A 55,773-nucleotide genomic window follows, 5' to 3' on the forward strand; every position below is an offset into this window, starting at 1 on the left:
TTCTGGATCTGGAAGTGCGCAGCCGGCGCCCCCGCGACGATGCCGTTATAGTCGTCCGGGTAGCGTTGCGCGGCCATGAGCGCTTCGCGGCCGCCGTCCGAACAGCCGATGAAGTACGCGTACTTCTGCGTCTGCCCGTAATAGGCCTTGATGAGCTTCTCCGCCGTGAGCGTCGTGATGTGCTGCCCGCGATAGGCGAAATCGGCCTGTTTTTGCGGGTCCGTGGTCCACGTCGTGTCGTTGCCCGAGTGGCCCATGTCGGTCGCCGCGGTCACGAAGCCGCCTTCCTGCACGAGAGGGCACGTGTAGCTAAAGCTGAACGACGACTGCTGGGTCGGGTCGCTCAGGTTGCCGCACAGCCCCCCGCAGCCCAGCGCCGCAAAGCGCTGCGTCCACGTGTTCACCGGCAGCGCCACTTCAAACGTATTCGAAGGCGCGAGCGTGCCCTTCACCGTACAGAAGTTGACCGAAGCGCCGTTGATGGTCGCCGTAGTGACGCTAGCCGAAGTGATCGCACTGCCCGCGCCGCCAATATCGGTGATGTCGACCGACGCCAGCTTCGAGCAATCCACCACGGGCGCGACGACCGCGAGCGGAGCTTTCGACGCATCGGCGCTACTGCTGCCGCTGCCGCCACTGCCGCACGCGGCCACGAGCGTGGCCGCCGCGAAGAGGGCGCACAGCGAGAGCAGCGAGGCGGCACGAGCGCGCACGCTCGTGAAAAGCCGCCGGGTATGCAGGGTTCTCATGCTTGCCTCCTGGGGTTGTCCGTTCTGGTGTTCTTCTGATTCACTTTTCACGCCTCCGATTCTGTTTTTCTGATTAGTAAGCCTAATTAATTTGGATACGTGGACCGTGCGACATGAGATGTCCAATCCAATCGTCTTATTGCTCCTTCTATTGCTCTTATTGCCGTCCTGCTGGCGCCCTGCTACAGCCCGTACGCCGCGCTGCCTGCCGGCTCCATGCCGAACGCCCGCTTGGTCACCTCGGCGCGCGCCGAACCGAGGAACGCGAGGAAGTCCGCCGCCGCCTGCCGCTGCTGCGACACCGCACAGATCGCCGCGGAAAAGACCGTGACGAGTTGCGCCCCGGCCGGCAGCGGCCCGATCACGTCAACGCCCGGCACATCCTTTAGCTCGCTCAATTGCTGAAACCCGATCTCGACCTCGCCCTGCGCGATCAGGCTGGCCACCGGCACGCCCGGCTGCGCCATCACGAGGCGCGGGCCGAGCGTTTCGGCCACGCCCCAGCGCTCGAGCAGCCGCAGCAGATGGTCGCCGCTAGGCCCCGTCGAGTAGCCGATGCGCGCCGCGCGCAGCATCGTCTCGCGCAGTGCGTCTTCAGTGCCGATATCCGGCTGCGCCGCACCCGCGGCGACGGCCGCCGCCATGCCGGAGCGCACGACGTCCGTGCGCGCGCCAATGAGGTGCCCGCCCGCCGCCAGGCGGTCGATCGCCGCCGACGCCAGTACGGCGAAATCGAATGGCGCGCCGGCCTGCACACGCCGCGCGGCCTCCACGCCGCCTATCGCGGCAACAGTCAGCCGCTGCCCCGTTGCGCGCTCGTATTGCTCGGCGAGACCCGCGAGCAGGAGGCGCGTCGCCATCGACCCGATCCCCGCCAGCGCGGCGTTGCTTTTCACATCGTCCTTTGTCATTGACTTCCGTTTCAGTCGAGGGTGAGCGAGGCCGCCTTGTCTTACGCTTCGCTGGTATTGCACGGATTGCGAGGCGCAACGTGCGCGCTCACAGCCCCTTTGCCTTGAGCCGCGCGTCGAGGCGCGGATACACGCGGCGCGCGTTGCCTTCGTAGATCTTGTAGCGATCCGCGGCATCGACATGCGCAGCTTCGATATAGCGCTTCGTGTCGTCGTAGTTGTGCCCCGTCTCGGGGTCGATGCCGCGCACCGCACCGATCATCTCGCTCGCGAACAGAATGTTGTCCACGGGAATTACGCGCGTGAGCAGGTCGATGCCGGGCTGGTGATACACGCAGGTGTCGAAGAACACGTTGTTCAGCAGATGCTCGCTGAGCGGCGGTTTCTTCAGCTCCTGCGCGAGGCCCCGGAAGCGCCCCCAATGGTAAGGCACGGCGCCGCCGCCGTGCGGAATCACGAAGCGCAGCGCGGGGAAATCGCGGAACAGGTCCGACGTCAGGCACTGCATGAATGCGGTCGTATCGGCGTTCAGGTAGTGCGCGCCCGTGGTGTGGAAGCACGCGTTGCAACTCGTGCTCACGTGGATCATCGCCGGAATGTCGTATTCGACGAGCTTCTCGTAGATCGGGTACCAGTGGCGATCGGAAAGCGGCGGGCTCGTCCAGTGGCCGCCCGAGGGATCGGGATTCAGGTTGACCGCCACATTGCCGTACTGCTCCACGCATTTGATGAGTTCCGGAATGCACGTGGCGGGATCGACGCCCGGGCTTTGCGGCAGCATCGCGGCCGGCACGAAATGGTCGGGAAAAAGCTCGCTCACGCGGTGGCACAGCTCATTGCAGATGGCGGCCCAGGTGCTCGACACCTCGAAGTCGCCAATGTGATGGGCCATGAAACTCGCGCGCGGGCTGAAAATCGTCAGGTCGAGACCGCGCTCGCGCATCAGCTTGAGCTGATTGAGTTCGATGGATGCGCGCAATTCGTCGTCGCTGATCTTCAGCTCCGATACCTTCGGCATCTCCGACGGATGGGCGATGCCCGCTATCTGGCGTTTGCGCCACGCTTCCAGCGCTGCGGGCGCCGTCGTGTAGTGGCCATGAATGTCGATGATCATTGGGACCTCTGCTGCTGATTCGAATCGTTGCGCTACGGTACGAATTGGCCCCACCGCGCTAGTAGCCAGGGCTATTACCTAGATGGCGCGAAAAATACCGCTCATGCCAATAAGCGGGCGCGGCAGCCGACGGCTGAAAATAGCGGAACCCACGGACGCCGTGGGGTTTACGCCGCGCCGCGCTGGCCCGATGAGGCGTGGCGCGGCCCCGCCGCGCTGCCCAAACGCCGATAAATGAAATGGATGCCTCGATAAACATCTGGTAAGCGATGGATGGAATTCGAAGGGTCGCTGGGGGCGGCCGATGCGCGGCGGCGAATTCGCTCATAATGGTCAGCTCCCTGGCCTGCCAGCGTGCGGATGAACCACCATGCATATCGACCGATTTGAAATTCGCGTACCCGACGAGGCACTCGACGACCTGCGCCGGCGTTTGCGCGCCACGCGCTGGGCCAACGCTACGCCGTCACCGGCGTGGCAACAAGGGGCGGATAATGCGTGGCTGCGCGAGCTCGTCGCGTATTGGGCAGATGAATATGACTGGCGCGCCGCGGAACGCGCGCTGAACCAGTTGCCGCAGTTCATGGCCGAAGTGGGGGGGGCGGGTGCCGCAGGCGACCAGCGCGTGCACTTCGTGCATCGGCGCGGCGCGGGCCCGAAGCCCTACCCGCTCGTCATCACGCATGGCTGGCCGGGCTCGTTCGTCGAATTCCATGCGCTGCTCGACCGGCTTTGCGACCCCGCCGCATTCGGCGCGGACCCGGCCGAAGCATTCGACGTCGTCGTCCCGTCGCTGCCGGGCTTTGCCTTTTCACCCGCGCCGGCGGCACCCGGCACCTCCGCGTTCCAGATCGCAGACCTGTGGGCCGCGCTGATGCGCGGTCTCGGCTACGAGCGCTTCGGCGCGCAGGGCGGCGACCTCGGCGCGGGCGTGTCCATCGCGCTCGCCGCGCGGCACAGCCAGGCCGTGGAGGGCATCCACCTGAACTTCCTGCCCAGCTCGTACGAGCCCGCAATCGATGCCGCGCAGGCCCCGCTCACTGAGGCGGAACAGGACTATCTGCGCGAAAAGGCCGACTGGGCAGCGCTGGAGGGCGGCTACGCGCATATGCACAGCACGAAGCCGCAAACGGCGGCAGCATCGCTCAACGACTCGCCCGCGGGACTGGCCGCGTGGATCGGCGAGAAGTTTCGCGCATGGAGCGACTGCGACGGCGACATCGAGCGCCGGTTCTCGAAGGACACCCTGCTCACGGACCTTTCGCTGTACTGGTTCACAGGCAGCATCGGCACGTCCATGCAGATGTACTGGGAAAACCGTCTCCAGCCGTTTCGCTTCGCGGCCGGGCAACGCGTGGCGCCGCCCGTCGCCTTCGCGCGCTTTCCCAGCGAGATCAATCACCCGCCGCGGTCGTGGCTCGAGCGCGTGTTCAATGTCGCGCAATGGACCGACATGCCGCGCGGCGGCCATTTCGCCGCCATGGAAGAGCCCGATCTGCTCGCGGCCGACATTCGCCTCTTTTTCAAACGGTTCCGCGAGTGAACGTCACTGCGCGGTGTTGTCGCCGAACGGGTGCGCGGGGGCATCCGTCGCGCGCCACGCGTAACGCCTGAGCAGCGCGGCGTAGCCTTCGATCACGAAACCGCCGCATTTGCGGCGATAGTCGTCGCGCCGCATGCGGTAGGCACGCGCCAGTTGAAACCACGGCAAGCGCGGCAGATCGTGGTGCACGAGGTGATAGTTGTTGTTCAGATACAGAAAGCGCATGACGAGGCCGGCCTCGTTGATGGCGATGCGCGCCTTGGGATGCGACGCCGCGCGATGCTCGTACAGCGAGCGGACCATCGCGAGCCCGAGCGCGGGCCAGCTGACGGCGGCGAGATACCACCACCAGGGCACGCCCGCGTAACGCTGCACCCACGAGAGCAGCAGCACGACAGCTGCGCAGTGTGCGAGCCACATCGGCACGTCTCGCCAGTCGCCGCTTCGCAGCGCTTTCGCCGCGCCGGCGAGCATGGCAGCCACGCTCATCGGCGGCCCGATCACCACCCGCCCCACGAAGCTCTTGCGTGCGTGCCATAGCACGCGATGCCAGCGCGGCAGGCGGGCCCACTGCGCGTGCTGCACGTAGTTCGTTTCGGGGTCGATGCCGGGCACGGTCAACGCTTCGTCGCGATGATGCGCCATATGGCTCTCGCGGTACACCGCATAGGGAAACCATATAGCGAGCGGCGGCCAGCCCAGCGCCATGTTCAGCCAGGCGAACCGGGTGGGATGACCGTGCAGCAATTCGTGCTGGAGCGACATATGCCAGGCGCACAGCACGATGAGGCATGGCGTGGCGGCCACGAGCGTGAGCAGACCCGAGCGCACGAACGCCAGCACCGCAAACCAGCCGCCGTAGATCACGGCGATCAGCAGCCACGTGGGCCATTCCGTGCGTGCGGTGAACCCGGTGGCGAGCGCGGCGACTTCCCGCGCGTGGTCTGCGTCGAAGTATTCGGCCATGTTCGCCAGCTCCCGCGATGAAGGATGGTGCCACTCCATACGGAGAGCAAAGCAACGCAGGTCCTCACCCTACCGAACGCGCGGCGCTTCACCAACCAATGAATTGCCATTTGCTTATCTCACCGCGCTGCGCGACGCGCCACGTGCGTGCGGCGTAGAATGCGCCGATGACCCGCTGGATCACCTCCCTGCCGATGTACAACGTGACGCCGCAACATGCGGCGGCGTGGCGCTCGCTATTGAGCGACAGTCTGGCCATCGTTGCGCGCTCGTTCGACATGGGCGACATCACGATCGAGAACGCGCCGGAGGGCGAACTCATGCCTCACTGGCGCCGCGAGGACTTGCTGCTCTCGCAGACTTGCGGGTTTCCGTACCGCATGCTCGGCCTGGCCAACGAAGTCCGCCTGATTGCGACCCCGATATTCGACGCACCCGGTTGCGACGGCCCGCGCTATCGAAGCGTGCTCGCCGTTTCATCTCAGGCGTGGGAACGCGGCGCGAAAACGCTGGAAGCGTGCCGCGGCCTGCGCGCCGCATGCAACAGCGCGGATTCGCATAGCGGCATGAACGCGTTGCGCCACGCGGTCGCGCCGCTTGCACGCGAGGGCCGCTTCTTCGCCTCGGTACTCTGGACAGGCTCGCACGCGGCCACGTTAGATGCGCTGGCAAGCGGCGCCGCCGACGTGGGCGCCATCGACTGCGTCATGTTCGCATTGCTGCACGATTCGCATCCCGAACGGTTCGACGGCGTGCAAACCATCGGCATGACAGCCTCAGCCCCAGGCCTTCCGCTGATCGCCTCACGTGCGCTCGGCGAAGATCAGACGCACAGGCTGCGAGATGCGCTAGATGCCGCTCATGCAGCCGACGCCGAGCGCGCACGCAGGTTGCGCCTGCGCGGATTCGCGCGACTCAGGGGAGAAACGTACGCCGAGATCGAAGCAATCGCGAATGCCGCCGCGCAGCAAGGCTATCCCGAGCTTCGTTGAATGCCTCACGCGATGCGCGCAACAAATGCCGCGCAGCGGTCCTCCGGTTGAGTCAAACGGTCGTGCCGCAGACATAACCGGCTCTCCCCAACACTCGCCCCATAAGCCGAGCCGAACGAAGCCAACCCGGGGATGCGTGCCTCCAACAACGCGCGGTCTTCGGCCCAGTGCGCACACTGCCCGCACAGTGGGCGCTTCCCGGATTGCGCCGCGCCATTCAAGTTCATTTTCCGAGCGCAAGCCAGTACGGCGCGAACAGGTGCGCCGAAAGCAGATACCCGAGCACCACATTCACGGCCACACCGACCGTGAACGCGACGAGAGGCCTGACGCCCGTTGACGAAAGCGCGGCGAAGCGTGTCGTGAGGCCGATGCTGAGAAAGCAGAACGTGAACGCCCACGTGCGCAACGCGACGATCGGCGCGACGAAGCCTGGCGTTACGGCGCCGCGGTATTCGGCCAGCGTGTAGTGCGAAGCGACCCACGTGACAAACGCCGAAGCAATCACGAACCCGACCACGAACTTGGGAAACCGCGTCCAGATTTCGCGGGCGCGCGTCGTGGTCTGCACTTCGTCACCGGCCTCGCGGTCCCAGCGCGTGGTCGCCACGATCGCCAGCACGAAGGCCCAGATGCCGATCCAGATGTCGCGGCCCACCACCTTCATCAACACGAATGCTTGCAGCGATGCATCGGGCGCACCCGCCACTGCGCCGCTCGCGTGTCGCGCAAAGTCGCCGTAGGCCTGGGCGGCAGCAATGCCCGCCGCGTCCGCGAACTCCGAAGTGCCGATCCAGGCCCCAGCCACACCAGTCGGCAGGCCGAACGCACGCGAAAGCGCCGGCAGCGCGAACACCATCACGATCGCCCACACCACGACCAGCGTGATCGCAACCGAAGCCTGCTCGCGCCGCGCGCGCACCGCGCCCGCAATCGCGATCGCGGCCGAAACGCCGCACACCGCACCGCCCACGCCGAGCACTGCGGCGAAGCGTTGGTCGATCTTCAGCGCCCGCGCCGTGCCATAGATCACGAAAAACGTGACGAGCGAAACGATGGTAGCCTGCCCCACGGCAACCGGTCCCGCCCACACAATCAACGTGAGCGGCAGCGTCGCGCCGAGCAGCACGATCCCGACCTTGATGTAGAACTCCACGCGCAGCGCCGGCGCAAGCCAGGCGGGCACAGTGAAAATATTCGACACGATGAGCCCGAGCGCCAGTGCGATGAGCGGCGGCTCAAGGTTGTAGCGCGCGGCCTGCGCCCAGGCGCCGACGATGAAGATGGCCGCCGACACCACGAAGAGGACGAAGAATCCCCGAATGAATTGCGCGACCGGCAAGCCGAGCGCCGCAATGGCCACCGAGAACACGGCCGCAAACCCCACGAAAAGCGCGACATAGGCTCCCGCATGCGCGGCGAGGTTGCGAGCGAGCTCGTCGAAGTCGTTCCAGCGCCCGGGCGCCACGGCAAGGCTCTTGATACTGCCGCCCGAAGCAAACAGCCCATATGCGATCGCAATCACGAACAGCCCGATTGCAACCGCCCACCAGTCTTCCGTCCCGAACGGCCTGCGTTGCGCGGTGACGGTCTCACCCGCGCGCTTGCCACCCTCATCCGCAAGAGTCGTATGGCTCATAGTTAGTTTTCCCCTGTTCAAACCTCGATTGCGGCAATCGCCATGTCGCCGTTAAACAGGCGCTACACATCCCGAAGCGCGCGCCTCGCACTCAGTATGGAATGCGTATGTTCGAAACGAAAATGACTTATTCCTCTTTGCTTATGCTCCAATTGCAGCTTCTTCGGGTTCATCCGCATAATCCTCACTATCGATGTCGTAGCCCGAGGGCTCCCACCGGATCGCGAGCAGCACGAGCAGCGAAGCGAGCGGCGCGATGGCGATCACCCAGAAGACCTTCGTGCCGAGCGCCGCGGCGAGCACGGGAAACAGGAATAGCGACACCGTGGAAGCGGAGCGCACGAGCGTCTGATTGAAACCCACGCCAATGCCGCGCAGCGAGGTCGGATAACTGAGCGATGCATAGGTCATGCAATGCGAACCGGGGCCGAAGCCCTGCCCGAACAGATAGCCGCCCAGCAGCAGAATGGCGACCACAACGAAAAAGGCGCTGCCCGGATGGCCGATCAGCGCGAGACCAATGAGCGAGACGAACTGCAGCGTGTGGCCGAGCACGGTCATTTTCCACGCGCCGACAGTGGGCGCGGTACGCACGCCGATCAACCCGCCAACGAATGCGAACAAGAGGTTGAGCGTGAGCGAAGCGACAATGGTGGTGAGCGGACCCTGCTGGAGAAAGCTCGCGATGATCACGGGCAGGCCGAAGATGATCGCGTTGTAACCGAAAGAAGACGCCGCGCCGATCGTTGCGGCAAGAATCGTGCGGCGACGATACGTGGCGTTGAAAAGCACGCCGTAGTTGCGCCATGAAGCGGCACGCGGCGCTCGCGTGGGCGCTTCGCCGCGCTCGACCACGGCATCCACGCCATACGAGCGCTTGAGAATGTGCGCCGCGCCTTCCAGATCGCCCTGATTCGCGGCCCACACGGGCGACTCGCTGATATAGCGGCTACGCACGGCAATGATGACGAGCGCCGGCACCGCGCCGAACGCGAGCGTGATGCGCCAGAGCCAGCCGAGCTGATGCTCGGGCAGGATCGCATAGAGGCCGAGAATGAGCAGATAGCAGGTGCTCGTGGCCGCGTACCATGCGGGGCACCACGCCGCCACGCTGGCCGCCTTGTTGCCCTTGCCCGCCACGCGCGAGAACTCGGCAAGAAACGCCATGGCGACTGGCAGATCGAGCCCCACCCCGAAGCCCATGAGAAAGCGTGCGCCGCCCAGCACCCAGGCGTTGGGTGCGAGGCCGGCCGCGATCGCGGCCACGACGAAGAACAGCATGTCGGCCATGAATACGCGGTAGCGCCCGATGCGGTCCGTGAGATAGCCGCCGAACAGGGCGCCGAGAATCGCGCCGAACGTAATGGCCGCCGAAACGAAGCCGACTTGCACGGGCGACAGCGAGAATTCGCGCGCGATGTCCTTGATGCCATAGGCGAGCGAGGTGAGATCGTAGGCGTCGAGAAACACGCCGCCCAGCGCGATGGCGATCACGATGCGCGCGTTGCTGCCCTGCGCGGCCCCGGCGTTGACGATGCGTGAGACGTCCTGAGCGGAGCGGATCACGGCATGTTGTGGGGCTTGCGCCTGCCCGGCGGCTTCGACGAGTTCAGAAGCGGCAACGGCGAGAGTGGACATGGAACGAGACTCGCGTGATGGATGGAATCGCTGCATCCTAGCCACGCCGCTGCGCGCCGCAAAACGACGAATATAGCTAAGCAATCCTCCGAAAATTGGTTGTCCGCTTGCCGCGCGCTCTCTAGCATCGCCTTATCCACAACTCTTCGAATAACGGATCCTATGAAGAAAAGAACCTTGCTGGGCGCGATGCTGGCTTCGCTCGCGCTGGGCGTAAGTTTCGGGGGCGCGACGCTCGCACACGCGGCAGACCAGACGTTGCGCGTGGGCATCATGTCGGGTGAGGACGAGGACGTGTGGCGCGTGGTCGCCGCCAACGCCGCGAAGCGCGGCCTCACGATCAAGGTGACCACGTTCTCCGAGTACACGCAGCCCAACGAAGCGCTTTCCAGCCACGACCTCGACGCCAATTCCTTCCAGCACAAGCCGTATCTCGACGCGCAGATCAAGGCACGCGGCTACAAGATCGTGCCGGTCGGCTTTACCTACGTGCAGCCGATCGGGCTGTACTCACGCAAGGTGAAGTCGGTCGCGGATTTGCCGCAGGGCGCGACCATTGGCGTGCCGAACGATCCGAGCAACGAAGGCCGCTCGCTGCTGTTGCTCCAGGCCCAGGGGCTCATTACGTTGCGCGACGACGTCGGCCTGCTGCCGACCGCACGCGACATCGCGAAGAATCCGAAGAATATCCATATCAAGGAACTCGATTCGGGGATCGTCGGGCGCGCGATCGGCGATCTGGACGCGGCCGTCGTCAATACGGACTGGGCCGTGAAGTCGGGGATCAAGATCCCGCAGGAGCGGATTGCTCAGGAGAAGGTGACGGGCAATCCTTATCGCAACTTCATTGCCGTGAATGAGAAGGATGCCAACGCGGGTTGGGTGCGTGCGCTTGTGGAGAGCTATCAGCAGCCTAATGTGGCTTCGGAGATTATTGCTGTGTATCACGGGGCTACGTTGCCTGCCTGGCAGGGGGCGCCGCAGCAGTAAGGGAGTGGGTGGGGTTTGCCGCGGGGCGCCGTGATGCTTTTTTATTCGCGGCTCCCCGGCGCTTTGGCCTCTCCCATTAAATCCCATTCAAACAACTTCAGTCCCCCACCGATACCCCGCCCCAGCATGCCGCTGCGGCAAGGTAGCCTCCCCCCCAAACAACTTCTCCCGCAACGTCCCCGGCGCATACGCCGTCTTATACCGCCCACGCGCCTGCAATTCCGGCACGACGAGATCCACGAAATCCTCGTAGCTCTCGGGCACGACAGTGCGGCTCAGGTTGAACCCATCCACATCCGCCTCGTCAATCCACGCCTGCAGTTCATCCGCCACCTGCGAAGCGCTGCCGACAATCGCCGGATAGCGCCCACCCAGCTCGAACATCTCCAGCAGCTTGCGCCGCGTCCAGCCGTGTTGCTTCGCCGTCCGCGTGGCGGATTCGATCGCATTGCCCGGCGCATAATCCACGGGCGCGTCCAGATCGTATTGCGAATAATCGACACCCGTGCTCGACGCGAAATGCGCCAGCCCCGCTTCACGGCTCGCATATTGCCGGTAGTCGGCATACTTCTCGCGCGCTTCGCGCTCAGTGGAGCCCGGCACCACCGCCACGCCGACGAAGACCTTCACATCGTCGGGCCGGCGCCCCGCTTGCACGAGCTGTTCGCGCAGCGCACGCACCGTCTCGCGCGCAGCAGCGCGCCCGGGCGGCGAAATGAACACGCATTCCGCGTGACGCGCCGCAAAGCGCTGCCCGCGCCCCGAACTGCCGGCCTGGAACAGCACCGGCGTGCGCTGCGGCGACGGTTCCGCAAGGTGATAGCCGTCCACACGGTAGTAACGTCCCGCATGCGCCACGCGATGCAGCTTCGCAGGATCGGCGAAAACACGCGCGGCCTTGTCGCGCTTCACGGCGTCCGCTTCCCAGCTACCCTCCCAGAGTTTGTAGAGGACTTCCAGGTACTCGTCCGCACGGTCGTAGCGCTCGTCGTGCGGCAGTTGCTGCTCGAGTCCCATGGCGCGTGCCGCACTGTCCAGATAGCCTGTCACGATGTTCCAGCCGATGCGGCCTTGCGTGAGGTGATCGAGCGTAGAAAAGCGCCGCGCCAGCAGATAAGGCTGCTCGTACGTGAGGTTCACCGTCACGCCAAAGCCGAGATGCCCGGTCACGGCGGCCATGGCCGGCACGACGAGTGTGGGGTCGTTCACCGGCAACTGGATCGACTCGCGCAGCGTCACGTCCACGTTGCGCTGATAGACGTCGTAGACACCCACGATATCGGCAAGAAACAGCCCGTCGAAGAGCCCGCGCTCCAGCGTGCGCGCGAGATTCGTCCAGTACGCGAGCGTGCGGTAGTCGGTCGAGCGGTCGCGCGGGTGCGTCCACAGCCCGTGATTGATGTGTCCCACGCAATTCATGTTGAACGCGTTGAGCAGAATAGGTTTGTTCGTTTTTGCCATCGTAAGGCTCGCTCCTGCGGCATCGACCAGGTCGAAATGCCCATTGGAACAGCCTGCGTCTGGATCCCCTACCAGTTAATTCGCAATTGCATATCAGCTTTGCGGATGTGGGCGCGACCTACGCTTTGATGGCGTCCTGCGCTTCAATCTGCGCTTCGACCTGGGGTTCACGTTTGAGCGCGAAAAGCGAAGCCGCAACGATCAACATGCCGCCGATCCACGCGGGCAAAGAAAGCCGCTCGCCCAGCCACACGCAGGCAAAGAGCGCACCGAACACCGGCTCGCTGCCCATCAGCAACGCCACGCGCGTGGGGCTGCTGCGGCTCACGGCGTAGTTCTGCACGAAGAACGCGAACAGCGTGCAGCCCGCCACGAGATAGATCACGCTGCCCCAGAACACGCCGTGCCCCTGCCAGTGCGGCAGCGGTTGCCACTGTTCGGGCGCGACAGTGATCGCGAGCGCGGCGCAGCCGATCGACACGACGGCGGACTGGACCGCCGTCACCGTGAGCGCCGGCAAGGCGCCCGACTTCATCACGCGCTTGACCGCGCAGGTCGCCAGTGCGCGCAGCAGCGCGGCCAGCACGACCAGCAGATCGCCGGGGCTCGCCGCCACATGGCCGCCCGTCAGGAGCAGCGCGCCGAGCAGCGACACGCCGGCCGCCGCCCATTCCACCGGCCGCGGCGCGCGCTTGAGCCACGCCCACTCCACGAGTGGCGTGAGGACCACGCACAGGCTAATGAGAAACGCGGCACTCGAGGCGCTCGTGAGTGAAACGCCAAACGTCTCGGCCAGAAAGATGCCGAGCAGCAGGAGTCCCGCGACGAGCACCCCGATCTGCTCGCGCCATGTCACATGACGCAGACCGCGCAACGCGGGCGACAGCAGTACGAACGTGATGCCAAAGCGCAGCGCGAGCAGACCGAGCACCGGGTAGACGAGCAGCGCGCCCTTCACCACGCCGTAGCTCGTGCCCCAGATGAGCGCGACGGCCACGAGCAGTAGATCGACGGTGCGGTAAGAACGGGTCAGAGCATTCATCGGGAACGAGCCTGCGGATAAGCCGGAAACCGTCACATTGTCCAACGATGCTTTCGCGGCGATAATCCGCTACAACTGAATATCATTTATGCTTCGAATGCACAGATGACTTCGCCCTGCCTGCCATGAATCCCGCCGACCTCCTGCCGCTGCTGCCGGATCTGGCCACCTTCGCCCGCGTGGTCGACGCCGGTAATTTCTCGGTCGCGGCGCGCCATCTCGGTAGCACGCCTTCCACCGTGAGCCGCCAGATGCAGCGGCTCGAACGTGCGCTCGGCACGCGCCTGCTGGAGCGTTCCACGCGCAGCCTGCGGCTCACGGAATCCGGCACCGAGGTCTACCGGCACTGCACGGACATGGTCGAAGCCGCCGCGAGCGCGGCGCAAGCCGCCAGCCGCCTGACCGGCCGCCCGCATGGCCGCGTCAGCATCAGCGCGCCCATTTCGTTTGCGCAAAGCGTCATTCATCCGTTGATTTCCGGCTTCCTGCGCGCGTATGAGGAGGTCGCGGTGCAACTCATCTTCACCGACCGCGACGTCGATCCGGTGCGCGACAGCGTCGATATCGTGATTCGCCCGACGCCCACGCCGCCGCCGGGGCTCGCGGCGCGGCGGCTCGGCACGCTGCAGTGGATGCCGTGCGCGTCCCCCGGCTACCTGCACGCGCACGGCACGCCGAAGCACCCCAAGGACCTCGCCAGCCACGACTGCCTCTATCTCGGCGAAACGCCCGACGACAACCGCTGGACCTTCCGGCGCGGCGCGCAAACGCATGCCGTCGAGGTGAAAGGCCGCTATATCGCCAACGACGTGGGCGCGCGGCGCGATGCGGCGCTTGCGGATTGGGCCATTGCGAGCCTGCCCGAATTCGCCGCGGCGGATGCACTGCGCGACAGCCTGCTCGTGCGCGTGCTGCCCGAGTGGTCGCTGGAGCCGCGCGCGTATAGCGGCCCGGTGTGGATGCTCTATCCGCCCAACCGCTTTTTGCCGCCGAAAGTGCGCGCGCTGATCGACTGGCTCGCGCAGCACATGCCCGGGTGACCGGCGACCCGCGCCGCCCGTGAGACGATCGGGCATGAACTTGAGCAGCGCCGACATTCACCCGCGCGGGTGGACCTCCTAGACTGGGTCATGGAAACGCATGCATGAACCCCTCGAGGAAACACGATGCAAACCCTGCGAACGGATGTCGCCATCATCGGCGCCGGCACGGCCGGACTCTCCGCCTACCGCGCCGCGAAGGCGGAAGGTGCAAGCGCAATCATCATTGAAGGCGGCGCTTACGGCACGACGTGTGCGCGCGTGGGCTGTATGCCTTCGAAGCTGCTGATCGCGGCAGCCGAGGCGGCGCACGCGGTGACCATGGCGCCGCGTTTCGGTGTGAATCCGCTCGGCATGGAAATCGACGGCCGGGCCGTGATGGAGCGCGTGCGCAGCGAGCGGGACCGGTTCGTCGGTTTCGTCGTGGACAGCACGCTCGCGCTGCCCGAAGCGGACCGCCTCGTTGGGCACGCCCGCTTCATCGACGACGGCCTGCTTCAGGTTGGCGAGCACACGCAGGTGCGCGCGAAAAGCGTCGTGATCGCCACGGGCTCGACGCCCACGGTGCCCGACTCGCTCGCCGGACTTGGCGACCGGCTCATTGTCAACGACGACGTGTTTGCCTGGGAGGACTTGCCGAGCAGCGTGGCGGTGGTCGGCGCGGGCGTGATCGGTCTCGAACTCGGCCAGGCGCTTGCGCGGCTCGGCGTGCGGGTTACGTTGTACGGCGGCTCGCACGGCAGCGTAGGGCCGCTCACGGACCCGCGTCTGATCAGCGAAGCACACCGCGTGTTCGGCGCGGAAATGCAGTTCGAGACGCAGGGACGCGTCGTATCGGCTGCGCGCAGCGATGCAGGCGTGACGCTGCGGTACGCCCGCTCGAATGGCACGCACTCCGAAGCAACGTTTGATTACGTGTTGGCAGCAACGGGCCGGGAACCCGACGTGGAGAACCTGGGCCTTGCAAACACCTCGCTCGAACTCGACGCGCACGGCGTGCCGCGTTTCGACCCGGCTACGCTGCAAGTCGGCACCGCGCCGGTATTTTTGGCGGGCGACGCGAACGACGTGCTGCCGCTGCTGCACGAAGCCGCCGACGAGGGCCGCGCCGCGGGCCGCAATGCGGCTCGCTTTCCCGAAGTCGAACCCGTTGCGCGCCGTGCGCCGCTTGCGATCGTGTTCTCGGATCCGCAGATCGCCATGGTTGGCAAGTCACATCGGGAACTGGTGGAAGGCAGCTTCGTGACGGGTGCCGTGAGCTTCGAGGACCAGGGCCGCAGCCGCGTGATGCTCAAGAACCACGGCATCGGCCACGTGTACGTGGATCGCGCGACGCGGCGCTTCGTGGGTGCGGAATGGTTTGGACCGGCGGGCGAACATATCGGGCACCTGCTCGCGTGGAGCGTGCAGATGGGACTGAGCGTGGACGACATGGTGGCGATGCCGTTCTATCACCCGGTGGTGGAGGAAGGCTTGCGCACGGCGCTGCGCGATGCCGCCTCGCAGCTCAATCACAAGGGCTAGGCGAATTTCGCCTGGTTATCCTTTACAACCCGCAACGGCACACACACTGACAATGAAAGCACTCGTCCTCAGCCAGTACGATGGTCCGCTCGAACTGGCCACGCTCGATCGCCCGCAGCCGCAAACGGGCCAGGTGCTCGTGCGCGTCCATGCTGCGGGCCTCAATCCGCTCGACGTCAAGATTCGTGCAGGCAAGGCCGAGCATGCGAAGCATCCGCTGCCGCTCGTGCTCGGCATCGACATGGCGGGCGTGGTCGAAGCGGTCGGCGCGGGCGTCACGCGTTTCGCGCCCGGCGACGAGGTGTACGGCATGACGGGCGGCGTGGGCGGCATTCAAGGTTCGCTGGCCGAGTACGCCGCCGTCGACGCGGACCTTCTCGCGCGCAAGCCCGCGAATCTCTCGATGCGCGAAGCCGCCGCGCTGCCGCTGGCGTTCATAACGGCGTGGTCGGGCATCGTCGATCGCGCGCACCTGGCGGCGGGACAGAGCGTGCTGGTTCAGGGCGGCGCGGGTGGCGTCGGGCATGTGGCCGTGCAGATTGCGCGGGCACTCGGGGCGAACGTCTTCGCGACAGGTAGCGCGCGCAACGCCGAGGTGATTTCTCAACTGGGTGCGACGCCGATCGATTACGGCGCACTAAGCGTCGAGCAGTATGTTCAGGCGCATACGGCGGGTGCCGGGTTCGATCTCGTGGTGGACACGGTGGGCGGCAAGACGCTCGATGCTTCGTTTGCCGCGGTCAAGCATTATGGGCACGTGGTGAGCGCGCTCGGGTGGGGTACGCATGCGCTCGCGCCGCTGTCGTTTCGTGAGGCGACTTATTCGGGTGTGTTTACGCTTTATCCGCTTTTGCGCGGTAAGAACCGCGTGCATCATGGTGAGATGCTTGGCGAAGCGACGCGGCTTGCCGAGGGGGGGCAGCTCAAGCCGCGGGTGGATTTGCGGCGCTTCGCGCTGGGTGAAACCGAGCGGGCTCATGAGGCCGTGGCCGACGGCAGCGCGGCTAGCAAGATTGTGGTTGAGATCGGTTGAGCGGTGTATGGACCGGAGACATGGGTAACGGGTGTGCGGAGACATGGTTGACACATTCGGGCAACGCTGGCGCAGTGAAATGAACTTACTGCCCTTTCTCCGAATGCTGGCAGATCCTGTGCCAACTGCCAGACTGACGAATTTCTGTCTGAGATTCATGGTGTAAACCTATACCCTCGGACCTGGAGGTAAGTCGCCGGTAATCGGCGCAGAAGACGCAACCTTGAGAAAGCGATTGAATCCCTCGACTCCTTCGAGTCGTAGAACTAAGCGGTTGCTGAGTGGCCTTATGTAACGGCTTTTGCTTAAAGCGCTTGGGCAGCAATTCGACTGAACGAAATCTTCTGCGCGCGAACACCTCACCTCGAGCACATACACGCCACTTGCCAGCGACGACCTCAGACGCACATATTCGAAGCTGCGGGATCTTGGCGACGCCATGGAAATCGTTCAGAATGTCGGCGGCCGAGTGAGAGATTACATCTATGTGGACCGCACGGAATACACCCCCGCCGGCAATTGGCGCCTCTTCGCAGACAAGACGGCGGAGTGCTATCGCAGCGCCGGCCTGCACTCGCACACCATCTCCGCGTGCCTGAAAACGGACAATGAACACGACTTGCCGAGAGACCACGCGAACGCATGGTCGCAATACAGCCCTCCGATCGAGCAGATCGCAGAACTGCCGGACGGTACCAAAAGTCTGACTTTTTTGATGGTTTTTCCCGTCAACTTCATGGGATTGGACGACGTACTGGTGTTCGCTGGTGCTGCCCGCCCCGTATCTCAAACGGAAACACATATCGTGTTCGACGCGCTCCGTAATCCTTCCGTAACCCTCTTGCCAGCGACGTCAAGCGTCGGGCGATAATGTACGACGACACCTTCGCAGAAGACCTCCTCGCGACGGAGGCGGTGCAACGCGTACTGGCCGCAAAGCCAATTTTCAATGGCAGCTTGTTCGCAACGGCGAAGCAGAGGTTATCTTCCATGCAAATCGCTACCGCAAGGAAATGACTTCGTAACTCGGTAGCGCGTGCCCCGGATAAAGCTTCCAGTCCTTACGTATCTCACGAACGTGGGACTGGACTGGTGGTGTACGGTCGGCCCACATGCTGCATCCCCTCCGCCGGATACTGTCTGGGAAAATAGAAAATGCTCGCTCCTCTGCTTGCTGCATTCTACGAAACGGTTCGACAGGGCAGCGTCACGGCTGCCGCGCGACGGTTGGGGATAAGTCAGCCTACCGTCACAGCGCGCATCCAGCAGCTCGAGAAACGGTACGGCGTGCAACTCTTTCACCGGCGCGGCAGCCGCCTTGACGTGACAAAGACCGGCGCGGCGCTCATGCCGTTCATTGACCGGATGACGCAGGCGGAGAGCGACATCGACTTCGTACTGCGCAACGAGTGCGAGTTGTTCGCGGGCAGCTTCCGGCTCGGGACCACTGGCCCCTACTACGTCCTGCCGACCATCGCCGCATTTCGTCGTCGCTATCCTCACGTCCAGATCGGCATCGAGATCGGCAATTCGCAAGCCGTGCTCGACGCGCTCACGGAGCATCGCGTCGATATCGCGGTCTCGTCCCATCACGTGGACGACGAGAGCCTCGAGTTGCATCGCATCGCTAGTGATCGGCTCGTACTCGTCGTCGAACCTCGCCATCCGCTTGCGGGGCAGCGCAGCGTCGACTTGAACGTGCTCGCGGCCGAAACGCTGCTGCTGCGCGAACAGGGCTCGTGCACGCGCGACGCAACGGAGGCCGCGCTTGGGCAGCGCCGCGTGGAGCCTCGGGCGCTCATCGAGATCGGCAGCCGCGAAGCGATCTGCGAAGCGATCCGTCTCGGCCTCGGCTGCGCCCTGATGCCCGCGGGCGAGGTGCCCCTCGGCTCGGCGCTCGTTTCCGTGTCCATCGAGCCGGAATGCCCTGCCGTATACGAATATCTTTACCACCTGCGCAGCCGTTCGGGCGCGCGTCTCATCACCACATTCATGGCGACGTTGGCCGAGACCATCGACCTCCCCATAAAAAAAACCGATACGTGAATCGGGGATCTTGCGCAGAACGCAATATAGGCGTCTTGCCTGCTGCCTAATATCGCCCTCAATCGCTGGATACACCGGCGAATCTTTGCAGGGGGATAACCATGACAAGACAGGCATTCGTATACGCCGCATGGGGTCTCGCGCTCGTCACCGCGCTCAGCGGTTGCGGCGGCGGGGGCACGCCATCGGCGGCAAACCGGACCATTTCAGGCAACGCGGCGATCGGATCATCGGGGTCAGCCAGCAGCACTCTCAACAAGATGCTCGTAATCGAGCTCGACGGCGTGACCTATAGCGCCCTCACTGCAGGCATCTCGGGCGGCACTCTGCCGAACCTCGCGAAGCTGAACATTGCGCCTGCCTATAGTGGCGGCGTGAACAGCACGCTCAGCCAGCAACCGAATCTCGATATGCCCGGCTGGGCCACGATCGTGACCGGTTCCTGGGCCGACCGTCATCAGATCGAATCCGACGCGCCAAACCAGGCGCTGCATGCGTCCACCGTATTCTCAATATTGAAGTCCGCGGGTGCGGGCAAGTTGGGCGCAGCCGTCGATTCGCCTGGTTTCGCCTCGATCCTGACGCCCGACCAGAACGCCGGCTACATCGACACCGTGGTCAACTGCGCCTCAGTCGACAGCTGCGTGACGACTCAAGGCAAGAGCATGATCGACAACGGCTACTCGCTCGTCGTCGCCCAGTATCACTCCGCCGAAGACGCCGCTCTCAACTGGGGCCTCAACTCGTCGAATTATTCAGCCACGCTCGCACAACTCGACAGTGCCGTCGGCACGCTCGTCGGCGACGTGTCGCAACGCAGTGGGGAGAATTGGCTCGTGCTCGTGACAACCAGCCACGGCCTCAATGCCGCGGGTGGCACCGACGCCCTGCCACTCGCGCCGGAGTCGACGAGCTTCATCGGCATCAACCAGCAACCCAACGGGCGCCTCACCAATCCGGCCGCCCCCACCTCGCTCGCGGACCTATATACCCGCGCCAGCATTGCAGATATCACGCCCACGCTGCTCGCCTATTGGGGTGCGCTGCCGAGCGCGGTGACGTATGCGCTCGACGGCGGCGAACTGGTCGGCCAGCAGCCGGTGTCGCAGCTCATCGGTGTCACCGGCAGCGACAATGCGAGTACGGTGCTCAGTTGGACCCCGCCTTCGAGCGGCGCGATCTCGGTGCTACGCAACGGCCAGCAGATCGCCACGCTCCCTGCAGGCACGACGACGTACACGGACAGCCAGCTCGGCGTCAGCACAACCGGCGCCTATACGTTCAACTACGTGGTGGCCGCGGGCAATGCGCCGCTCGCGTCGCTGATCCAGATCGAGTATGTGGCGCCCCCTCCGCCCCCGCCCCCGCCCCCTCCTCTCGCGACGACGCTGACCAACGGCCTCTCGACATACTATCCATTCGGCGTGCTGCCAGCCGCCGACAAGATGGCGGCCAGCACGCTCGGCCCCTGGGCGGCGGATGCGAACGGCGGCTCGCTTACGCCGGATCCGTTTGGCGGCCAGGGTCTCAAGGTGGATACGAACATTGTCGACACGAATGGGTACGACGGCTACAAGCTCGTGCAGAACAACGACGTGACGAAACAGCCGCAGTTCACGATGGGCTTCTGGGTCATGACGTCTTGCCAGAATCTCACAGGCAACGGCACGCCAATCTTCTCGAACAAAAACTACTACTCGGGGGGCAACCCCGGTATCGCGATCGCGCTGTTCCCGGGTTCTGGCACGAGTTGTAACGTGCGCTTCAATATCGGCGACGGGACTACGCGCAACGACATGAACTCTGCGACCATCACCGCGAACAAGTGGGCCTACGTAGCATTCACAATCGACACTATCGGCAAGTCCATGACGGGCTACGTGTTTGATCCAGTGCTCGGCGAAGAGAAGTACACGGCCTCGGTCACGGTGACCGCGTCGAAGCTGCCGGGCCTCGGCGCTTTCGGCCTCAACGAGGACGGCACAGGCCAGTACTACATGAACGCGTGCAAGGACACCCCGCCCTACACGCCTGGCAAGTGCGCGGCTACGCCCCCGGATGTGCAGTCGTTCAGCGACCTCGCGCTCTGGAACCGCACCGTCACTGAGGCTGAACTGAAGACAGTCTTCGCTTCGGGCAAGCCGCTCTCCACCCTTCTCCCATAAGTGGCTCCTCGATGAATGCGAACAGCTTTCTCGCAATGCACGGCACACAGCACGTGCGCCGCAGCGCAGGTGCGCTGCTCACCGGGCTGATGTGCACGCTGCTCACGGCCTGCGGCCCCGGTTCGAACGGCGGGTCTTCCGCGCGAGCGGCTACGGGTGCGGGTGGCGCAAGCGCGCCGGTCGCGATCGTGGCGGCGCCCGCCTCGGGCAGCTACGCGGCCCTTGGCGTGGCCGCCTCGCAGCCGCTGCTCAACACGCAGCTGAACTGCGCGCCGTGAACGTCACGCGAACCGCGCGCAAGGCGTCCCCAGCGCAGGCCCGACGCACGGCTCGCGCTCCACGCAAAGCGCCTGTTCGTGCCCCTCGGTTCGGCGCTCGTATCGCGCGGCAACGCGCGAAGACAACGTAGAAGAAAACCCACCACATCATGACTTCATTGGATCGCCGTCAATTCCTGCGCGCCGCGGCGGCCGGCGCGACGTTCAGCGTGTTCCCACCCGCCATCCGGCGCGCGCTCGCAATTCCCGCGAATAACACGACCGGCACGATCAACGACGTGCAGCACGTCGTGATCTTCATGCAGGAGAACCGCTCTTTCGATCAGTATTTCGGCACGCTACCTGGCGTGCGCGGCTTCGCCGACCGCTTCACGATCCCACAGCCGGGCGGCTCCACTGTCTGGCAGCAGAGCGACGGCAGCCGCACCGTGCTACCGTTCTATCTGGACAGCACCAAGGGCAATGCGCTGCTTGCGGGTGGCGCGCACTCGTGGACCGACACGCACAGCGCCTGGGATAACGGCCGCATGACGCAATGGCCGAAATCGAAGGGCGACGTATCGATGGGCTATCTACAGTCCGCCGACCTCCCCTTTCACTTCGCCCTCGCGAACGCGTTCACGATCTGCGACGCGTACCACTGCTCGCTGCACGGCGGCACCAACTCGAACCGCATCTTCATGTGGACCGGCACGAACGGCCCCACCGGCTCTAACTATGCGGTCGTCAACAACAATGGATGGGACGGCCTCGGCCCGTCGGCGACGGGCTTGACCTGGACCACCTACGCGGAGCGTCTGCAAGCCGCGGGAGTGAGCTGGAAGGTCTACGAGAACCAGCCCGATAACTATAATGACAACCCGCACGCTGGCTTCGCAGTGTTTCGCAAGGTCAACGAAACCATTTCCGGTTCGCCGAACGCTCCCTATACACCGGCAATGGAGGCGCTTTCGCCGCTCTATAAAGGCATCGGCAACACGATGCCCGATGGCGGATTCCTGCAGGCCCTCGCCAACGACATCGCTGCGGGACAAATGCCGCAGGTGAGTTGGATCGTTTCGCCGGGGGCGTATAGCGAGCACCCTGGATCGTCTACCCCAGGCCAGGGCGCTTACTACCTGCAGTTACTGCTCGACACGCTCACGGCTAACCCCGATGTCTGGAGCAAGACCGTGCTCTTCGTGAACTACGACGAGAACGACTGCTTCTTCGACCATATGCCTCCGCCCAATCCGCCCTCCCCGAATGGCAACGGCACTTATGCCGGCAAGTCGACGGTCACGACGCAATACGAATACTTCACCCTTCCCAATCCGCCGGGCGACTCTTCACCGCTCGCACCGGACGGCAAGCCATACGGACCCGGTCCGCGGGTGCCGATGTTCGTCGTGTCGCCGTGGAGCACGGGCGGCTTCGTCAACTCTCAGGTCTTCGACCACACCTCGGTGCTGCGCTTCCTCGAACAGCGTTTCGGCGTGCGCGAAACGAACATCAGCCCCTGGCGTCGCACAGTATTCGGCGACCTCACCTCCTGCTTCAACTTCAGTAGTCCAAATGATACGGCCGTCGCGCCTCTCCCCGCACCGACCAAATCCGCCGCCGATGCCCAGAGTGCGCAGCAAAGCACGCTTGGCGCGGTGCCGGTGCCTTCGGTCGCGAGCCAGACGATGCCAAAGCAGTCGCTAATGGCGCGTCCGTCGCGTGCGCTGCCGTATCAGTTGCACACCAGCGCCAATGTCGACACGAAGAACGGCAACGTGTGGCTCATCTTCAGCAACACCGGCAGCGCGGGCGCTGTCTTTCACGTCTACGACAAGCTGCATCTCGACAAACCACCCCACCGCTACACGGTGGAAGCCGGCAAGGAGCTTTCGGATGTGTGGACACCAGCCGCAGCGGATGCGGGCGCCTACGATCTTTGGGTGCTCGGCCCGAACGGCTTGCACCGCCAGTTCACTGGCAACATTACCAAAGCGACAAGCGGGCCCAATCCTGAGATTCGCGTATGCTATGACACGGGCAACAACGCCGTTTATCTGACCATCATGAACACAGGCAGTGTCGCCACCAATCCGACTGTCACATCGAACGCGTACCGGACCGATGGCCCCTGGACCTACGCGGTTCCGCCCGGCATGCAGGTCGAGCCGTACTGGTCGGTGACGTCATCGAATGGCTGGTATGACTTTACGCTCGCCGCCGAGAACGGCGTAACCCGCCGATTTGCAGGGCGGGTCGAAACGGGGGCGGACAGTGTCAGCGATCCCGCAATGGGGAGCTAAATGTGCGGCGCGGTTCGTGCAGAGGCGGGCCGCTGCTCATAGCGCGGCCATTCGAGCGAGCCCGGCACCCACTACCCTCTCCCAGCCCGCCGAGGGTCCGCACACGTGGAAATTCAGTATCGACATTAACGAGAGTACACGCTCTGGAATTTTTCGTGCACGCCGATGGATGAAGACGACTTCCAGCATTCGATCCTGACTGGCGCGGACCTGTTTGCAAGGTCGTGAAGCACGCGCCCGCACGGCGCCATATACTCGCGCGTTTCGCGAACGCATTATCGATGGAAAGAGATATACTATGGATTCCTTTTTATTCTGTGCTGTATCTGGCGCATCAGAACGGCGTGTCGCCTTCGATGGTGGTGCGATAAAGCCTACGGCGCAAATGATCGGGCGTGCCCGCCGCGAGATGCATGAGCGAACGGTTGTCCCAGAACACGAGATCGTGCTCGCGCCATTCGTGGCGGTAGCAATGCTCCGCGCGCACGCTGTGCGCGAACAACGCATCGAGCAGCGCGCGGCTTTCGTCCTCGGGTAGATCGACTATGCGCGTCGTGAAGTGCTCGCTCACGAACAGCGCCTTGCGGCCCGTTTCCGGATGCGTGCGCACGACGGGATGCACAACGGGCTTTACCTGCGCGATCTGCTCCGCCGTGAGATTCGGCCGCCACGGGCTGCGCGCCTGGAGTTCCGCATAGCGCGCGAGATAGGTGTGCTCGGCGCGCCGCCCCTCCACGGCGCTGCGCAAATGCGCAGGCAGCGTCTCCCACGCGAGATGCATGTTGGCGAACAGCGTGTCGCCGCCCTCCGCGGGCAACTCCTGCGCATGCAGCAGCGAGCCCAGGCTCGGCTTCTCCTTGTATGAAAGATCGGAATGCCAGAAGTGTCCCGCGTCGCCAAGACCGATGGGCTTGCCGTTCTCCACGATGTTCGAAACGATCAGCACCTCCGGGTGGCCCGCCAGCGCGAACTGATGCAGCACGTGGATCTGCAACGGCCCGAAGCGGCGGCTGAATTCGACCTGCTGCTCCGGCGTGATGCGCTGGTCGCGAAACACCAGCACATGGTGATCGAGGTGCGCACGATGAATGCGCGCGAAGTCTTCGCCCGACAGCGGCTGCGTGAGATCGAGGCCGACCACTTCCGCGCCGAGCGGCGCATCCAGGGGAAGAATGTCGAAGCGTTGGGACGCCTGCGCGCTCGATGCGGCGGAAGCGGTGAAGGTGGCAGGGGTAATCACGCAGCAAGCCTTTCAGGTAAGCGATGGCTTCAATCTACGTGATCCGGCCGCCGGCTGACAACGAAGCAAATCCGATACGTTTATCCGTTCGAGTCATAAAGGCGCTGTTAAGGCATACGGCAGCATAAATCGCAGACCGGCGCTAAATGCAAGAATACTCATGTCCGAATCTGGCCAGAATCCTCACTGAATCTGTTTTAAAGTCTCGACATGCGCCTCGATCCCGACACTTGCTACCAGACCATGCTCTCGAGGGACCGCCGTTTCGACGGCTGGTTTTTCGTCGGCGTTTCGTCTACGGGGATTTACTGCCGCCCGGTCTGCCCGGTGCGCACGCCCCAGCGCCAGAACTGCCACTTTTTCTCCAACGCCGCTGCGGCTGAACGCGCGGGCTTCCGCCCCTGTCTGCGGTGCCGCCCTGAACTGGCCCCGGGCAACGGCCTGCTGGACGTATCGAGCAGGCTCGCGCGCGCCGCCGCGACGCTGATCGAAGAGGGTTTCCTCAATACCGGCAGGCTGGCTGACCTGGCCGCACGCGTGGGCGTGACCGACCGGCATCTGCGCAGGATCTTCGATGCGCAATTCGGCGTGTCGCTGATGGAGTTCGCTCAAACCCAACGATTGCTGATGGCCAAGCGGCTGCTGACCGATACCCGCTTGCCGGTGAACGCCGTTGCACTCACGGCGGGATTCGGCAGCGTACGGCGGTTCAACGACCTGTTCCTGAAGCAATACGGCCTGAACCCACTGCGGTTCCGCAAAGAAACCGATGCCCCCAATGCTTCGAATGCGGAAAGCGTGACCTTTCCGCTGGGCTATCGGCCGCCGTTCTGCTGGTCCGGCATCCTCGCGTTCCTCGCACGCCGGCAGACAGGTGGCGTCGAGCATATCGGCGACGAGATCTATACGCGGACCCTCGCATTGAGCCACAAAGGCCACGACATCCACGGGTGGTTCAGCGTACGGCACATGCCACAACGCTACGCGCTCGAAGTGACCTTGCCAATGTTGCTGATGCCGGTCGTGGGGCAGCTTCTGCCGCGCGTCAGGCGTCTGTTCGATCTGGACTCGCGCCCCGATCTGATCGATCCGCATCTCGGCGACCTCGCCGACGGACAACCGGGCATGCGCGTTCCGGGCGCCGTGGACGGCTTTGAGATCGCGGTGTGCGCCCTGGCCGGGCAATCACCGCATTCAACGAACACGCAACGCATCCTCTCACGCATTGCCGAGCGCTTTGGCACGCAGGTCAGCGCGCCGCATGCATTGACCCGCGTTTTTCCGTCCGCTGCAAAGCTCGCACGTGAGCCCGCTTCCGCAATCGAAGGTACGGGCATGACGCGAAAGCGCGCAGAGGCGATCGTTGCGCTCGCAATCGAAGTGTCGTCGGGGCGCATCAGGCTCGAGCCCGCGGCGCCGCTGGAGGAAACGCTCCGTGCGCTGCGGAACATTCATGGCATCGGCGAATGGGCCGTGCAATACATCGCCATGCGCGCCCTCGCGTGGCCCAATGCCTTTCCGCCATGTGACCTGAAGCTGAAAAAGCGACTGGGCTACGCGCGCGCATCTGCACTCGGCCGCCACGCCGGACAATGGGAACCGTGGCGCGCCTACGCAACCCTTCACATGTGGAGCCAACTCGAGGGACAACTCAGATGACACCCGGCTACCTGATTCCGAGTCCATTGGGGAATATCGCGCTGCGCATAGAAGACGATTTCCTGACAGGCCTCTTTTTCGTGGGCCAGAAGTACTTTCCGCAGATGTCGCTCACGCGCATCGGTACCGGAGCGCCGCCGCTCGCGCTTTACGCACAGCGCCAAATCACGCAGTTCTTTGCCGGCGAGAGACGGGACTTCGGGCTTCCCATTGCATTGCGGGGCACACCGTTTCAGCGGCGGGTCTGGAAGGAGCTTGAAGCGATTCCGTATGGGCGGGTGATCTCCTACGCGGAGGTCGCGAGGCGCTTGCGTCTGGACTCGGGGCACGCGCGTGCAGTCGGGAGCGCGGTGGGCCGCAACCCCGTTTCCGTGATTGTTCCGTGCCACCGTGTCGTCGCGACGAACGGCGCGCTGACCGGCTACGCAGGCGGCGTGGATCGCAAGGCGGCGCTGCTCGAACTCGAACACGCCGCCCCTTTGGAATGACAACTCGAATGGACCGCCTCGCAACGCTGGATCAGGCCTTCGCCGCCGGTCTGAAAGCGGTTCACTCTCACCGCTACTGCCCGCCCCCGTACATATCGAGCAGCATCAGCGTCACGCCGTTGGTCCAGCCAAAGCCGTCCTGCAACGGGTATTCGCCGCCCCCACCGCCGCCTTCACCCGCGCCCTCGACGATATATTTCTCGACGAGCTTTTGCTGCGTGTTATAGACGTTCTCGACATCGGCGAGAAAACGCGTGCCGACCGGCTGCGCGAGATCGCTGCGCCCGTATTGCTTGAGGCCCTGGATGGCGATCCAGTGCAGCGGCGCCCAGCCGTTCGGCGCATCCCACTGCTGGCCGGTGTTGTAGGTCGACGTGGCGAGCCCGCCTTGCTGGAGCAGCACGCTTTGCATCGTTTGCGCCGTCTTCTTCGCGCGCTCGGGCCACGCCACGCCCGCCATCAGCGGATACATCATCGCGGGCGTCTGGTTGTCGCGCGACTTGCCGAGTTGCCAGTCGTAGTCGCCGTAGTACCCCTTGTTGTTCCAGAGATAACGGTTGATGCCTTCGGCGCGGCGCGCCGCGTAACCGGCGAACTGCCCCACGCAGCCGAAATCGCGTGCGACCGTGCAGGCGCGCACGATCGTCGTCTCCAGATGGAACAGCAGGCTGTTCAGATCGACGGGAATGATCGACGTGGTGCGCACGGTCCAGAGGTTCTGGTTGTCGCCGAACCAGCGCGAGCTGAAGTCCCAGCCGCTTTCGGCGGTGGCGCGCAGGTCGCGGTAGACCTCGTTGGCGGGGCGGCCCGTGGACTGCTGCGCGGTCTGCACGTCTTCGATATACGACTCGTCGCGCGGCGTGTCGAGTTCGTCCCAGTACCGGTTGAGCACGGTGCCGTCGCGCAGCACGACCACGTTGCGCGTGGCCTGCCCACGCGGCGTGCTGCTCGCGCCCTGCATCCAGTACGCGTACTCCTTGCGCAGCGCCGGCAGGTACTTCTGATACACGCTGTTGCCTTCCTTCTGCGCCGCGATCTCCACCATGTACGAATAGAACGGCGGTTGCGAGCGGCTCAGATAATAGGTGCGATTGCCGTTCGGAATATGGCCGAAGGTGTTGATCATGTAGGCGAAGTTATCGAGCATGTCGTCGACGAGATCTTCATGGCCCGACTCCTGGAGCCCGAGCATCGTGAAGTAGGTGTCCCAGTAATAACCTTCCCTGAAGCGCCCGCCCGGCACGACATACGGCTTCGGCAGCGGCACGAGCGAGCTGTTGTCGGGCGCCGACGTGGTCGTGCGCGTAAGACCGGTCCACAGCCAGTCGATATGCTGACGCAAGGTCTGCCCCGCCGGCGGCGTGATGCTCTGGTCCGGCGGCGGCGTGAAGTACTGGTTTACGAAATTCAGCAATGAGAAGCCCGGTTGGTTCTTCTGCGCTTCGTAGAGCTGAACGATGGTTGCGGGGTCCGTGTTCGGCGTCGAATCGACGAAGGTCTTCTGGTCGGGGAAGATCTGCGCGGTCTGCACCGCCACGAAAAGATCGCCATACAGAATATCGGGCGCGGGCGGCAGCGGCGCGCCCACCTGGGTGTCGGCGAAACAGTTTGCACAGGCGAGCAAAAGCATGGCGACACTGGCCGCACTGATGGCGGTTCGCGAACGCTGCGGTGACTTTCGGGGCGGGAGTGACTGTAAGCTTGTTTGAATGCGATGCGCATCGTTTGGCGATGCGGCGTGGGTGCGAGATTGCAGCTGCGTGCTCATGTTGCCTCCGTGGTGTTGGGGCACTTCGCTGGTCTCCTCGCACCGGCCCGTTCACGCCGTTTGTTTGCGGCGTGCGGGTCCGGCTGGATGCGCAATGGCATCGCCGGATCCCGGGCAACGAGAGCATCGCATGACTTCGCACACCGAAGCAACTGCGGCGTGACAATGAATGACTGTGCGGAAATTTATGCCGCCGACCTGGCGGGAAAGACACGGCGCATCGGTAACAGTGGCCGTGCTGGGGCAGCACATGCGGCAGAAATGCGGGCGCCAGTCACAACAGCCCTGTCGTCGGCGCCCACTCATTTAAACATCGCCCAGATCGTCGATGCGATCCGGACGCACGTCGCCGTCGGGCTCCAGCGATTCGTCGCCGTCTGCCGCGGCGCGTTCACCCGTGCCTGCGCTATCGGTGTCGCTCTGCGCTTCGTCCTCGCCCGCTTCGAGCGCGTGATTGTCGAGTTCGGTGTCGTGGTCGAATTCGTGGCGCTTCGCGCCCTGGGTGTCGCTGCCGCTATCGGATGAGTCGCCCGGGCCCAGCGAGCCGGTGTCGTGCCCCGGCGGCAAGGATTTGGGAAGGTCGTTGTCGGGGTCCAGCGTGCTGTTCATGGCAGGCTCCTTGTATTTGCGCTCACGAAGCGCGCAGAACGCGTGCCTTGCAAACCGCGCCCTTCGACGAGCGCCGCGTCGTTGAATCGTTCCGGTGGGCACCGCGAGCGCGCGCATGCCACGATAAGCGGCCTGTAATTGCGCGGCGGCGCGCACGAGCCGCTCGGGTTCGCGTGAAAGCAGCGCGACGTCGTAGCCCGCGTGCGCGAAGGCTTCGGCAACGGCGCGGCCCACGCCGGCGCCGGCGCCGGTCACGACAACGATCTGGTGGTGCGGTTTTCGTTGCATCGGCTCGGTATCCGAAAAGGACGGACGTGATAGTGTCGAACCGCAATGGCTATGCCTGTCTGGCATCGAAATGCGGTGCGGGGGCCGGCACCGCATTTGCGCATCGACCTGTTTGCGAACTGCCGCCCGCTTGCAGCGCGCCCCTGCCGAGGAGTCCAGCCCATGCCATCGAATGCCACGCCGAACGCCAGGCCCACCCGGGCCGACCCGTCCGATCTAGACCGTCTCGCCATCGACACGATCCGCACCTTGTCGATGGACGCCGTGCAAAAGGCCAATTCCGGCCACCCCGGCACGCCCATGGCGCTCGCGCCGCTTGCGTACCAGATCTGGCAGCATCATCTGCGTTACGACCCTGCCGCGCCGCTATGGCCCAATCGCGACCGCTTCGTGCTCTCGAACGGCCACGCTTCAATGCTGCTCTACTCGTTGCTGCATCTCACGGGCGTGCAAGCCGTCGACGAGAAAGGCAAGCTCACGGGCAAGCCCGCCGTCTCGCTCGACGATATCAAACACTTTCGCCAGATCGACAGCGTGACGCCGGGGCACCCCGAATTCCGCATGACCACGGGCGTCGAGACGACCACGGGGCCGCTCGGCCAGGGGCTCGGCAACAGCGTGGGCATGGCCATGGCCGGCCGCTGGTTGGAGCGGCACTTCAATCGCGCCGACGCCAGAATCTTCGACTACCGCGTCTATACGGTGTGCGGCGACGGCGACATGATGGAAGGCGTCTCGCACGAAGCGGCTTCACTCGCGGGCCATCTGGGCCTGTCGAATCTGATCTGGTTCTACGACAGCAACCGCATCACGATCGAGGGCCACACCGACCTCGCTTATAGCGACGATGTCGAAGCGCGCTTTCGCGGCTACCACTGGAACACGCTGCACGTGGACGACGCCAACGACACGAAGGCCATCGAAGCCGCCATCGAAAAAGCGCAGGCCGTGACCGACAAGCCGACGCTCATCGTGGTGAAGAGCATCATCGGCTGGGGCGCGCCGAACCGGCAGGACACGGCGGCGGCGCACGGCGAGGCGCTGGGCGAGGACGAGGTGCGCCTTGCCAAGCGCGCGTACGGCTGGCCGGAGGACGCGCATTTCCTCGTACCCGATGGCGTGTACGAACGTTTCGCGCAAGGCATGGGCGCACGCGGCAAGGCGGCGCACGAGGCATGGAAGCAACGCTACGACGACTACGCGAAGCGCTATCCCGAGCTAGTGAAGGAACTGGGCCTGATGCTCGACGGCAAGCTGCCCGAGGGTTGGGACGCCGATATTCCCACCTTCGAGGCCGACGACAAGGGCATGGCCACGCGCGAGTCGTCGGGCAAGGTGCTCAACGCCATTGCGCAACGCGTGCCGTGGATGATCGGCGGCGCCGCCGATCTCTCGCCGTCCACCAAAACCAATCTCAAGTTCGAGGGCGCCGGAAGTTTCGAGCGCGACCATTACGACGGCCGCAACCTGCACTTCGGCATTCGCGAGCACGGCATGGGCGCGGTCTCCAATGGCCTCGCGCTTTCGGGCTTGCGGCCGTTCGCGTCGACGTTCCTGATTTTCAGCGACTACATGAAGCCGCCAATCCGGCTCGCCGCAATCATGGAGTTGCCAGTGGTCTACGTGTTCACGCACGATTCGATTGGCCTCGGCGAAGACGGGCCAACGCACCAGCCGATCGAACAGCTCGCCTCGCTGCGCGCTGTGCCGGGCCTGCTCACGCTGCGCCCCGCCGACGCCAACGAAGTCGCCGAGTCCTGGCGCGTTGCGCTCGCACGTTCGCGCGGACCGGCCTGCCTGGTGTTGTCGCGCCAGCCGCTGCCCACCGTCGACCGCAAAAAATACGCGAGCGCAGAAGGCGTGCGGCGCGGCGCATACGTACTCGCCGATGCGCCCGACGGCAAGCAGCCCGAAGTTCTGCTGCTCGCCACGGGCAGCGAAGTTTCGCTGTGCATTGCCGCCTATGAGACGCTGAAACAGGAGGGGATCGCGGCACGCGTGGTCTCGATGCCTTCGTGGGACGTGTTCGAACTGGAGGACGAGGCGTACCGCGATTCGGTGCTGCCGCCGCACATCCATGCACGCGTGGCCGTGGAGCAGGCGGCGACGCTCGGCTGGGATCGCTACGTTGGCCGCTTCGGCTCGCAGATCGTGATGCACACGTTCGGCGCCTCCGCGCCGCTCAAGGCGCTGAAGACCAAATTCGGCTTCACGCCGGAACGCGTGGTCGAAGAGGCGAAGAAGCAGATTGCGCGTTGCAAGGCAGGCGCGGGCGCGGGTGAGTAGTCAGTGCCTGCCGGCGCCGTACATGCGCAAATAGCCGCTGTGAAGCATCACGGGCTTGCCGTCCGTCTCTTCGATGAGGCGGGCGGCCGCCGCTTCGATCGCGTCGCGGTTGCGGTGGAACGCCTGGCGCAGATCGGGTTCGCGCAGCGATCGCGCGCCGAAGCGGTCTTCCAGCGCTTCAGCCGTAATGGCACAGTCCACCGGCACGGAATCCGCCACCGCAACAAAGGTTAGCGCGAGTTCCTCCGTGTCGTACTCGACCGGGCCTTCGGGAAAGGTGATTTTCATGACCGATGGACTCCTGAAATGCATGCCGACCAACCTGCCCCTCGCGTCTCACCCGCTTGCGCCGGAAGTACGCGCCACCGCGCGTAGCGCTTCGAGCATGATGGCTTCGAGTTCCTGGGCCCTCGCCACGCGCGCGCTTTCGACCACGAGGCCGTCGCTGTCGCCGGAACGCTGAGCCCAGTCCTTGCGCTCGCGGGCGTACACCAGGTGCTCCCTGACGGACCGCGCCGCGGTCCACAGTGCGCGTTCCACCTGACTCACGATGCCCTCCTCCAGCGACATCTCCGAAAACGCGTGACCCGTGTGGCAACGGTAACGGTGGGGACGTGCGTCCTTGATCTGCCAGAGCGTACCGCCGCACTCGGGGCACGTGAGGGCCGTGCGTTCGCCGACGATGTCGAGCTCTTCGGGCGAAACGAACCCGCGCGCGGCAACACGCGCCTCTTCTTCAGTTTGCGAGCCCGCTTTCATGGCACGCTCCTTAGCCAGGGTAGCCAATGGCGCCGCGCGCAAGGCGTCGCCGATCGCGGCAGCCATGTCCTGAATGCCGGCCACCGTCGCCGCGCCGTCTACTGCGCGCAGGGCCGCGGCAGGCATGGACGACGCTTCGCATTCCTGCGGATCCTGCACGAGACACGCACCACCGCACGCACGGACCGCTGCGAGGCCCGCCGCGCCATCGTCGAGATCGCCGCTCAGCACGACGCCGACCACCTCGCTACCATACGCCATGGCGGCGCTGCGAAACAATGGATCGGCGGCGGGCCGCGAGAAGTTCTCGGGTGCGCCATCGGAGAGCCGAAGGCGCCCTTTCTCGACGATCAGATGCCGGTCGGGGGGCGCCACGTAAATGCGGCCCGCCTGCAGCACTTCGCCGTCGGCGGCGTGGGCGGCGGGCAGCGGGCCGCTGCGCGACATCAGTTCGGGCAGCGTGCTTTTGTGGCGACCAACATGCAAAACCACGCACACGGCAGCCGGCAAATCGCCCGGGAACCCGGCCGCGAGTGTACGCAGCGCGGAAAAGCCGTCGCGCGAAGCGGCGATGACCACGATTTTCAACGGTTCCATGCCGCTCTCCCCCCGGCGCGCGCATCGTACATGCCCAGGCGAAGTGGCGCCTTGACCGACACCGGGGACGGATTACCGCCTCGTAATGCCAAACAGCAGGCTTGCCAGAAAGAGAATCACGAAGACGACGAACAGAATCTTGGCGATGCTCGCGGCGCCCGCCGCAATCCCGCCAAACCCGAAGACAGCAGCGATGATGGCTATCACGAAGAAAACGATCGCGTAGTAAAGCATTGCCGGCTCCTTTGAAAAGGTCTCACGGCGTATGCGCACCGGCTGTGCCCGAGCCGGTTTTGGCGAGGGCGACGCGGGTCCCGGGCAGCACCGGGTGCCAGGAAGCACTGGGTCCCGCGGCACGCCCGTTGCGGGAGAAGCAGCCTGCGGCTCTCAAAGCGAAGGAGGCAGTCATGTACCCGTTGCAATGCGCCTTGCGCGCGGGCCTCGCCGGCCTCTGTGTCGTGCTCGGCGCGCAGGTAGCGCTTTCCCAGAGTCGCCCGCGGGCCGCCAGCGCCGAATCGCCTCCCATTGCGCGGCCCAACCAGTTGCCGCAGCACAATCTCGCGGCGGGCAATCCGGGTTACGGCGGCGAGGCGAGCGACACGTTCATCACCGCCCACGCGAAGGCCGCGCTGATGGCCACAGACGGCGTGAACTCCAGCGACGTCCACGTCACCACCCAGCGCGGCGCCGTCACGCTCACGGGCACGGTGCCCGACGAGGCGCAGCGCGACAAGGCCGAAAGCGTGGTCCACGACCTCGATGGCGTGGTCTACGTGACGAACGACCTGAAAGTGTCCAAACCGCAATAACGCCGCAAAGTCTCATCACTAACCGCCATGACCTCTCCACGGGAGTTCTTCATGCCGATGCTGTATGCCTTCACGACGTCGTTTCATTTGCCGCCGCCCGATCCACTGGACGACCCGCAACGCCCGCCGCTGCCGCCGCAGCCGGACGACCGCCCGCCGCCCCCGCTGCCCGAAGGCGATCCCCCGCCGCACGTGCCGCCGGAGCGCGTCGAGCACGCGGCGCGTTTTCTTGAGAAGAGGTACGACAACCACGAAAGGAGAAGACAATGACCCAGGTTCGCGAAGTGATGTCACGCGAGGTCGTGCATATCGCGCCCGATACGACGATCCGGCACGCCGCCGAACTCATGCGCGACCACGACATCGGCGCGCTGCCGGTGTGCGACGGCGAGCAGATCGTCGGCATGGTGACCGACCGCGATCTCGCCATGCGCGGGCTCGCTCAGGGTTGCACGGGCGAGGAAACGGTCTCGCACGTGGCGACCTCGGGCGTGCAGTGGTGCTATGAGGATGAAGACGTGAACGTCGTCCAGCGCCGCATGGCGGAGGCGCAGGTGCGCAGGCTGCCGGTGGTGAACCACGAACGCGAGCTGGTGGGCACGCTCTCGCTCGGCGACATCGCCACGCGCTGCGACGGCGCACAGCGCGAGCGCATCGCCAATACGCTCGAAGACATTTCGCAGCGGCGCGTGCCGTGACGATCGGCGTGGATACGGCTCGGCTCAGGTTTGCATCGATGCCTGCCGCTCCGCCGCCGGCTAGTCGAATGCTTCCCTCGCGCGCACGCGGCGCTCCGCTGCCGCGTGCGCTTCCTGACGCCGGTAATAGCGTTCGAGCACGTAGCCGGCCGTCGCGCCGTGCAGCACGACGGACAGCACGATCGCGTCGAGTGCCGCGGGCAGCACGGGCCGCAGCACATCGCCGGCCTCGTCGATACCCCACACCGCGTAATAAAACGCGCCCACGCCGCGGATGCCCATCCACGCCATCAGCACGCGCTGCGGCGCGTCCGCGTGCGAACCCGTCATTGCCGCGAACACGGCCAGGGGACGCGCAACGAACACCAGCACGAGTGCGCACAGCACGGGGCGCAGATCGAGCATCTCGCGCCAATGCGCGGAAATTACACAGCCGATGATCAGCAGTACCGAGAACTCGGCCAGCCGCTCGATTTCCAGCGTGAAACCCGTCATGCCTTCGGCAAGCCAGACGTGGGCGCGCTGCGGGTCTTTCGCGACTTCGGTGCGCTCGCCGAGTTGCACGCTTTCGAGCGCTTCGGCCGGCCGGCGCTCGCCCGTCGCGCGCAGTTCCTCGTGGCGCAGCGCCACGCCCGCGGCGAATACGGCCACGAACGCGTACGCGTGCAGCAGCAGCGCCACGCCGTAGGTCACGGACATCAGGCCGATCGCGATGAAGCCGTCGAGGCCCACCGCTTCGCCATAGCGCGTACGCAGATGGAACACGATCCGCACGCACAGCGTGGCGAGCACGGCGCCCACGAGGAGCGCACCGGCGATGCCCCAGGCCACCCACGCGGCGAATGCCGCCGCGTTCTGCGTGCTGGCGCCGGGCACGCCGCACAGCGCGAGACCGAGCAGCGCGAACGGCATCGCCGCGCCGTCGTTGAGGCCGCCTTCGCCTGAGAGCGCGAATCGCACGGGCTCGGCGTCGCCGGCTTCATGAACGCGCAACTCGTTGGCGAGCACCAGGTCGGTCGGTGCAAGCGCCGCGGCAAGAAACAAGGCAACGCCGCTGGCCACGCCCAGCGCCAACCCGAACGCGTACATCAGCGCGACGCTCAGCGCCATGGCCAGCACGCCCAGGCGCAGCGGCAAGCGCCAGAGCCGGTCGCGCAGCCGCACGCGCAAGTGCATGCCCACGGAAAACAGCGAAATCACGAGCCCGGCCTCCGCCACCACAGTGAGCGTACGCACGTTCTGCGCAAGATCGGCGTGCACGAGACCGAGCACACCCGGCCCGACGATCACGCCCACGGCCAGATAAATCATCGCGCCCGTCAGCGGCAGACGCGCGATCGGGCCCCGCGCGAGCGCCACGAACATCAGCAGCACGCCGATCAGCAAAAACCACGGTGCTTCCTCCGGCATCGGAAGACTTTCCTCCTCGTCGATGGTTGCGGCGTTGCGTGGGCCGCTGCCCGCGCACCAACCGCGCATTCGCGCAACCTCTGTGCCTCCCCTCGTGCGGGCGGCGCGGCAGCGTCATTCGTCCGCGAGGAGCGGCAGCGCCTTCGCGAAGCACCGCACCTCGCTCAAACCGGCACGGTCCGCGAACGGCTCCGCCGGCTCGTAACCGTGCCGTTGATAGAACGCGATCGCGCGCCGGTTGGTGTCGCGCGCCTGAAGAATGACGCGCCGATAGCCCGCCCCGGCCGCCACCGTCTCGAGAAAACGGAGAATCGCCGTGCCGGTTCCCGGCCATTCGGGCCGCCGGTAGAGGCACTGGAATTCGGCCACCTCGAACGAGAAGCGGCACAGCGCGCCGCAGCCGATCGCGAGACCATCCATGGTGCGCGCCATGACAAAGGCGCTGCGCGCCGAACTCAGGTCGCCCAGGTAGAACTGCGACTGCACGCTGTCCCCACGGTAGAGCGCCAGCGTGGCGCTCATCTCGTCGAGCAGAATGCGTGCATCGAGCGTGCACGCGTTCTCTCTTCGCACCACTGCGAGTGTCGATATGTCTTTCATTGCTCATGCCCTCGAGGCCGATCGTGCCCACGCCCACGCCGATGGCCTGCTTCAAGCCCACGCTCGTACTCTCGTGACACATGTTCGAGCTATCGGGCATATTGTTGGTGCCGTACATGCGCGCAAACAGCTGCAGCATGCACGACGTTTCCAGCAACGCGCGTTCGGAGGTGTAGAACACGACACGACGCTAGCTGGATCGAAGCCGCGCAGCTGCGCGCCGATCGCCGCGAATGCCTCCTCCCAGGCGACGGGCACGTAGCGGTCGCTCTGCGCGTCGTAGCGCATCGGCTCGGTCAAACGGCCGCGTCTTCGAGTTCGTGATCGTGCCATTCGAGCAGTTCGCCCACGGTGTGCCGCTCGAAGAATGCTCGGTCGGCGCGTTTGGGTGTGGTGTCCCACGCCGTAGCTTTCGCACCGCTTTCGCAGAACTCGAAGGGGTGCGGATGCGCAGGCTTCGCCCACGAACAGCTCACGCACATGAAACCATCGGGCTTGTTTTGATGCGGCAGGATCTTCGCGTCGCGCACGACGGTCTTTTCCTGCACGAGAATCCGCGTGACCGCCTTCAGCGATCCCCAGCCGCCCGAGGCATAAGGGAAGCCCGCCCCTTGGGTCCGCTTGGCCGGTTCTCGCTGCGGAGAGGATTTTGGGTACGTGGGGCCTTGTCCATGTCGTGCCTCGGTTAGAAGTCTTTCGGGTCGCCACAAGCTTTCGCGTGCGTGCTGAGAGCGCCTCAGTGCGCGCACTTCGAATGCCCATACGGCGCGTTCGAGGCCCCTCACGCCGCTTTCGTCTACCATCGCGTGTGCTTCGTCATCCGATCAGGAGACCGTATTGGACGCACAGCAACTGAGCACCCTTTACCGGCGCTACATCGACTGCCTGAACCGGCGCGATTGGGCCTCCCTCGTGGATTTCGTCGCTCAGGACGCGATCCACAACGGCCGTCCGCTTGGCCTCGCGGGATATCGCGCCATGCTGGAACAGGACGTTCGCGACATACCCGACTTGCGCTTCGACATCGAACTGCTGGCCGCCGAGCCGCCGCTCGTGGCCAGCCGCTTACGCTTTGATTGCACGCCCCGACACGTCTTTCTCGGCTTGCCTGTCGATGGGCGGCGCATCGCGTTTTCGGAGAATGTCTTCTACGCCTGGCGAGACGGGAAGATCGCGCAGGTCTGGTCGGTCATCGACAAGGCGGCGATCGAGGCTCAACTGTCATGAAAAGCCGGTTTGCAGCGGCGATTGCTGCGTTTTTCGGCTGCTTGACCAGTTGTTCAATCGCACACGCAGCAGAAAGCCAGGATGCGTCACCTTGCAGTGCGGAAAGTGCCGCGCATTCGGGCTCCTCGTATCCGGTTCTTTCTTCCCGACTTCCTCCGGAAGCGCCATGAAAACAACCCGCAAAATACTGCCGTACGCCGCGGCCCAGATATTGACCGTACTCCTGTGCCTGTTCACCGCGGTCGCACACGCGGCGGGCTTCAAGCGCCTCGACATCCCCGCCGACGCCAACGGCCCGGCCTTGAACGCCATGGTGTGGACGCCATGCGCCGAGCCCGCCGAAGACGTGCCGTTCGGTCCATACATCCTGCACGGGCGGGGCGACTGTCCGACCGTTGGCGACAAACTTCCGCTCATCGTCATTTCGCACGGCCACACGGGTTCGTTTCTGGGCCACCATGACCTTGCCGAAGTGCTGGCCGATGCTGGCTTCGTTGTGGCCGCAATCAATCATCCCGGCGATTCGTTCGCCGACCCGGGCCGCTCGGGCGATCTGTCCGTGTTCGTCGAGCGGCCGACCGATATCAAACGCCTGATCGATTACATGCTGGGCGCCGCGCCCGACGCCGTGAAGATCGACCCGCAGCGCATCGGTTTCTTTGGCTTTTCGCGCGGCGGCTATACGGGTCTGGTGCTAGCGGGCGGCGCGCCGGACTTCAAGCACGCCGATGTGCCGTGCCCGGACCCCAGGCCGCCAGTCTGCGACGAGATCGCGCGTGGCGAGCTACCCACGCAACCGCTGCCAGTCGACGCGCGCATCAGGGCATTCGTACTCGCCGATCCGCTCAACGAATTCCCCGCCGCGAGCGACCTGAAGAACGTGACGGCGCCCATGCAGGTGTGGGCTTCGCAATATGGCGGCGACGGCGTATTGCCCCACAACGCGCCTGCGCTTGCCAACACGCTGCCGCGAAAACCCGACTACCACTACGTGCCCGACTCGGCGCATTTCGCCTTTCTTGCGCCCTGCCCAGCGGGCATGAAAAAGAGTGTGCCGGAGATCTGCGTGGATGAGCGCGGCTTCGACCGGGTCGCGTTTCATAAGCAGTTCGATGCAAGCGTGCTCGCGTTTTTCGAGGCGAATCTGCGCTAGCGTTCACGCTGCCCGGTAGCCCGGCCGCCAGCGCTTTGTCACCCTGGCCATCGCGGCGTCAGTTTCGCGCCAGCGTAGGCAGGTAAGATCGGGGCAAACGAAGGAATGGCGCAGGACGCAACAGGGGCGAGGGCAGAATGCATTCTTTTCCGCTATTCATTGTCGGTGCACCCCGCTCGGGAACGACGTTTCTCTGCTCGGTTCTCAATGCGCACCCACACATCCAGCTGACCAACGAATGCCGCGTTTTCGCGCTGGTCAAGGACATGCTGGAGGTGGGCAGCCAGCGCCCCGATCTTCTTGGCGCGGCCTGTCGCGGCCGCTTCAACGCTTATAGCCGGCGCACGCTCGGCGCCTGGGTCGAGCGCTTCTATCGTGAAGAACTCGCCATGTCGGCGCCGATCTGGGGCGACAAGCATCCGCCTTACGCCGATCCGACGATTCTTTCCGGCCGGATCGGCGCAATCGAGCGCCTGCCGCGCTCCGGGTCGTGCCTGAGGCTCATCCACGAATTGCTGCCCAACGCTCGCTTCATCCATCTGCATCGCGATCCCGGCTGGGTCGCCAATTCGCTGGTGCGCAAGCACTGGATCGGGTCGGTCAACGACGGCGTGCGCGTGTGGGGTCAGTATGTGATCGAGATCATCGACTTCTTCGCTGAAATCCCGAAGGAGCAAACATTAACGATCGGCTATCGCAATCTCATCGAGGATGCGGACACGACGATAGCGAGCGTCAGCCGCTTTCTGGGGCTCGCGGACCCCGCGCCGATGCGCGATTTTCTGCGCGCCCAGCGCAGCGCGCCAACGCCGTTCAGCGATCCGGTGACCGATATCGCCGATCTCTACGTCGTGCCGCCTACGCCAACGACGGACAACGCGCTCCTCGCGCTCGCAGAAAGGGCGGCGACGCAACTCGGCTACTCGGCATCGGCAACTCTTTTGGAATCGAGATAACTTGCGCATGCTCAGCACCCACACCAAGCGGTTCGTGTAGCCGTCGCGGAACGAGTGGTGGTTCTGTTACCCTTGACCTGCCGTCCTACGAAGTCGCTATTCGGGTGGACGAGGCTCACGTTGTCCTTCGTCGTCACCCAGTAGTAGCTCTTCGGATCTGCATTCAACTGAGCATATTGCGCAGTGAAGCCGCCGTCGATGTAAAGTTCCGCGCCGGTGACGTCGCTGGCGAGGAAGAGACGTACATCCCGTGTTAGCCGCATGGGGACTGCTCATCGCGCAGCCCGCTCAGCGCAATGCAATGAACGCCGCTGCCCTGGGACGAAGGTTGCGTCGGGCTGCGGAGGACGCGCTCCGCATGCTACATGCGAGCCACTCGGGCAGAGCTAACGTCGGCAGCAAAGATCGAAAGCAAAATGAAATATCTCACCAAAACCCCGCCCTATCCGGCAAGTGCGCAAAATTCCGAATTTTGCGCTTCTGCGCGCCTTTGAAGCCGCAGCACGGCTCCAGAGCTTCGCGCTCGCGGCACGCGAACTCCATTTCACGCCATCGGCGATCAGCCATCAGGTCAAGGAACTCGAGACGTATTTCGTGCCGCACGACCGACATCAGGCAGAGCCGCCTGGCGGCATTCCGGCAGTGGTTGCTGGCGCAAGCGTCGCCCGGGTGAGCGCTTGCGTTCGGCGGCATACCCAGGGGGTTTCCCGCCGCTTGAATGTCATCAGCCGCGTAGTACGATGAAGTCATCGAAAAACAGAATTAGAGGTCCCTCAATGGACACGACCGCACGGCACGCGACGGCCATCGCATTGCTCGCAACGGGCTGCGCAGTATCGGCAGCGTCACACGCGTATAGCAAGGAAGAAGACGCCGCGGCGCAGGACCGCGAAGTCCAGGCGGCCTATGACCGGGGCTACAAGGCAGCCAGGGAGGAGATGGCGCAGGCGGCGGCTCCCGCCGCTGCGCCAGTGAAGAAGACAAGCGGCACGGCGGCGCAGAAGCCCATCCTCGACATCAAGCACTCGTATAGCGACGCGGGTGAAGTCTCGACGGTCATGACCGTGCCGGTCGTGGTCAAGCCGCTCGCGGATGGACAAGGCGCGCAAAGCGAACAACGCGCGGGAGAGACTCAGGAGGCACAAGACGTCCAGGACTCCACCGCAGCGGCTCCGGCCGCAGCGGCGGCGCCCGCTCCCGAGCAGACGAACGCGCACGCCACCGTTGCGAAAGGCGCCAACGCAGCGCCGGCTGCGGCCGCCCGGCAACCGCAACCGCAATCGCAGCCGCACGCCTACGCGCAGGCGAGCGCGAACCGTCGTGCGGTGGCGGCAACGCCGCCCGCGCAGGACGACGTCGCGCCGCCGGAGTCGCTGGCGAACGACGAAACCGTCGACGAACCGGAGCCGCCGCGCTCCGCGCAGATCTACTCGACGCAGGGCCAGGGTTACGCCCAACCCTACTACCAACCGGCACAGCCGCGGGTCCAGCAACAGGTCCCGCCGCAAGCCCAGCAATACGCGCCGCCGCCCCAGCCGTATGGCTATGCCCAGCAGCCGCCGTATGCGCAGCAACGGCCGGCCTACGCACAGCAGCCGCCTGCCTATGCGCAGCAGCAGCCGGTGTATGCGCAGCAATACGCCCAGCAGCAATACCCGCAGCAGCAGCAGCCCGTGTACGCGCAGCCCCGGCCCGCTTACTACCCGCCGCCCGCACCGTGGGGCGCGCAGTACCAGCAACCGCCGGCACGCTGGGTGTACTGGTCGCCGCAGTACGGGCGCTGGATGTATTACTGAGCGCCGCTTACCAGCGCGCGTCGTTCATCTGGCAGGCGAGCAGGCAACCCAGGGCGGAGATGGTACCGACGGAGCCGATACCAAAACCCAGGGCAATATTTTCCGCGGTCGTCGCACAGCCCTGCAGCATCAGCGTCGAGCTGAGGAGCACAGGGAGCAGGAGCTGACCCAGGATGCGCGAACAGGTTGGGCGTCGTTGTGACATGGGGCGTGGGTCCGGGGATTTTTTTGCGGTAGTTGAGCTTGTCAGCTTACTGACTCGCCTCATTCGCATTCCCGGGAGCAACGTGTCACAACGGCAATGCCTTACCAATTACCTCGCGGCGGTAAGGAAGTGGGTGGCGGGGGATGTTCGCCTGGCGCGTTAGAACCCATGCCGGGCGCTAATCGCCGCCCCCCTGTCGTGCGAGCGCGATAGCGGAAGATGCGCATCGGCGGAGAGATCCCAGTCGCCGACCGTGACGAGCGGCGGCGTTTGTGGGTGGAGCGCCTGGTTGGGGATCCCATTGCTGTCGACCTGGGCGCCCGGTGTGCGCGTCCCGTTGGTCCCCGGATCGAGCGTGGCGTCGGTATCGTCCGGAATGCCAGGCGTTGCGGCGGTGGTTTTCGCCAGATGCGCGTCGTACTGCCGTTCAAACGGCGACTGGTACTCGAAGCGCTTCGCAATGGCGGGCAAAGAGACGGATGGCGCCGCCGGCGCAGGTGCGGCCGCAACGGCGTGCTTCGGGGCGTGGCTCTTCGCGTCCTTCTGGACGTGCTTTTGAACGTGCTTCTGGACAGGCTTCTGGGTGTGCGCCGCCTTGGCGGGTTCGGCCGCCGAGACGCTGGCGAGCGCGAGAAGGAAGGCACCCAAAAGCCATCCCTGGATCGGATGCTTCATGGAACGAAATCTGCGTTTAAAAAACTGGTGCCGCATCGAATAGCCGCGCAGCACTCGCCCCTGGAGTCTAGATCAATCACAAGTCCGACCAATCGGTATCTTCCCTCGCCTTTCGCTCAAATATTCACGCAGGCCACGCAACGCTTCGTCATCCTGCACAGGCCTGCCGCCGCCAATCCAGCGGCAGGAGCGCCGTCCTCCAGTCAGAACGCGACCGTCGTACGCAGGCCAAACACCGCCTCGTCGCCAATGCGCCGCGACGGATTCTGCGGGTCCGGAATGCCGCCGGCCGGCCGGAAGAAGTACTGAAAGTCCGCCTGCAATTGCCACCACGGCGCGATCTGATACTGGTAAGTCGCTTCCAGAACCGTCTCGGCGCTGCGCGACGGGTAGCCGGGCGTCGAGACCGCCTGGGCGCTCGCATAGTCCTGCGCGTGCGAGCCGATGTGCGCGTAGCCGACGGCAAGGCCGGCCACGTCGTTGTCGCGTCCCTTGAACGGAGCCTTGAGCGTCACGCCCGCGTTGACCCCGAGGTCGACCAGGTTGCGGTCGCCGGGCGCGCCCATCACGCGCGCGAACACGCCCACCGACTGCGGACTTTCGGCGCCCGGACGCCAGACCATCTGGTCCGCCACGGCATAGATGCTGTAGTTGCCCCGATGGCTAACCGGGCCACCCACGCCCGTCACGCCCGTCGCCGGATCGGCGAAACGGTTGCTGTTGTACCAGAAGCCAAGCTTGTAGGTGCCGGGCATCCCGCCTGGTTTGGGATCCGAATTATCGGCGGGCGGCTGGTTGATTGCATACTGAATCTCGCCGATCACCAGCGCGCCATTGCCCAGGTTGAAATTCGTGCCGCTCGCGTTGAGCTTTTGCGGGTCGCCATCGCCCGGCGCCGGGTTGCCGTCGAATACACCTCCGAGCACGGTGATCGCGTCCGTTGGCGCGGCCCGCACGCGCACGCCGAGCGACGAAAGCGGATACGCGGGGCCGCCCGCGGGCAGATCGACGGACGGCAGCACCGACCAGCCGAACGTCGCGTTCATGAACGGATTCGCATACTGGCTGACCATGAACTCCTGGTCGAGGCTTTGCTGGCCGACCTTCACGTCGACCTTGCCGCCGGGCAGCGTCTGCTGGTACCACAACTCCCAGAGGCGGGTCGAGGCATCGGCCTCGATGCCGCTCGCGTTCTGCAGCGTTTGCAGGTTGCGCGCAGTCAGGCTCGTGCCGTGAATCTGGAAGCCGGACACGTTGAAGATGCCGCCAGGCAAACCGAACGCCTTCTGCGTGTCCATGCCGAGGCTGAACTCAGTCACACCTTGATAGGCGCCGCCGCGACTCGTTCCACCACTCACGTTGCCCATGTACTCGCTGGTTTCCTGCAGGCCGAACGACAAGCCGTACTGGGCGAGCCAGGGCCGCAGGCCACCCATATCGCCGAAGAGGTTCGAGCGCTCCCAAAGGCCCGTCGGCGCGGCTGCGTTCTGGTCGGCAGCGGGCGCTTGTTGCGGATCCGCTGCACCGGTTGACGAAGCAGGAGCAGCGGGCGAAGCCGGTTGAGCGGGCGCATTTTCGCCGCTGGTCTGTGCGAAGGCCGCGGGCACGACGCCAAGCGAGAGAACCGCGCTCAGCGTAATGGGTGCGCCCGAACCGAGCAGCCTGCTCTTGAAGATGTTTTTCATAGTATTTGTGGGGCTTTGGTAAGTTGCGGACGAGGCCGCTATTCAACGCAGAGCGTGCCTGCGAAGCTTGATGAAACTGTGTCCGGCGCGCAGGTTTTCTACGCGAAGCGCGAATACCGCCATAAAGGACGCTCCGGCTCGGAGGTGCAGGCGCAAGCGGACGCGCACAGCAGCCAAACCAGTGCGGCCGCGGCCACGGTCGCGCCGAGAAGCACGTAACCCGTGGGCGTGAGCGGCTGTCCGGCGTGAACGGTGCGCAGTGCACCGCGCGCCGCCATATGCGCGGCGCCGCGTGCAACGTGCATCGTACGGCGGCGCACGCCGGCAGGCGTGGCGCGAACCGCAGCCGCGAATGCGAAGCCGTGCAGGCAGGCAAGCGCCGCCGCGGCCACGAGCATCCGTGCGCGACGGCAGACAGCCCGCAACGCGCGCAGCTGAAAGACAGGAAAGAGAAAGACGAACATCATCCCTCCGCGTTGACCGCTTCAAAAGCGGACGAAATGCGAATGCGCAGCCATTCCTGCAAGCAAGCTTGCAAATGGCAATCGACAAGAGGGAGCGTGCTGCTGGCAGACTGGTCGCAAAGCGACTGAGACCAGTCAGTAACGAAGCGCGCTAACCCGGCGTAAGCGAGTTAGCGGCGAAGGAGTGAACCTGCGGCGACTATCTCGCGGTGGTGCTGCCGGCGCTGGCCGGCATCGGACTTCCACTACTAGAACATACGTCCACGGAGGACTCCTTTGCTATGACGGGGCGGATTGTATTGGGCACGCGGACAAAAATGCAAGTAAAAAAAGCATAAAGACGAGATCAGCCAGTAACAGTCCCGCAGACCCCGAATCCTTTCAATCGCGTTTCTCCAACCTTCAGAATTGAATCTCTGCTCTGCTTAGCAATTTGGGTTGACTTGGTGTTTTTACCGAGACTAGAATTCGCCCGTCTTCTCAATGGGGCCGATGCCTTGGACAGTAGCAGTAGTCGATCTTCGAACAGTTTCGCTGCCTGACCGGCAGGACATCCGCTCCCCTTCCCGAGCCGCCGTCCTGCCAGCAGGCAGACGGTGCGCGCCGTAGCAGTCTTCCCTCGTGCACCCCAAACCATAGCGCCATGCCGGCGCGGGCTTCGCTCGCATATGCATTGGCACAACCTCGCGAGCGCTTGCGCCCGCAGCCGCCGTTCGCCTGCCCCCAGCATGAACAGGAGCCGAAATGCCCGACAGTGACAGTCGCCCTTACCGCTTGCCTTCGAACTCGTCCGAGGAAAGCACGTAGACCCCTGCGACCGTGCCGACTGCGCGGCGACCGAACGTCTGCGGGCTTTGCACTCGCCCATACACGCCAGACGTCCGGAGAAACATCATGATTTTCGGTCTGCTTTTGTCGCATCTGCCTCACCTCAACGAGGCGCGCTCGCACTACGAAGCGCTGCTGTCGCTCGAACCTGCCCGCCGCCACCCATGGAAAGACTTGTGGCGCCGCATCAAGTCCCGGCTTTCCTAAGTTCTGCCAAACTCCGGTCACGAAGATTCGCCATCGTTGAAAAAGCGAGGCACTCCCTGGTCGCGGCCGTGAGTTGAACATTTCCTTTCACGCCCTTTTCGTTTCACCATGAACCGGCTGTTGTACGTGTATGCCGAGTCCTGTCTTCGCCTTGATTGAGTATCAATCTCATGCAAAACCTCAAAACGATCGCTCCCGACATGCCGCAGACGCGGCCCCGCACCGGCCAGGAAGTGATGTGCGTCCAGCACGTGTGCCGCGGTTTCGGCAAGAACCCGAGCGAGCAACTGGTGCTCGACGACGTGGACCTCACGCTGCGTGAAGGCGAGATCGTCGGCTTGCTGGGCCGCTCGGGCTCCGGCAAGTCCACGCTGCTGCGCATCATCGCTGGCCTGATTCCGCCCACCAGCGGCGACGTGACCTATCTCGGCAAGCCGCTGCGCGGTCCTGCCGAAGGCGTCGCGATGGTGTTCCAGACCTTCGCGCTGTTCCCGTGGCTCACGGTGCTGGAAAACGTCGAGGCCGGCCTGGAGGCGATCGGCGTCGGCCCGCACGAGCGGCGCAAGCGCGCGCTCGCCGCCATCGACCTGATCGGTCTGGACGGCTTCGAAAACGCCTATCCGCGCGAGCTTTCGGGCGGCATGCGTCAGCGCGTGGGCTTTGCGCGCGCGCTGGTGGTCGACCCCACGCTGATGCTGATGGACGAGCCCTTTTCCGCGCTCGACGTGCTCACGGCCGAAACGCTGCGCACCGACCTGCTCGACCTGTGGACGCAAGGCCGCCTGCCGATCAAGTCGGTGCTGATCGTCACGCACAACATCGAGGAAGCGGTATTCATGTGCGACCGCATACTCGTGTTGTCGTCGAACCCGGGCCGCGTGGTAGCCGAAATTCCGGTGGCGTTCAAGCACCCGCGCAATCGTCTCGACCCGGCGTTCCGCGCGCTCGTCGACGACATCTACGCGAAAATGACCGCGCGCCAGGCGGGCGCGCCGGCCAAACCCGAACTCGAGCCGGGCAGCTGGCTGCCGGGCGTGTCGGTCAACCTGATGGCGGGCCTGATCGAAACGCTGGCCGCCGCGCCCTACAACGGCCGCGCGGACATGCCGGAAATCGCGCGAACGCTGCAACTGGAAGTCAACGAGCTCTTCCCGGTCGCGGAAATGCTGCAGCACCTCGGCTTCGCGGAGGTCAGCGAAGGCGACGTGGTGCTCACGCACGCGGGCAAGACCTTCAACGAATTCAGCACGCAGGAGCGCAAGCTGATGTTTGCCGAACACCTGCTACGCAATGTGCCGCTGGCCGCGCGGATCAGCACGGTGCTCAATGAGCGCCCCGGACATCGCGCCCCGCGCGTGCGCTTCGAGCAGGAACTGGAGGACCTGCTTGCCGACGACGCCGCAGAGGAAACGCTCGACACCGTGATTGCCTGGGGCCGCTACGCCGAGATCTTTTCGTATAACGACAAGACCGGAATATTCAGCCTTGCCGACGTGGAATCCTGACGTCTAAACTAAAGCTCCCCACGGTTTCCCGGCGGCCTCGCACGGCTGATGCGATGATTGTAAACAGTGGTAACATTCGGGACACGCAAAAATCGTCAGAGGGCTGACGGTGACAGGCCGGTCACCGCCGCGCCGTTTGCCGTTCCTGTCGAATTCCTTGCACTGCTTACAACTAAAGCGTCAGCGATTGCCCATGCGCAATACGCGCGCGACGGCCCGTCACGCGGCGGGCGACCCGGGAAACCATGAAAGTCCGTAACGCCCGCCTCTGGGCGCCAAGAGGCCCGCGCCGGTGGTGCATTGCCGCTGGCGCGCTCGTGCTCGCGAGCGCCATCCGCTTCGCACTGCATCCCCTGCTCGGCCCGATGATGCCGGGCACGACGTTCTGTATTGCCGCTTCGCTGGTCGAATACTTCCTCGGCCTCGCGCCTGCGCTGACCGTGATGGTGCTGGGTCTGGCCATTGCGGACTATATGTTCGTGCCTCCCTACAATTACATTACGTTCCTCGACACCCGCGATGTGATCCTGATGGTGTCGTACCCGCTCGTCACGATCATCGTGATCACGCTGATCGAGCGTCTGCGGCGCGAGCAGTTTCGCGCGCAGTTGATCACCTCGGTCGCCCAGTCCCGCTACGAAATGCTGCTGCGTCACGACAACGAACGCGCGCTGGCGCGCCGCGCCGTCGACGAAACGCATCGCCTGCTGCGGCATCTCGCGCAGCATCACGAAGGCTTCATCCTCATCAAGGGGCTCGAGCGCAATGCCGCCCAGCGCGCAAGCGTGGGACAGAGCATGTCGCAGGCGCTGCCGGCCGCCGCCGAAGTCGCGCCCGGCCCGCTCTTCGACGCGCTGCATCCCGACGACGTGCAGCGCCTCACGCACGCCTTGTCGCCGGGCCATCATCGCGTGCGTCTGCGCAGCGAGCAGCCCAGGCGCGAGTACCGGCACGTCAATTGCAACTGCGAACGCTTCACCACTCACGCGGGCGATTTTCTCGTGCTGCGCACGGAGAGCTGAGATGGCGACGCTAGACATGGAGCTGGCCGCTGCCGAAGCGCCAGCCGTGCAATCCACGCGCTTCTTCTGCGAAGGCGACGGCCACGCCGTGCTCATGCTTCACGGGCTCTCCAGCTCGCCGATCGAGCTGCGCTATCTCGCGCGCTATCTGCAGGGCGAAGGGTTCACGGTATGCGCTCCCGTCATCGACGGTTACAGCGCCGGCACCGGCCAGTTGCCGATGGAACAATGGGTCGAAAACGCCGCACGCGAGTTCGACGCGCTGGCGGCGCGCTACGAGCGCGTCTCGATCTGCGGGCTGTCGATCGGCGGCGCGCTTGCGCTGCGCCTGATTCGCGAACGGCCCGCCGCGCAGTCGCTCGTGCTGCTCTCGCTCACGCTCGCCTACGACGGCTGGGCGATCCCGTGGTATCGCTTCCTGCTCGACTGGGCATACTTCACGCCGCTGCGCCACCGCTACCGCTACCGCGAGGCCGAACCGTTCGGCGTGCGCAACGAAGCGCTGCGCAAAAAAATCGCGCGCGCCATGCAGCGCAGCGACTTCAGCGAGGTCGGCCCTTCGACGATTGCGCTGCCCGCGCTGCATCAGGCGCTGCGCCTCGCGCGCGCGGCGCGCAAGGATGTCGCCGCGATCGAGAACGACACGCTCGTGATCCACGCGATCGACGACGAAACGTCGAGCCCGCGCAATCCGCGCCACGTGATCGACCGCATCGGCTCGAACTTCCTGCGTACGCTGTGGCTCGACGATTCGTATCACATGATCACCTCGGACAACGAGCGCGAGATCGTTGCGCGCGAAACGGCCCTGTTCCTGCGCGAGAGCGAAGTCGCGCGTGGCGCGAAGGACGCGCCGGTCGTCTCCAAGGCGCTCGCCCGGCGTCTGCGCCAACTGGCGGCAGTGGGAAGGAAAAATACGTGAAGCCATCCATAGCAATGAAAGGGCTGGCGTGCGTCGCCGCGCTGACCCTGGCCTCGCACGCGTGGGCCGACACCGATACGTCCAGTACCGCAACAACCGACTCGCCGTGGAAAGTCTCAATCGGTCCGGGCGCCTATTTCGCGCCCGAGTATCCGGGCGCGCGCCACATGAAGGTCTATCCGTTCCCGTCGCTCGACATCTCGTACCGCGACCGCTTCTTCTCGCAAGGGCCGGACGTGCTGGGCGTGAACGTGATTTCCGCGGAGAACTACCATGTAGGCGCTTCGCTGAGCTTCGACTTCCAGTCGCGCACCGTGTCGGACGACCCGCATCTGCACGGTCTGAGCAATGTCGATGACGGCCCCAAGCTGCGCCTTTTTGCCGATTACACGGCGTGGGCGTTCACGGGCGCCGTTGCCATGTATCAGGACATCAGCGGCCATGGGCAAGGTACGACGGCAACGGCGGACCTCTATGTGTCGCTGCCGCTGACGGGGTGGCTGTTTTCGGTGGGTCCGGGGCTCACGTGGGCCAACGGCGTCTACACGCGCACGCTATTTGGCGTGACGCCGGACGAGAGTGCGGCATCCGGCTTGCCGGCCTATTCGCCGGGCGCGGGCATTCGCGATCTGCACATGACGTTCTACATGACGCATGACTTCTCGAAGCATTGGGTCGGTTCGGTGAACGCGACGTTCGGGCGCCTTCAGCATTACGCCGCCGACAGCCCGATCACCGAGAGCCGCCGCGAGATCACAGCATTCGCGGGGCTCAACTACCGGTTCTAAACACGTGCGTCGACGCGCGCCGCGTCAGAACCGTTCGACGCGAAATGGCCGGGGGTCCACCACCGTCGGTGCGCCCGTCATCATTTCCGCGATCAGGCGCCCTGTGACCGGGCCGAGCGTGAGGCCGTGGTGCGCGTGGCCGAAAGCGAACCAGAGGTCCTCGTGCTTCGGCGCGGGCCCGATGATCGGCATCATGTCGGGCGTGCACGGACGGCGGCCCAGCCACGGCTCGGCATCGAGCCGCGCGCCAAGCGCGAAGATTTCGCGCGCGAGCGGCTCCACGGCTTCGAGTTGAACGGGCGTTTTCGGCGAATCGCGCAAGCCGAGTTCGACGCCGGTCGTGAGGCGCGTGCCGCGTACCATGGGCGTAATCAGGAAACCCGCTTCGGCGTCGAGTACCGGTTGATTCAGCTTCGCGCCATTCGTGAGCGCGTAATGCATGTGATAGCCGCGTTTCACGGCGAGCGGTAACTCGTAGCCCAGCCGCGCCGTGAGATCGCCCGACCACGGCCCCATGGCGACGACCGCCGACTTCGCCAGCACGGGGCCATCCTGTGTCATGACGCGCCACGACGGCTCGAGCGTCGCGGCATCGCCGATCATCACGCGGCCGCCTAGCTGCTCGAAGAGCTTCGAGTAGGCCGTTACCAATCCCTTCGGATCGCTAACCGAATCGGAATCGGTGTAGCGCACGCCGCCCACCAGCGTGTGACTGAGCGCGGGCTCGGCGGCGCGCAGCGCCGCGGCATCCAGCGCCTCGTGGCCCACGCCGTACTCGCGCTGCCAGCGCTGTGCCTCGGCCACCGTGGCGTCCATGGCGGCGGCGCTGCGAAACACCTTCATCCAGCCGTTGGTGCGTAACAGCGCCTGCGCGCCCGCCGCCTCGATCAGCGCGCGATGCTCGATCACGCAATGCTCGATGAGCGTGGAATACGCGCGCGCGATCTCGGCGTGCCGGTCGGCGCGCGAATGGTGCCAGTAGCGATAGAGAAAGGGCAGCAGCTTCGGCATCGCCCCAGGGTGATAGCGCACGTCCGTCGAGCGGTTGCGCGCGTAGCGCAGCAGCGTTGAAAGCTCGCGCGGAAACGCATAAGGGTACACACCCTCGCGCTGGATCAATCCCCCGTTGCCGTGCGATGTTTCATTGCCCGGCGCCCTGCGGTCCACGAGCGCGACCGAGAGACCGCGCCGCTGCAACTGCAAGGCCACCGAGACGCCGACGATACCGCCGCCAAGCACGACCGAATCGAATTTCATCACGCAATGTTCCTGGCTCGAAGGCACTCAGGCGAGGGCGGTGACGGCCACTTCGACGTCGAGGCCCGGGCGCATCAGCAAGGCCTGCACACAGGCGCGCGTGGGCGCGTGCCCTTGCGGAACCCAGGCGTCCCATACGGCGTTGAACGCGTCGAAATGCTTCGGGTCGCTCAGCCACACGTTCGCGGTCAGCACGCGCGTTTTGTCCACGCCCGCCGATGCGAGCAGTTTGTCGATACGCGTGAGGATTTCGGTTGCCTGAACGTCGATCGACGCGCCTGCGGTATCGGGCACCTGGCCCGAGAGATACACCACGCCGTTGGCGATCACCACCTGGCTCATGCGCGCGTTGGTTTGCAGTCTTTGGATGTCGTTGCTCATGTTCATACCGCCGAAAGACCGGCAGCGTCGCTACCGGCCGGGTTGTAAACGGGAGGCGCCGTGACGATGGACGTCAGCGCCGGATTGGGTTGCGTCAGGCGCGCGAGATCGGGGCGCGGACGACGCAGATGAGGATACGCCGAAAACGCCGTTTCCAGCGCCTGCGAGACGGCGAGCGTTTTCATATCGCCGCGGAACGGGCCCACGATCTGGAGTCCGAACGGCATACCCGCGTGATCGACGCCGCACGGCAGTGCGAGCGCCGGATGCGTGGTGAGCGTAACGACGTATGTGAGCGCGAGCCAGCGGTAGTAATTCTCTTGCGCGCGGCCGTCGATCTGCGCGGCATAAAGCTCGGTCCACGGGAACGGCGTGACTGGCGTGGTGGGCGAAACGATCACGTCATAGCGCGCGAACGCGCTCCGGAAGCGCTGGTAGATGCGCGTTTGCTCGGCTTGCGCCCACGCGCTGTCCGAGAGCGACATCTTCGCGCCCATTTCATAGTTCGCGCGCGTATTCGGACCGAGCGCGCCCGGGTCGCGCGTATAGGCGGCATGCAGGCCCGCGACGAAGCTCTCCGCGCGGATCACGTCGAAGCAGCGATGCACATCGCCCAGATCGAACTCCACCGGCTCGCAGGTATGGACGATGCGTTCGAGTTCCGCCATGCGCGCGCGGAACACGGCACGAATCTGCGGGTCGACATCGCAGCGGCCGAAGTCCTCGGTATAGCCGATGCGCAGCGTCGACGGATCAATGTGCGCAGGCAGTGCGAAGGCGTTGGCATCCACGGCATAGCTCAATGGATCGCCCGCCGATTCGCCCGCGGTTGCCGCGAGTTGCAGCGCCATTTCGGCGACGTCGCGCCCCATCGGCCCGACCACCGAGATCGGCGTCCAGCCCAGCAGGCGGCGCGAATTGGGCACGAGCCCCGGCGACGGACGAAAGCCCACCACCCCGCACTTCGCAGCGGGAATGCGCAGCGACCCGCCGGTGTCGGAGCCCGTGCAAACCGGCAGCATGTCGCATGCGAGCGCCGCCGCCGAGCCGCCCGACGAACCGCCGGCATTGAGCGCGGGGTTGAACGGATTGCCTGTTGCACCCCATACCGGGTTGCGCGTATTCGCGCCCGCGCCGAGTTCCGGCACGTTCGTCTTCGCCACGAGAATCGCACCCGCCGCGCGCAGGCGCTCCACGAGCACCACGTCGCGAGATGGCACGTGCCCACGAGACATCGGCGAGCCGTAAGTCGTGAGCAGGCCCGCCGTGTCTTCGAGATCTTTCACGCCGAGCGGCAGGCCGTGCAGCAGGCCAAGCGGCTTGCCGTCCATGACGGCCTGCTCGGCTGCTACCGCCGCTGCGCGCGCGGCGTCGAAACAGGTCGCCGTAATCGCGTTGACGGCCGGATTCACGGCTTCGATGCGCTCGATGCACGCGTCGAGCAGTTCGACGGGCGAGATGGCTTTTGCGCCGATCAGGCGGCGCAATTCGACGGCAGACAGGCTGACCAGATCGGTCTTGTCAAGCATCGTTCGGTTTCCTGATGAAGGGGTGTTCAGTCGATGGCCTCGCCGGTACGGTCGCGCAGCCAGACGAGCGGGATCAGCGAAATGGCGCAGGCAGCCGCGACATACCAGGCGGGCGCGAGCGGATTGCCTGTGCGCGCAACGATCCAGCTTGCCACAAGTGGCGAAAATCCGCCGAAGATCGAGGCGCTCACGACATAGGTCAGGGCGATGCCGGTGGCACGCACTTCGCGCGGGAAAAGCTCGGGGATCATCACGAGCACCGGCACGACCTGCCCCGCCACGAACACGGAGAGGAAAGCGGACACCGCGCAGAGCAGCGTCATGGAAGGCGAGGCGGAAAGCCAGGCGAACGCCGGATAGACGCTGAGCAGCAGCACGACGCGCGAGATCACGAGCACGCGCTTGCGGGTGTAGCGGTCGGCGAGCTTGCCCACGAGCGGCGCGGCGACGAACAGCACGAGCGAGCTGACCACGCCCGAGGCGACCGCCGCCGTGGACGAAAGATGCAACACGCGCACGGCGTGATTCGGCAGAAAAAACGCCGTGATGTAGATGGACACCGAGCCGCCGAGTTCGGCGAAAGTCCCGAGTATCGTGAGTTTCAGATGCGTGGTGAGCGCCGACTTCAACGCGCCGCTTCGGCGCGCGCCGTGCGCCGGTGCCGCGCTCAGCGTCTCTTCGAGGCGGCGGCGGATCAGCATGCCCACGGGCGCCGCCACGATGCCGACGAGAAACGGAATGCGCCAGCCCCAGCTGTCGACCGCTTCCTTTGGCAGCAGCACGTTCACGAGCGTGGCGACCGTCGCGCCGAGTGCAAGGCCCAGCGCCGTCGCAGCGAAGTTCCAGCTTGCGAAGAACGCGCGCGTGTTGTCGCTCGCATATTCGACCAGCAGCGTGGTGCCGGGGCCGAACTCGCCGCCCGCCGCGAAGCCCTGGATCAGGCGCGCCGCGAGCACGATGAGCGGCGCGGCGATGCCCGCCACCGCATAGGGCGGCGCGCAGGCGATCAGCGCGCAGCTCAGCGCCATCAGCATGATGGTGAGCACCATGGCGCGCTTGCGCCCGGCGCGGTCCGCATATGCGCCGATGACGATGCCACCGAGTGGACGCACCACGAAACCCACGCCGAACAGGCCGATGGAAAGCAGGAACTGGTTGACCGGCGATGCGGAGGGAAAGAACAGCTTGCCGATCTGGATCGCGAAGAAGCTGTAGATCGTGAAGTCGTAGTACTCGAGCGCCGTGCCCAGCGTCGTCGCGGCAATGACCTGGCCCTTCGAAAGACCCGTTTTTCCCAATGCAATTGAAGCCACGACGCTGTTCCTTGAAAGGGGAGTCGAGATGCGAGTTATCATATACGAGAAAAAAATATTTCTCGTATACGACAAAACCCGTAACCGGGAACCGTCCCTTCCATGGCAAAAAGCGCAGCACGTAATCACGCAACTGAGCACGCAACTGAACACGCAACCGGGAAAGCAACCGGGCAGGCGGCAACAGAAATCGATCACGCTGCCGTTGGCGCGCGTCTGCGCGAGGCGCGCAAGGCGCGCGAGTTGACGTTGATGCAGCTATCGGAGTTGTCAGGCATCGCCGTCTCGACGATTTCGAAGGCCGAGCGCGGCGACATTGCGCTCACCTATGACAAGTTCGCGGCGCTCGCGCACGCGCTCAACGTGGACTTCGACACGATTTTCGGGCGCAGGAAGCGCAAGGCGGCCGGCCCGATGAAGCCGTCGCTCACGCGCGCGGGCAAGCAGATGATTTACGACACGCCGAACTACGAGTACGGCATGATCGCCAACGACCTCACGGGCAAGCTCATGGTGCCGATGCGCGGACGCATCCACGCGCGCACGATGGACGCGTTTCCCGATTACATCCGCCACAGCGGCGAGGAGTTTCTGTTCCTGCTGCGCGGGGAGCTGGAACTGCATTTCGAAAACGGCACTGTCTTCAGACTGTCGCCCGGCGACAGCCTCTACTTCGACAGCGCCGTGGGGCACGTCTATCTCAGCACGGGTGCCGAGGATGCCGAGGTGCTGGTCTGTTGCGTCGACAACGACTCACACCGGCTGCCCGAAACGCTCTGAGCGAGCGCTCGCAAGCGTGACGCCGCCGTGTTTGAACGGCGGCGTCACACCGCTCAGCGGCCGAGCATCGGCAGCTTGAGACCCGCCTCGCGCGCCGTTTGCTGCGCGAGTTCGTAGCCGGCATCCGCGTGGCGCATCACGCCCGTGGCCGGGTCGTTGAGCAGCACGCGGCCAAGACGCTCGTGCGCCGCCTGCGTGCCGTCCGCCACGATCACCACGCCCGAGTGCTGCGAGAAGCCCATGCCCACGCCGCCGCCGTGATGCAGCGACACCCACGACGCGCCGCCCGCCGTGTTCAGCAGCGCATTGAGCAGCGGCCAGTCGCTCACAGCGTCCGAGCCGTCCTTCATCGATTCCGTTTCGCGGTTCGGGCTCGCCACCGAGCCGGTGTCGAGGTGGTCGCGGCCGATCACGACCGGCGCCTTCAGCTCGCCGTTCTTGACCATCTCGTTGAAC

51 protein-coding genes and 4 pseudogenes (2 of these 55 running past the window's edge) are annotated in these 55,773 nt (G+C 64.9%); 28 read left to right on the top strand and 27 right to left on the bottom strand.

Translation table 11 applies throughout. The features are described from left to right. The 3 genes from AB4Y44_RS07520 to AB4Y44_RS07530 form a co-directional block, all read right to left on the bottom strand. Positions 1-749, bottom strand: the beginning of a protein-coding gene (locus tag AB4Y44_RS07520) for a tannase/feruloyl esterase family alpha/beta hydrolase (RefSeq protein ID WP_368699127.1). Its footprint begins 1,027 nt before the window's first position; the window shows 749 of its 1,776 coding nt (coding positions 1-749); it begins with the start codon at positions 747-749; the stop codon falls past the left edge of the window. Positions 750-931: 182 nt separating this feature from the next. Continuing rightward, the gene (locus AB4Y44_RS07525) at positions 932-1,660 is read right to left on the bottom strand and encodes a substrate-binding domain-containing protein (RefSeq protein WP_368699128.1); all 729 of its coding nucleotides are present in this window, start codon (positions 1,658-1,660) and stop codon (positions 932-934) included. Between the two features lie 88 nt (positions 1,661-1,748). After that, positions 1,749-2,774, bottom strand: coding sequence for an amidohydrolase family protein (locus tag AB4Y44_RS07530; RefSeq protein ID WP_342923113.1), 1,026 nt, complete (start codon positions 2,772-2,774; stop codon positions 1,749-1,751). A gap of 370 nt (positions 2,775-3,144) precedes the next feature. Between AB4Y44_RS07530 and AB4Y44_RS07535 the strand changes: the two genes are divergently transcribed. Continuing rightward, positions 3,145-4,317: an epoxide hydrolase family protein gene (locus AB4Y44_RS07535; RefSeq protein WP_368699129.1), complete on the top strand. Its 1,173-nt coding sequence runs from the start codon at positions 3,145-3,147 to the stop codon at positions 4,315-4,317. A gap of 24 nt (positions 4,318-4,341) precedes the next feature. Here AB4Y44_RS07535 and AB4Y44_RS07540 read toward each other — a convergent pair. Beyond that, positions 4,342-5,322: pseudogene (locus AB4Y44_RS07540) on the bottom strand (fatty acid desaturase); the annotation flags it as partial. Positions 5,323-5,450: 128 nt separating this feature from the next. Between AB4Y44_RS07540 and AB4Y44_RS07545 the strand changes: the two are divergent. Continuing rightward, complete coding sequence (locus tag AB4Y44_RS07545) at positions 5,451-6,275, top strand: PhnD/SsuA/transferrin family substrate-binding protein (protein ID WP_342923115.1); 825 nt, start codon at positions 5,451-5,453, stop codon at positions 6,273-6,275. Between the two features lie 223 nt (positions 6,276-6,498). On the opposite strand, the gene AB4Y44_RS07550 is transcribed toward AB4Y44_RS07545, so the two are convergent. Both AB4Y44_RS07550 and AB4Y44_RS07555 read right to left on the bottom strand, forming a co-directional pair. Continuing rightward, a complete protein-coding gene (locus AB4Y44_RS07550; protein ID WP_368699130.1) occupies positions 6,499-7,914 on the bottom strand; it encodes a YeiH family protein in 1,416 nt (471 codons plus the stop codon). Positions 7,915-8,055: 141 nt separating this feature from the next. Then, a complete protein-coding gene (locus tag AB4Y44_RS07555) occupies positions 8,056-9,552 on the bottom strand; it encodes an MFS transporter (protein WP_342923117.1) in 1,497 nt (498 codons plus the stop codon). A gap of 189 nt (positions 9,553-9,741) precedes the next feature. Here AB4Y44_RS07555 and AB4Y44_RS07560 point away from each other — a divergent pair, with 189 nt between their 5' ends. Next, entirely contained in the window at positions 9,742-10,542 is an 801-nt protein-coding gene (locus tag AB4Y44_RS07560) for a MetQ/NlpA family lipoprotein (RefSeq protein ID WP_368699161.1), read from the top strand. Between the two features lie 87 nt (positions 10,543-10,629). Here the strand turns inward: AB4Y44_RS07560 and AB4Y44_RS07565 are convergent, their stop codons facing one another. After that, complete coding sequence (locus tag AB4Y44_RS07565) at positions 10,630-12,003, bottom strand: LLM class flavin-dependent oxidoreductase (RefSeq protein ID WP_368699131.1); 1,374 nt, start codon at positions 12,001-12,003, stop codon at positions 10,630-10,632. 118 nt (positions 12,004-12,121) lie between these two features. Beyond that, complete coding sequence (locus tag AB4Y44_RS07570) at positions 12,122-13,045, bottom strand: DMT family transporter (protein ID WP_368699132.1); 924 nt, start codon at positions 13,043-13,045, stop codon at positions 12,122-12,124. Positions 13,046-13,170: 125 nt separating this feature from the next. Between AB4Y44_RS07570 and AB4Y44_RS07575 the strand changes: the two genes are divergently transcribed. The 8 genes from AB4Y44_RS07575 to AB4Y44_RS07610 all read left to right on the top strand — a co-directional run bounded on the left by AB4Y44_RS07575 (position 13,171) and on the right by AB4Y44_RS07610 (position 23,413). Further along, positions 13,171-14,085 carry a LysR family transcriptional regulator gene (locus AB4Y44_RS07575; protein WP_368699133.1) on the top strand — a complete coding sequence of 305 codons (915 nt, stop codon included), beginning with the start codon at positions 13,171-13,173 and terminating at the stop codon, positions 14,083-14,085. Positions 14,086-14,211: 126 nt separating this feature from the next. Continuing rightward, complete coding sequence (locus AB4Y44_RS07580; RefSeq protein WP_368699134.1) at positions 14,212-15,609, top strand: dihydrolipoyl dehydrogenase; 1,398 nt, start codon at positions 14,212-14,214, stop codon at positions 15,607-15,609. Positions 15,610-15,655: 46 nt separating this feature from the next. Next, entirely contained in the window at positions 15,656-16,642 is a 987-nt protein-coding gene (locus tag AB4Y44_RS07585; RefSeq protein ID WP_368699162.1) for a zinc-dependent alcohol dehydrogenase family protein, read from the top strand. A 439-nt stretch (positions 16,643-17,081) separates the two neighbouring features. Next, entirely contained in the window at positions 17,082-17,513 is a 432-nt protein-coding gene (locus AB4Y44_RS07590; protein ID WP_342923122.1) for a hypothetical protein, read from the top strand. 284 nt (positions 17,514-17,797) lie between these two features. After that, positions 17,798-18,688 (top strand): LysR substrate-binding domain-containing protein, encoded by an 891-nt coding sequence (locus AB4Y44_RS07595; protein WP_342923123.1) that lies wholly within the window; start codon positions 17,798-17,800, stop codon positions 18,686-18,688. Positions 18,689-18,789: 101 nt separating this feature from the next. Next, positions 18,790-20,853, top strand: a complete 2,064-nt coding sequence (locus AB4Y44_RS07600; protein WP_368699135.1) for a LamG-like jellyroll fold domain-containing protein — start codon at positions 18,790-18,792, stop codon at positions 20,851-20,853. Positions 20,854-20,864: 11 nt separating this feature from the next. After that, the gene (locus AB4Y44_RS07605; protein WP_342923126.1) at positions 20,865-21,131 is read left to right on the top strand and encodes a hypothetical protein; all 267 of its coding nucleotides are present in this window, start codon (positions 20,865-20,867) and stop codon (positions 21,129-21,131) included. A gap of 149 nt (positions 21,132-21,280) precedes the next feature. After that, positions 21,281-23,413 (top strand): phosphocholine-specific phospholipase C, encoded by a 2,133-nt coding sequence (locus tag AB4Y44_RS07610; protein WP_368699136.1) that lies wholly within the window; start codon positions 21,281-21,283, stop codon positions 23,411-23,413. 334 nt (positions 23,414-23,747) lie between these two features. On the opposite strand, the gene AB4Y44_RS07615 is transcribed toward AB4Y44_RS07610, so the two are convergent. After that, the gene (locus tag AB4Y44_RS07615) at positions 23,748-24,653 is read right to left on the bottom strand and encodes a TauD/TfdA family dioxygenase (RefSeq protein WP_342923128.1); all 906 of its coding nucleotides are present in this window, start codon (positions 24,651-24,653) and stop codon (positions 23,748-23,750) included. A 210-nt stretch (positions 24,654-24,863) separates the two neighbouring features. Between AB4Y44_RS07615 and AB4Y44_RS07620 the strand changes: the two genes are divergently transcribed. Together AB4Y44_RS07620 and AB4Y44_RS07625 are read left to right on the top strand one after the other, a co-directional pair. Further along, positions 24,864-26,312, top strand: coding sequence for an AlkA N-terminal domain-containing protein (locus AB4Y44_RS07620; RefSeq protein ID WP_368699137.1), 1,449 nt, complete (start codon positions 24,864-24,866; stop codon positions 26,310-26,312). Next, complete coding sequence (locus tag AB4Y44_RS07625) at positions 26,309-26,800, top strand: methylated-DNA--[protein]-cysteine S-methyltransferase (RefSeq protein WP_342923130.1); 492 nt, start codon at positions 26,309-26,311, stop codon at positions 26,798-26,800. The genes AB4Y44_RS07620 and AB4Y44_RS07625 overlap by 4 nt, the downstream gene beginning before the upstream one ends. Before the next feature lie 73 nt (positions 26,801-26,873). Here AB4Y44_RS07625 and treA read toward each other — a convergent pair whose 3' ends face one another. From treA to AB4Y44_RS07640, 3 genes and pseudogenes are all read right to left on the bottom strand, one after another. Next, positions 26,874-28,568, bottom strand: coding sequence for an alpha,alpha-trehalase TreA (gene treA / locus AB4Y44_RS07630; RefSeq protein ID WP_368699138.1), 1,695 nt, complete (start codon positions 28,566-28,568; stop codon positions 26,874-26,876). Positions 28,569-28,874: 306 nt separating this feature from the next. Continuing rightward, positions 28,875-29,177: a chemotaxis protein gene (locus AB4Y44_RS07635; RefSeq protein ID WP_368699163.1), complete on the bottom strand. Its 303-nt coding sequence runs from the start codon at positions 29,175-29,177 to the stop codon at positions 28,875-28,877. Positions 29,178-29,282: 105 nt separating this feature from the next. Then, positions 29,283-29,561 (bottom strand): annotated as a pseudogene (locus AB4Y44_RS07640) (SDR family NAD(P)-dependent oxidoreductase); the annotation flags it as partial. Positions 29,562-29,627: 66 nt separating this feature from the next. Between AB4Y44_RS07640 and tkt the strand changes: the two are divergent. Next, positions 29,628-31,751, top strand: a complete 2,124-nt coding sequence (tkt, locus tag AB4Y44_RS07645; protein ID WP_368699139.1) for a transketolase — start codon at positions 29,628-29,630, stop codon at positions 31,749-31,751. Here the strand turns inward: tkt and AB4Y44_RS07650 are convergent, their stop codons facing one another. The 3 genes from AB4Y44_RS07650 to AB4Y44_RS07660 all read right to left on the bottom strand — a co-directional run bounded on the left by AB4Y44_RS07650 (position 31,752) and on the right by AB4Y44_RS07660 (position 33,341). Further along, positions 31,752-32,039, bottom strand: coding sequence for a DUF1488 domain-containing protein (locus AB4Y44_RS07650; protein WP_342923133.1), 288 nt, complete (start codon positions 32,037-32,039; stop codon positions 31,752-31,754). Between the two features lie 48 nt (positions 32,040-32,087). After that, positions 32,088-33,107, bottom strand: a complete 1,020-nt coding sequence (locus AB4Y44_RS07655; protein ID WP_342923134.1) for a chemotaxis protein CheB — start codon at positions 33,105-33,107, stop codon at positions 32,088-32,090. A gap of 72 nt (positions 33,108-33,179) precedes the next feature. Further along, positions 33,180-33,341, bottom strand: coding sequence for a DUF1328 domain-containing protein (locus AB4Y44_RS07660; RefSeq protein WP_342923135.1), 162 nt, complete (start codon positions 33,339-33,341; stop codon positions 33,180-33,182). A 173-nt stretch (positions 33,342-33,514) separates the two neighbouring features. Here AB4Y44_RS07660 and AB4Y44_RS07665 point away from each other — a divergent pair, with 173 nt between their 5' ends. Genes AB4Y44_RS07665 through AB4Y44_RS07675 form a run of 3 tightly spaced genes read left to right on the top strand, consistent with a single transcriptional unit; the run spans position 33,515 to position 34,614 of the window. Beyond that, a complete protein-coding gene (locus tag AB4Y44_RS07665) occupies positions 33,515-33,916 on the top strand; it encodes a BON domain-containing protein (RefSeq protein WP_368699140.1) in 402 nt (133 codons plus the stop codon). A 51-nt stretch (positions 33,917-33,967) separates the two neighbouring features. Then, on the top strand, positions 33,968-34,186 hold the full coding sequence (locus AB4Y44_RS07670; RefSeq protein ID WP_342923137.1) for a hypothetical protein: 219 nt from the start codon (positions 33,968-33,970) through the stop codon (positions 34,184-34,186). Further along, on the top strand, positions 34,183-34,614 hold the full coding sequence (locus tag AB4Y44_RS07675) for a CBS domain-containing protein (RefSeq protein ID WP_133183161.1): 432 nt from the start codon (positions 34,183-34,185) through the stop codon (positions 34,612-34,614). Before AB4Y44_RS07670 ends, AB4Y44_RS07675 begins: the two co-directional genes overlap by 4 nt. Before the next feature lie 60 nt (positions 34,615-34,674). Here the strand turns inward: AB4Y44_RS07675 and AB4Y44_RS07680 are convergent, their stop codons facing one another. The 3 genes and pseudogenes from AB4Y44_RS07680 to AB4Y44_RS07690 form a co-directional block, all read right to left on the bottom strand. Further along, complete coding sequence (locus AB4Y44_RS07680; RefSeq protein WP_368699141.1) at positions 34,675-36,024, bottom strand: cation:proton antiporter; 1,350 nt, start codon at positions 36,022-36,024, stop codon at positions 34,675-34,677. A gap of 114 nt (positions 36,025-36,138) precedes the next feature. Continuing rightward, entirely contained in the window at positions 36,139-36,624 is a 486-nt protein-coding gene (locus tag AB4Y44_RS07685; protein WP_368699142.1) for a GNAT family N-acetyltransferase, read from the bottom strand. A 10-nt stretch (positions 36,625-36,634) separates the two neighbouring features. Beyond that, positions 36,635-37,196 (bottom strand): annotated as a pseudogene (locus AB4Y44_RS07690) (formate dehydrogenase); the annotation flags it as partial. 265 nt (positions 37,197-37,461) lie between these two features. Between AB4Y44_RS07690 and AB4Y44_RS07695 the strand changes: the two are divergent. The 5 genes and pseudogenes from AB4Y44_RS07695 to AB4Y44_RS07715 all read left to right on the top strand — a co-directional run bounded on the left by AB4Y44_RS07695 (position 37,462) and on the right by AB4Y44_RS07715 (position 41,756). Then, positions 37,462-37,851, top strand: coding sequence for an ester cyclase (locus tag AB4Y44_RS07695; RefSeq protein WP_368699143.1), 390 nt, complete (start codon positions 37,462-37,464; stop codon positions 37,849-37,851). Positions 37,852-38,017: 166 nt separating this feature from the next. Further along, entirely contained in the window at positions 38,018-39,004 is a 987-nt protein-coding gene (locus tag AB4Y44_RS07700) for an alpha/beta hydrolase family protein (protein ID WP_368699144.1), read from the top strand. Positions 39,005-39,141: 137 nt separating this feature from the next. Beyond that, on the top strand, positions 39,142-39,960 hold the full coding sequence (locus AB4Y44_RS07705) for a sulfotransferase (protein WP_368699145.1): 819 nt from the start codon (positions 39,142-39,144) through the stop codon (positions 39,958-39,960). Positions 39,961-40,413: 453 nt separating this feature from the next. Beyond that, positions 40,414-40,551, top strand: a pseudogene (locus tag AB4Y44_RS07710) (LysR family transcriptional regulator); the annotation flags it as partial. 185 nt (positions 40,552-40,736) lie between these two features. Further along, positions 40,737-41,756: a hypothetical protein gene (locus AB4Y44_RS07715; RefSeq protein ID WP_368699146.1), complete on the top strand. Its 1,020-nt coding sequence runs from the start codon at positions 40,737-40,739 to the stop codon at positions 41,754-41,756. 7 nt (positions 41,757-41,763) lie between these two features. Here AB4Y44_RS07715 and AB4Y44_RS07720 read toward each other — a convergent pair whose 3' ends face one another. The 4 genes from AB4Y44_RS07720 to AB4Y44_RS07735 form a co-directional block, all read right to left on the bottom strand. Then, positions 41,764-41,961 (bottom strand): hypothetical protein, encoded by a 198-nt coding sequence (locus tag AB4Y44_RS07720; RefSeq protein WP_133183144.1) that lies wholly within the window; start codon positions 41,959-41,961, stop codon positions 41,764-41,766. Positions 41,962-42,120: 159 nt separating this feature from the next. Next, positions 42,121-42,636, bottom strand: coding sequence for a hypothetical protein (locus tag AB4Y44_RS07725; protein WP_368699147.1), 516 nt, complete (start codon positions 42,634-42,636; stop codon positions 42,121-42,123). 203 nt (positions 42,637-42,839) lie between these two features. Then, a complete protein-coding gene (locus tag AB4Y44_RS07730) occupies positions 42,840-44,321 on the bottom strand; it encodes a carbohydrate porin (protein ID WP_368699148.1) in 1,482 nt (493 codons plus the stop codon). Positions 44,322-44,419: 98 nt separating this feature from the next. Next, positions 44,420-44,788 carry a hypothetical protein gene (locus AB4Y44_RS07735; protein ID WP_368699149.1) on the bottom strand — a complete coding sequence of 123 codons (369 nt, stop codon included), beginning with the start codon at positions 44,786-44,788 and terminating at the stop codon, positions 44,420-44,422. Positions 44,789-45,679: 891 nt separating this feature from the next. On the opposite strand from AB4Y44_RS07735, the gene AB4Y44_RS07740 reads away from it, so the two are divergent. From AB4Y44_RS07740 to AB4Y44_RS07760, 5 genes are all read left to right on the top strand, one after another. Beyond that, positions 45,680-45,820: a hypothetical protein gene (locus AB4Y44_RS07740; RefSeq protein WP_342923147.1), complete on the top strand. Its 141-nt coding sequence runs from the start codon at positions 45,680-45,682 to the stop codon at positions 45,818-45,820. 170 nt (positions 45,821-45,990) lie between these two features. After that, complete coding sequence (locus AB4Y44_RS07745; protein ID WP_368699150.1) at positions 45,991-47,325, top strand: AAA-associated domain-containing protein; 1,335 nt, start codon at positions 45,991-45,993, stop codon at positions 47,323-47,325. A 245-nt stretch (positions 47,326-47,570) separates the two neighbouring features. Beyond that, positions 47,571-48,347, top strand: a complete 777-nt coding sequence (locus AB4Y44_RS07750) for a DUF4118 domain-containing protein (RefSeq protein WP_324150712.1) — start codon at positions 47,571-47,573, stop codon at positions 48,345-48,347. A gap of 16 nt (positions 48,348-48,363) precedes the next feature. Further along, on the top strand, positions 48,364-49,269 hold the full coding sequence (locus tag AB4Y44_RS07755; RefSeq protein ID WP_342923163.1) for an alpha/beta fold hydrolase: 906 nt from the start codon (positions 48,364-48,366) through the stop codon (positions 49,267-49,269). 14 nt (positions 49,270-49,283) lie between these two features. Continuing rightward, positions 49,284-50,057, top strand: coding sequence for a MipA/OmpV family protein (locus AB4Y44_RS07760; RefSeq protein ID WP_368699164.1), 774 nt, complete (start codon positions 49,284-49,286; stop codon positions 50,055-50,057). Between the two features lie 24 nt (positions 50,058-50,081). On the opposite strand, the gene AB4Y44_RS07765 is transcribed toward AB4Y44_RS07760, so the two are convergent. The 4 genes from AB4Y44_RS07765 to AB4Y44_RS07780 are packed head-to-tail and all read right to left on the bottom strand — an operon-like array spanning position 50,082 to position 54,537. Further along, complete coding sequence (locus AB4Y44_RS07765) at positions 50,082-51,314, bottom strand: FAD-dependent oxidoreductase (RefSeq protein ID WP_342923151.1); 1,233 nt, start codon at positions 51,312-51,314, stop codon at positions 50,082-50,084. A gap of 27 nt (positions 51,315-51,341) precedes the next feature. After that, positions 51,342-51,695 carry a RidA family protein gene (locus tag AB4Y44_RS07770; RefSeq protein WP_342923152.1) on the bottom strand — a complete coding sequence of 118 codons (354 nt, stop codon included), beginning with the start codon at positions 51,693-51,695 and terminating at the stop codon, positions 51,342-51,344. Between the two features lie 2 nt (positions 51,696-51,697). After that, positions 51,698-53,224 (bottom strand): amidase, encoded by a 1,527-nt coding sequence (locus AB4Y44_RS07775; protein ID WP_368699151.1) that lies wholly within the window; start codon positions 53,222-53,224, stop codon positions 51,698-51,700. A 26-nt stretch (positions 53,225-53,250) separates the two neighbouring features. Further along, positions 53,251-54,537 carry an MFS transporter gene (locus AB4Y44_RS07780; RefSeq protein WP_342923154.1) on the bottom strand — a complete coding sequence of 429 codons (1,287 nt, stop codon included), beginning with the start codon at positions 54,535-54,537 and terminating at the stop codon, positions 53,251-53,253. Positions 54,538-54,639: 102 nt separating this feature from the next. Between AB4Y44_RS07780 and AB4Y44_RS07785 the strand changes: the two genes are divergently transcribed. Continuing rightward, positions 54,640-55,317, top strand: coding sequence for an XRE family transcriptional regulator (locus AB4Y44_RS07785; protein WP_342923155.1), 678 nt, complete (start codon positions 54,640-54,642; stop codon positions 55,315-55,317). 53 nt (positions 55,318-55,370) lie between these two features. Here the strand turns inward: AB4Y44_RS07785 and hutU are convergent. Further along, positions 55,371-55,773, bottom strand: part of the annotated coding region (hutU, locus tag AB4Y44_RS07790) for a urocanate hydratase (RefSeq protein ID WP_368699152.1) (this coding region is incomplete at its 5' end). The annotated region continues 487 nt past the right edge of the window; 403 of its 890 annotated nt are in view.

This window comes from Paraburkholderia sp. BR10937 (assembly GCF_040965695.1).
Classification (GTDB): domain Bacteria; phylum Pseudomonadota; class Gammaproteobacteria; order Burkholderiales; family Burkholderiaceae; genus Paraburkholderia.

What these genes read in the sequence shown, in the direction of transcription:
- AB4Y44_RS07620 (WP_368699137.1), top strand. Translation starts at nt 24,864, where the DNA reads ATGCGCCTCGATCCCGACACTTGCTACCAGACCATGCTCTCGAGGGAC.
- AB4Y44_RS07680 (WP_368699141.1), bottom strand. Translation starts at nt 36,024, where the DNA reads ATGCCGGAGGAAGCACCGTGGTTTTTGCTGATCGGCGTGCTGCTGATG.
- AB4Y44_RS07595 (WP_342923123.1), top strand. Translation starts at nt 17,798, where the DNA reads ATGCTCGCTCCTCTGCTTGCTGCATTCTACGAAACGGTTCGACAGGGC.
- AB4Y44_RS07745 (WP_368699150.1), top strand. Translation starts at nt 45,991, where the DNA reads ATGCAAAACCTCAAAACGATCGCTCCCGACATGCCGCAGACGCGGCCC.
- AB4Y44_RS07660 (WP_342923135.1), bottom strand. Translation starts at nt 33,341, where the DNA reads ATGCTTTACTACGCGATCGTTTTCTTCGTGATAGCCATCATCGCTGCT.
- AB4Y44_RS07570 (WP_368699132.1), bottom strand. Translation starts at nt 13,045, where the DNA reads ATGAATGCTCTGACCCGTTCTTACCGCACCGTCGATCTACTGCTCGTG.
- AB4Y44_RS07685 (WP_368699142.1), bottom strand. Translation starts at nt 36,624, where the DNA reads ATGAAAGACATATCGACACTCGCAGTGGTGCGAAGAGAGAACGCGTGC.
- AB4Y44_RS07740 (WP_342923147.1), top strand. Translation starts at nt 45,680, where the DNA reads ATGATTTTCGGTCTGCTTTTGTCGCATCTGCCTCACCTCAACGAGGCG.
- AB4Y44_RS07600 (WP_368699135.1), top strand. Translation starts at nt 18,790, where the DNA reads ATGACAAGACAGGCATTCGTATACGCCGCATGGGGTCTCGCGCTCGTC.
- AB4Y44_RS07550 (WP_368699130.1), bottom strand. Translation starts at nt 7,914, where the DNA reads ATGAGCCATACGACTCTTGCGGATGAGGGTGGCAAGCGCGCGGGTGAG.
- AB4Y44_RS07755 (WP_342923163.1), top strand. Translation starts at nt 48,364, where the DNA reads ATGGAGCTGGCCGCTGCCGAAGCGCCAGCCGTGCAATCCACGCGCTTC.
- AB4Y44_RS07625 (WP_342923130.1), top strand. Translation starts at nt 26,309, where the DNA reads ATGACACCCGGCTACCTGATTCCGAGTCCATTGGGGAATATCGCGCTG.
- AB4Y44_RS07735 (WP_368699149.1), bottom strand. Translation starts at nt 44,788, where the DNA reads ATGATGTTCGTCTTTCTCTTTCCTGTCTTTCAGCTGCGCGCGTTGCGG.
- AB4Y44_RS07675 (WP_133183161.1), top strand. Translation starts at nt 34,183, where the DNA reads ATGACCCAGGTTCGCGAAGTGATGTCACGCGAGGTCGTGCATATCGCG.
- AB4Y44_RS07670 (WP_342923137.1), top strand. Translation starts at nt 33,968, where the DNA reads ATGCCGATGCTGTATGCCTTCACGACGTCGTTTCATTTGCCGCCGCCC.
- AB4Y44_RS07750 (WP_324150712.1), top strand. Translation starts at nt 47,571, where the DNA reads ATGAAAGTCCGTAACGCCCGCCTCTGGGCGCCAAGAGGCCCGCGCCGG.
- AB4Y44_RS07635 (WP_368699163.1), bottom strand. Translation starts at nt 29,177, where the DNA reads ATGAACAGCACGCTGGACCCCGACAACGACCTTCCCAAATCCTTGCCG.
- AB4Y44_RS07590 (WP_342923122.1), top strand. Translation starts at nt 17,082, where the DNA reads ATGGAAATCGTTCAGAATGTCGGCGGCCGAGTGAGAGATTACATCTAT.
- AB4Y44_RS07530 (WP_342923113.1), bottom strand. Translation starts at nt 2,774, where the DNA reads ATGATCATCGACATTCATGGCCACTACACGACGGCGCCCGCAGCGCTG.
- AB4Y44_RS07785 (WP_342923155.1), top strand. Translation starts at nt 54,640, where the DNA reads ATGGCAAAAAGCGCAGCACGTAATCACGCAACTGAGCACGCAACTGAA.
- AB4Y44_RS07770 (WP_342923152.1), bottom strand. Translation starts at nt 51,695, where the DNA reads ATGAGCAACGACATCCAAAGACTGCAAACCAACGCGCGCATGAGCCAG.
- AB4Y44_RS07715 (WP_368699146.1), top strand. Translation starts at nt 40,737, where the DNA reads ATGGACACGACCGCACGGCACGCGACGGCCATCGCATTGCTCGCAACG.
- AB4Y44_RS07720 (WP_133183144.1), bottom strand. Translation starts at nt 41,961, where the DNA reads ATGTCACAACGACGCCCAACCTGTTCGCGCATCCTGGGTCAGCTCCTG.
- AB4Y44_RS07575 (WP_368699133.1), top strand. Translation starts at nt 13,171, where the DNA reads ATGAATCCCGCCGACCTCCTGCCGCTGCTGCCGGATCTGGCCACCTTC.
- AB4Y44_RS07655 (WP_342923134.1), bottom strand. Translation starts at nt 33,107, where the DNA reads ATGGAACCGTTGAAAATCGTGGTCATCGCCGCTTCGCGCGACGGCTTT.
- AB4Y44_RS07565 (WP_368699131.1), bottom strand. Translation starts at nt 12,003, where the DNA reads ATGGCAAAAACGAACAAACCTATTCTGCTCAACGCGTTCAACATGAAT.
- AB4Y44_RS07705 (WP_368699145.1), top strand. Translation starts at nt 39,142, where the DNA reads ATGCATTCTTTTCCGCTATTCATTGTCGGTGCACCCCGCTCGGGAACG.
- AB4Y44_RS07555 (WP_342923117.1), bottom strand. Translation starts at nt 9,552, where the DNA reads ATGTCCACTCTCGCCGTTGCCGCTTCTGAACTCGTCGAAGCCGCCGGG.
- tkt (WP_368699139.1), top strand. Translation starts at nt 29,628, where the DNA reads ATGCCATCGAATGCCACGCCGAACGCCAGGCCCACCCGGGCCGACCCG.
- AB4Y44_RS07700 (WP_368699144.1), top strand. Translation starts at nt 38,018, where the DNA reads ATGAAAACAACCCGCAAAATACTGCCGTACGCCGCGGCCCAGATATTG.
- AB4Y44_RS07525 (WP_368699128.1), bottom strand. Translation starts at nt 1,660, where the DNA reads ATGACAAAGGACGATGTGAAAAGCAACGCCGCGCTGGCGGGGATCGGG.
- AB4Y44_RS07760 (WP_368699164.1), top strand. Translation starts at nt 49,284, where the DNA reads ATGAAAGGGCTGGCGTGCGTCGCCGCGCTGACCCTGGCCTCGCACGCG.
- AB4Y44_RS07545 (WP_342923115.1), top strand. Translation starts at nt 5,451, where the DNA reads ATGACCCGCTGGATCACCTCCCTGCCGATGTACAACGTGACGCCGCAA.
- AB4Y44_RS07730 (WP_368699148.1), bottom strand. Translation starts at nt 44,321, where the DNA reads ATGAAAAACATCTTCAAGAGCAGGCTGCTCGGTTCGGGCGCACCCATT.
- AB4Y44_RS07650 (WP_342923133.1), bottom strand. Translation starts at nt 32,039, where the DNA reads ATGAAAATCACCTTTCCCGAAGGCCCGGTCGAGTACGACACGGAGGAA.
- AB4Y44_RS07610 (WP_368699136.1), top strand. Translation starts at nt 21,281, where the DNA reads ATGACTTCATTGGATCGCCGTCAATTCCTGCGCGCCGCGGCGGCCGGC.
- AB4Y44_RS07560 (WP_368699161.1), top strand. Translation starts at nt 9,742, where the DNA reads ATGCTGGCTTCGCTCGCGCTGGGCGTAAGTTTCGGGGGCGCGACGCTC.
- treA (WP_368699138.1), bottom strand. Translation starts at nt 28,568, where the DNA reads ATGAGCACGCAGCTGCAATCTCGCACCCACGCCGCATCGCCAAACGAT.
- AB4Y44_RS07535 (WP_368699129.1), top strand. Translation starts at nt 3,145, where the DNA reads ATGCATATCGACCGATTTGAAATTCGCGTACCCGACGAGGCACTCGAC.
- AB4Y44_RS07580 (WP_368699134.1), top strand. Translation starts at nt 14,212, where the DNA reads ATGCAAACCCTGCGAACGGATGTCGCCATCATCGGCGCCGGCACGGCC.
- AB4Y44_RS07775 (WP_368699151.1), bottom strand. Translation starts at nt 53,224, where the DNA reads ATGCTTGACAAGACCGATCTGGTCAGCCTGTCTGCCGTCGAATTGCGC.
- AB4Y44_RS07765 (WP_342923151.1), bottom strand. Translation starts at nt 51,314, where the DNA reads ATGAAATTCGATTCGGTCGTGCTTGGCGGCGGTATCGTCGGCGTCTCG.
- AB4Y44_RS07665 (WP_368699140.1), top strand. Translation starts at nt 33,515, where the DNA reads ATGTACCCGTTGCAATGCGCCTTGCGCGCGGGCCTCGCCGGCCTCTGT.
- AB4Y44_RS07725 (WP_368699147.1), bottom strand. Translation starts at nt 42,636, where the DNA reads ATGAAGCATCCGATCCAGGGATGGCTTTTGGGTGCCTTCCTTCTCGCG.
- AB4Y44_RS07605 (WP_342923126.1), top strand. Translation starts at nt 20,865, where the DNA reads ATGAATGCGAACAGCTTTCTCGCAATGCACGGCACACAGCACGTGCGC.